Annotated in this window: 59 protein-coding genes (1 of these 59 running past the window's edge); 25 read left to right on the forward strand and 34 right to left on the reverse strand. The window is 68.2% G+C overall.

Annotation, left to right across the window (positions count from 1 at the left end; genetic code table 11):
- Positions 1–105: 105 nt before the first annotated feature.
- Complete coding sequence (locus ON38_RS10745; RefSeq protein WP_051164587.1) at positions 106–789, forward strand: phosphatase PAP2 family protein; 684 nt, start codon at positions 106–108, stop codon at positions 787–789.
- Between the two features lie 9 nt (positions 790–798).
- On the opposite strand, the gene ON38_RS10750 is transcribed toward ON38_RS10745, so the two are convergent.
- Genes ON38_RS10750 through ON38_RS10765 form a run of 4 tightly spaced genes read right to left on the reverse strand, consistent with a single transcriptional unit; the run spans position 799 to position 6177 of the window.
- A complete protein-coding gene (locus tag ON38_RS10750) occupies positions 799–2118 on the reverse strand; it encodes a pyridoxal-phosphate dependent enzyme (RefSeq protein WP_085995388.1) in 1320 nt (439 codons plus the stop codon).
- Positions 2115–3608, reverse strand: a complete 1494-nt coding sequence (locus tag ON38_RS10755) for a type III PLP-dependent enzyme domain-containing protein (RefSeq protein ID WP_051164588.1) — start codon at positions 3606–3608, stop codon at positions 2115–2117. Before ON38_RS10755 ends, ON38_RS10750 begins: the two co-directional genes overlap by 4 nt.
- Positions 3605–4882 (reverse strand): heavy-metal-associated domain-containing protein, encoded by a 1278-nt coding sequence (locus ON38_RS10760; protein WP_051164589.1) that lies wholly within the window; start codon positions 4880–4882, stop codon positions 3605–3607. The genes ON38_RS10755 and ON38_RS10760 overlap by 4 nt, the downstream gene beginning before the upstream one ends.
- The gene (locus ON38_RS10765) at positions 4879–6177 is read right to left on the reverse strand and encodes an aminotransferase class V-fold PLP-dependent enzyme (RefSeq protein WP_083872524.1); all 1299 of its coding nucleotides are present in this window, start codon (positions 6175–6177) and stop codon (positions 4879–4881) included. The genes ON38_RS10760 and ON38_RS10765 overlap by 4 nt, the downstream gene beginning before the upstream one ends.
- A gap of 157 nt (positions 6178–6334) precedes the next feature.
- On the opposite strand from ON38_RS10765, the gene ON38_RS10770 reads away from it, so the two are divergent.
- Positions 6335–6754: a pyridoxamine 5'-phosphate oxidase family protein gene (locus tag ON38_RS10770; RefSeq protein ID WP_039824473.1), complete on the forward strand. Its 420-nt coding sequence runs from the start codon at positions 6335–6337 to the stop codon at positions 6752–6754.
- 4 nt (positions 6755–6758) lie between these two features.
- On the opposite strand, the gene ON38_RS10775 is transcribed toward ON38_RS10770, so the two are convergent.
- The 3 genes from ON38_RS10775 to ON38_RS10785 all read right to left on the reverse strand — a co-directional run bounded on the left by ON38_RS10775 (position 6759) and on the right by ON38_RS10785 (position 8617).
- Entirely contained in the window at positions 6759–7193 is a 435-nt protein-coding gene (locus ON38_RS10775; protein WP_039824581.1) for a CBS domain-containing protein, read from the reverse strand.
- Between the two features lie 119 nt (positions 7194–7312).
- Positions 7313–7528: a hypothetical protein gene (locus ON38_RS10780; RefSeq protein WP_245563991.1), complete on the reverse strand. Its 216-nt coding sequence runs from the start codon at positions 7526–7528 to the stop codon at positions 7313–7315.
- 291 nt (positions 7529–7819) lie between these two features.
- Positions 7820–8617, reverse strand: coding sequence for an SAM-dependent methyltransferase (locus ON38_RS10785; protein ID WP_039824582.1), 798 nt, complete (start codon positions 8615–8617; stop codon positions 7820–7822).
- 331 nt (positions 8618–8948) lie between these two features.
- Here ON38_RS10785 and ON38_RS10790 point away from each other — a divergent pair, with 331 nt between their 5' ends.
- Both ON38_RS10790 and ON38_RS10795 read left to right on the forward strand, forming a co-directional pair.
- The gene (locus ON38_RS10790; RefSeq protein WP_030519885.1) at positions 8949–9167 is read left to right on the forward strand and encodes a DUF397 domain-containing protein; all 219 of its coding nucleotides are present in this window, start codon (positions 8949–8951) and stop codon (positions 9165–9167) included.
- 82 nt (positions 9168–9249) lie between these two features.
- A complete protein-coding gene (locus ON38_RS10795) occupies positions 9250–10137 on the forward strand; it encodes a Sco1979 family transcriptional regulator (protein ID WP_039824478.1) in 888 nt (295 codons plus the stop codon).
- A 74-nt stretch (positions 10138–10211) separates the two neighbouring features.
- On the opposite strand, the gene ON38_RS37450 is transcribed toward ON38_RS10795, so the two are convergent.
- From ON38_RS37450 to ON38_RS10815, 4 genes are all read right to left on the reverse strand, one after another.
- Positions 10212–10577 carry a hypothetical protein gene (locus ON38_RS37450; RefSeq protein WP_245563992.1) on the reverse strand — a complete coding sequence of 122 codons (366 nt, stop codon included), beginning with the start codon at positions 10575–10577 and terminating at the stop codon, positions 10212–10214.
- Between the two features lie 122 nt (positions 10578–10699).
- Entirely contained in the window at positions 10700–11359 is a 660-nt protein-coding gene (locus ON38_RS10805) for an NAD(P)H-binding protein (RefSeq protein WP_039824483.1), read from the reverse strand.
- A 14-nt stretch (positions 11360–11373) separates the two neighbouring features.
- Positions 11374–11877, reverse strand: coding sequence for a DUF2599 domain-containing protein (locus tag ON38_RS10810; RefSeq protein WP_039824485.1), 504 nt, complete (start codon positions 11875–11877; stop codon positions 11374–11376).
- A gap of 119 nt (positions 11878–11996) precedes the next feature.
- Positions 11997–12242: a hypothetical protein gene (locus ON38_RS10815; RefSeq protein WP_245563993.1), complete on the reverse strand. Its 246-nt coding sequence runs from the start codon at positions 12240–12242 to the stop codon at positions 11997–11999.
- A 308-nt stretch (positions 12243–12550) separates the two neighbouring features.
- Here ON38_RS10815 and ON38_RS10820 point away from each other — a divergent pair, with 308 nt between their 5' ends.
- From ON38_RS10820 to ON38_RS10835, 4 genes are all read left to right on the forward strand, one after another.
- Positions 12551–13528 (forward strand): Sco1979 family transcriptional regulator, encoded by a 978-nt coding sequence (locus ON38_RS10820; protein WP_494408417.1) that lies wholly within the window; start codon positions 12551–12553, stop codon positions 13526–13528.
- Between the two features lie 176 nt (positions 13529–13704).
- The gene (locus ON38_RS10825; protein WP_051164590.1) at positions 13705–14730 is read left to right on the forward strand and encodes an RsbRD N-terminal domain-containing protein; all 1026 of its coding nucleotides are present in this window, start codon (positions 13705–13707) and stop codon (positions 14728–14730) included.
- Between the two features lie 42 nt (positions 14731–14772).
- Positions 14773–15804, forward strand: a complete 1032-nt coding sequence (locus ON38_RS10830; protein WP_039824487.1) for an alpha/beta hydrolase — start codon at positions 14773–14775, stop codon at positions 15802–15804.
- Between the two features lie 663 nt (positions 15805–16467).
- Entirely contained in the window at positions 16468–17658 is a 1191-nt protein-coding gene (locus ON38_RS10835) for an esterase/lipase family protein (protein WP_085995389.1), read from the forward strand.
- A 236-nt stretch (positions 17659–17894) separates the two neighbouring features.
- Here ON38_RS10835 and ON38_RS10840 read toward each other — a convergent pair whose 3' ends face one another.
- A complete protein-coding gene (locus ON38_RS10840; protein WP_039824489.1) occupies positions 17895–19481 on the reverse strand; it encodes a GMC family oxidoreductase in 1587 nt (528 codons plus the stop codon).
- Positions 19482–19619: 138 nt separating this feature from the next.
- Here ON38_RS10840 and ON38_RS10845 point away from each other — a divergent pair, with 138 nt between their 5' ends.
- Entirely contained in the window at positions 19620–20261 is a 642-nt protein-coding gene (locus tag ON38_RS10845; RefSeq protein ID WP_039824491.1) for a hypothetical protein, read from the forward strand.
- 5 nt (positions 20262–20266) lie between these two features.
- On the opposite strand, the gene ON38_RS10850 is transcribed toward ON38_RS10845, so the two are convergent.
- On the reverse strand, positions 20267–20848 hold the full coding sequence (locus tag ON38_RS10850; RefSeq protein ID WP_039824493.1) for a TetR/AcrR family transcriptional regulator: 582 nt from the start codon (positions 20846–20848) through the stop codon (positions 20267–20269).
- Between the two features lie 93 nt (positions 20849–20941).
- Between ON38_RS10850 and ON38_RS10855 the strand changes: the two genes are divergently transcribed.
- Positions 20942–21781 (forward strand): acyl-CoA thioesterase, encoded by an 840-nt coding sequence (locus tag ON38_RS10855; RefSeq protein WP_039824495.1) that lies wholly within the window; start codon positions 20942–20944, stop codon positions 21779–21781.
- A gap of 10 nt (positions 21782–21791) precedes the next feature.
- Here the strand turns inward: ON38_RS10855 and ON38_RS10860 are convergent, their stop codons facing one another.
- Complete coding sequence (locus ON38_RS10860; RefSeq protein ID WP_039824496.1) at positions 21792–23510, reverse strand: GMC family oxidoreductase N-terminal domain-containing protein; 1719 nt, start codon at positions 23508–23510, stop codon at positions 21792–21794.
- Positions 23511–23627: 117 nt separating this feature from the next.
- On the opposite strand from ON38_RS10860, the gene ON38_RS10865 reads away from it, so the two are divergent.
- Positions 23628–24323, forward strand: a complete 696-nt coding sequence (locus ON38_RS10865) for a TetR/AcrR family transcriptional regulator (protein WP_039824498.1) — start codon at positions 23628–23630, stop codon at positions 24321–24323.
- A 25-nt stretch (positions 24324–24348) separates the two neighbouring features.
- Here the strand turns inward: ON38_RS10865 and ON38_RS10870 are convergent, their stop codons facing one another.
- From ON38_RS10870 to ON38_RS10900, 6 genes are all read right to left on the reverse strand, one after another.
- On the reverse strand, positions 24349–25551 hold the full coding sequence (locus tag ON38_RS10870; RefSeq protein ID WP_169333265.1) for an AI-2E family transporter: 1203 nt from the start codon (positions 25549–25551) through the stop codon (positions 24349–24351).
- Positions 25552–25663: 112 nt separating this feature from the next.
- The gene (locus ON38_RS10875; protein WP_039824502.1) at positions 25664–26989 is read right to left on the reverse strand and encodes a family 1 glycosylhydrolase; all 1326 of its coding nucleotides are present in this window, start codon (positions 26987–26989) and stop codon (positions 25664–25666) included.
- Positions 26990–27345: 356 nt separating this feature from the next.
- Positions 27346–27996, reverse strand: coding sequence for a PAS and ANTAR domain-containing protein (locus ON38_RS10880; protein ID WP_039824504.1), 651 nt, complete (start codon positions 27994–27996; stop codon positions 27346–27348).
- 114 nt (positions 27997–28110) lie between these two features.
- On the reverse strand, positions 28111–28482 hold the full coding sequence (locus ON38_RS10885; RefSeq protein WP_157181728.1) for an anti-sigma factor antagonist: 372 nt from the start codon (positions 28480–28482) through the stop codon (positions 28111–28113).
- Positions 28483–28811: 329 nt separating this feature from the next.
- On the reverse strand, positions 28812–29102 hold the full coding sequence (locus tag ON38_RS37030) for an SGNH/GDSL hydrolase family protein (RefSeq protein ID WP_039824507.1): 291 nt from the start codon (positions 29100–29102) through the stop codon (positions 28812–28814).
- A gap of 666 nt (positions 29103–29768) precedes the next feature.
- Entirely contained in the window at positions 29769–31010 is a 1242-nt protein-coding gene (locus ON38_RS10900; RefSeq protein WP_083872526.1) for an epoxide hydrolase family protein, read from the reverse strand.
- 79 nt (positions 31011–31089) lie between these two features.
- Here ON38_RS10900 and ON38_RS10905 point away from each other — a divergent pair, with 79 nt between their 5' ends.
- Entirely contained in the window at positions 31090–31527 is a 438-nt protein-coding gene (locus tag ON38_RS10905) for a MarR family winged helix-turn-helix transcriptional regulator (RefSeq protein ID WP_039824510.1), read from the forward strand.
- Positions 31528–31553: 26 nt separating this feature from the next.
- Here ON38_RS10905 and ON38_RS10910 read toward each other — a convergent pair whose 3' ends face one another.
- Complete coding sequence (locus tag ON38_RS10910) at positions 31554–32372, reverse strand: NAD(P)H-binding protein (RefSeq protein WP_039824512.1); 819 nt, start codon at positions 32370–32372, stop codon at positions 31554–31556.
- A gap of 89 nt (positions 32373–32461) precedes the next feature.
- Here ON38_RS10910 and ON38_RS10915 point away from each other — a divergent pair, with 89 nt between their 5' ends.
- The gene (locus ON38_RS10915) at positions 32462–32845 is read left to right on the forward strand and encodes a winged helix-turn-helix transcriptional regulator (RefSeq protein ID WP_039824514.1); all 384 of its coding nucleotides are present in this window, start codon (positions 32462–32464) and stop codon (positions 32843–32845) included.
- Positions 32846–33263: 418 nt separating this feature from the next.
- Here the strand turns inward: ON38_RS10915 and ON38_RS10920 are convergent, their stop codons facing one another.
- On the reverse strand, positions 33264–33737 hold the full coding sequence (locus tag ON38_RS10920; protein WP_039824588.1) for an iron chaperone: 474 nt from the start codon (positions 33735–33737) through the stop codon (positions 33264–33266).
- 59 nt (positions 33738–33796) lie between these two features.
- Entirely contained in the window at positions 33797–34153 is a 357-nt protein-coding gene (locus tag ON38_RS10925) for a VOC family protein (protein ID WP_039824516.1), read from the reverse strand.
- 204 nt (positions 34154–34357) lie between these two features.
- On the opposite strand from ON38_RS10925, the gene ON38_RS10930 reads away from it, so the two are divergent.
- Positions 34358–37192 carry an ATP-binding protein gene (locus tag ON38_RS10930; protein ID WP_245563996.1) on the forward strand — a complete coding sequence of 945 codons (2835 nt, stop codon included), beginning with the start codon at positions 34358–34360 and terminating at the stop codon, positions 37190–37192.
- Between the two features lie 27 nt (positions 37193–37219).
- On the opposite strand, the gene ON38_RS10935 is transcribed toward ON38_RS10930, so the two are convergent.
- Positions 37220–38011: an SDR family NAD(P)-dependent oxidoreductase gene (locus tag ON38_RS10935; RefSeq protein WP_039824518.1), complete on the reverse strand. Its 792-nt coding sequence runs from the start codon at positions 38009–38011 to the stop codon at positions 37220–37222.
- Positions 38012–38196: 185 nt separating this feature from the next.
- Here ON38_RS10935 and ON38_RS10940 point away from each other — a divergent pair, with 185 nt between their 5' ends.
- A complete protein-coding gene (locus ON38_RS10940; RefSeq protein ID WP_039824520.1) occupies positions 38197–38967 on the forward strand; it encodes an SDR family NAD(P)-dependent oxidoreductase in 771 nt (256 codons plus the stop codon).
- 304 nt (positions 38968–39271) lie between these two features.
- Here the strand turns inward: ON38_RS10940 and ON38_RS10945 are convergent, their stop codons facing one another.
- Positions 39272–39793 carry a MarR family winged helix-turn-helix transcriptional regulator gene (locus ON38_RS10945; RefSeq protein WP_039824590.1) on the reverse strand — a complete coding sequence of 174 codons (522 nt, stop codon included), beginning with the start codon at positions 39791–39793 and terminating at the stop codon, positions 39272–39274.
- A 55-nt stretch (positions 39794–39848) separates the two neighbouring features.
- On the opposite strand from ON38_RS10945, the gene ON38_RS10950 reads away from it, so the two are divergent.
- On the forward strand, positions 39849–40565 hold the full coding sequence (locus tag ON38_RS10950; RefSeq protein WP_039824521.1) for an SDR family NAD(P)-dependent oxidoreductase: 717 nt from the start codon (positions 39849–39851) through the stop codon (positions 40563–40565).
- 129 nt (positions 40566–40694) lie between these two features.
- On the opposite strand, the gene ON38_RS10955 is transcribed toward ON38_RS10950, so the two are convergent.
- The 3 genes from ON38_RS10955 to ON38_RS10965 all read right to left on the reverse strand — a co-directional run bounded on the left by ON38_RS10955 (position 40695) and on the right by ON38_RS10965 (position 42951).
- Positions 40695–41195 (reverse strand): hypothetical protein, encoded by a 501-nt coding sequence (locus ON38_RS10955; RefSeq protein ID WP_051164593.1) that lies wholly within the window; start codon positions 41193–41195, stop codon positions 40695–40697.
- Positions 41196–41481: 286 nt separating this feature from the next.
- Positions 41482–41661 carry a hypothetical protein gene (locus tag ON38_RS35955; protein WP_039824522.1) on the reverse strand — a complete coding sequence of 60 codons (180 nt, stop codon included), beginning with the start codon at positions 41659–41661 and terminating at the stop codon, positions 41482–41484.
- Between the two features lie 87 nt (positions 41662–41748).
- Positions 41749–42951: a tyrosine-type recombinase/integrase gene (locus tag ON38_RS10965; RefSeq protein ID WP_039824524.1), complete on the reverse strand. Its 1203-nt coding sequence runs from the start codon at positions 42949–42951 to the stop codon at positions 41749–41751.
- A 228-nt stretch (positions 42952–43179) separates the two neighbouring features.
- Between ON38_RS10965 and ON38_RS10970 the strand changes: the two genes are divergently transcribed.
- The gene (locus tag ON38_RS10970) at positions 43180–44322 is read left to right on the forward strand and encodes a coiled-coil domain-containing protein (RefSeq protein ID WP_245563997.1); all 1143 of its coding nucleotides are present in this window, start codon (positions 43180–43182) and stop codon (positions 44320–44322) included.
- Between the two features lie 18 nt (positions 44323–44340).
- Positions 44341–44970, forward strand: coding sequence for a maltokinase N-terminal cap-like domain-containing protein (locus tag ON38_RS10975; protein WP_039824528.1), 630 nt, complete (start codon positions 44341–44343; stop codon positions 44968–44970).
- A gap of 124 nt (positions 44971–45094) precedes the next feature.
- On the opposite strand, the gene ON38_RS10980 is transcribed toward ON38_RS10975, so the two are convergent.
- Entirely contained in the window at positions 45095–45667 is a 573-nt protein-coding gene (locus tag ON38_RS10980; RefSeq protein ID WP_039824529.1) for a TetR/AcrR family transcriptional regulator, read from the reverse strand.
- A 73-nt stretch (positions 45668–45740) separates the two neighbouring features.
- Between ON38_RS10980 and ON38_RS10985 the strand changes: the two genes are divergently transcribed.
- Genes ON38_RS10985 through ON38_RS10995 form a run of 3 tightly spaced genes read left to right on the forward strand, consistent with a single transcriptional unit; the run spans position 45741 to position 47792 of the window.
- The gene (locus ON38_RS10985) at positions 45741–46556 is read left to right on the forward strand and encodes an SDR family oxidoreductase (RefSeq protein WP_039824530.1); all 816 of its coding nucleotides are present in this window, start codon (positions 45741–45743) and stop codon (positions 46554–46556) included.
- On the forward strand, positions 46553–46927 hold the full coding sequence (locus ON38_RS10990; protein WP_245563998.1) for a pyridoxamine 5'-phosphate oxidase family protein: 375 nt from the start codon (positions 46553–46555) through the stop codon (positions 46925–46927). The genes ON38_RS10985 and ON38_RS10990 overlap by 4 nt, the downstream gene beginning before the upstream one ends.
- A gap of 10 nt (positions 46928–46937) precedes the next feature.
- A complete protein-coding gene (locus ON38_RS10995; protein WP_039824532.1) occupies positions 46938–47792 on the forward strand; it encodes a haloalkane dehalogenase in 855 nt (284 codons plus the stop codon).
- Positions 47793–47877: 85 nt separating this feature from the next.
- Here the strand turns inward: ON38_RS10995 and ON38_RS11000 are convergent, their stop codons facing one another.
- Positions 47878–49095, reverse strand: coding sequence for a TerC/Alx family metal homeostasis membrane protein (locus tag ON38_RS11000; protein WP_039824595.1), 1218 nt, complete (start codon positions 49093–49095; stop codon positions 47878–47880).
- A gap of 205 nt (positions 49096–49300) precedes the next feature.
- Here ON38_RS11000 and ON38_RS11005 point away from each other — a divergent pair, with 205 nt between their 5' ends.
- Together ON38_RS11005 and ON38_RS11010 are read left to right on the forward strand one after the other, a co-directional pair.
- Positions 49301–49948: a DUF308 domain-containing protein gene (locus ON38_RS11005; RefSeq protein WP_051164595.1), complete on the forward strand. Its 648-nt coding sequence runs from the start codon at positions 49301–49303 to the stop codon at positions 49946–49948.
- Between the two features lie 39 nt (positions 49949–49987).
- Entirely contained in the window at positions 49988–50527 is a 540-nt protein-coding gene (locus ON38_RS11010; protein ID WP_039824534.1) for a hypothetical protein, read from the forward strand.
- 9 nt (positions 50528–50536) lie between these two features.
- Here the strand turns inward: ON38_RS11010 and ON38_RS11015 are convergent, their stop codons facing one another.
- Complete coding sequence (locus ON38_RS11015; RefSeq protein WP_039824535.1) at positions 50537–50989, reverse strand: VOC family protein; 453 nt, start codon at positions 50987–50989, stop codon at positions 50537–50539.
- Positions 50990–51010: 21 nt separating this feature from the next.
- Between ON38_RS11015 and ON38_RS11020 the strand changes: the two genes are divergently transcribed.
- Both ON38_RS11020 and ON38_RS11025 read left to right on the forward strand, forming a co-directional pair.
- Positions 51011–51613, forward strand: a complete 603-nt coding sequence (locus ON38_RS11020; RefSeq protein ID WP_039824536.1) for a CGNR zinc finger domain-containing protein — start codon at positions 51011–51013, stop codon at positions 51611–51613.
- Positions 51614–51618: 5 nt separating this feature from the next.
- Positions 51619–52044 carry an SRPBCC family protein gene (locus ON38_RS11025; RefSeq protein WP_039824538.1) on the forward strand — a complete coding sequence of 142 codons (426 nt, stop codon included), beginning with the start codon at positions 51619–51621 and terminating at the stop codon, positions 52042–52044.
- On the opposite strand, the gene ON38_RS11030 is transcribed toward ON38_RS11025, so the two are convergent.
- The 3 genes from ON38_RS11030 to katG all read right to left on the reverse strand — a co-directional run.
- On the reverse strand, positions 52018–52494 hold the full coding sequence (locus ON38_RS11030) for an OsmC family protein (RefSeq protein ID WP_039824539.1): 477 nt from the start codon (positions 52492–52494) through the stop codon (positions 52018–52020). The two genes, ON38_RS11025 and ON38_RS11030, sit on opposite strands and share 27 nt — an antisense overlap.
- Before the next feature lie 41 nt (positions 52495–52535).
- The gene (locus ON38_RS11035; RefSeq protein ID WP_039824540.1) at positions 52536–53426 is read right to left on the reverse strand and encodes an SCO6745 family protein; all 891 of its coding nucleotides are present in this window, start codon (positions 53424–53426) and stop codon (positions 52536–52538) included.
- A gap of 254 nt (positions 53427–53680) precedes the next feature.
- On the reverse strand, positions 53681–54839 hold the 3' portion of the coding sequence (katG, locus tag ON38_RS11040) for a catalase/peroxidase HPI (RefSeq protein ID WP_039824542.1). It continues 1022 nt past the right edge of the window; the window shows 1159 of its 2181 coding nt (coding positions 1023–2181); its start codon lies off the right edge, out of view — the gene reads right to left on this strand; the stop codon is at positions 53681–53683.

The raw sequence follows: 54839 nt of genomic DNA on the forward strand, positions 1-54839 counted from the left end.
AAGAGCACATCCACGGTGGCCAGAATAGCGCCGTGGGAGCGGCTACCGCGTTTTATCGGCCACCGAGCCAGGGCCGGCGATCGGCGGGCGATTAGGCTGAAACCCGTGGTCGTGCTCGCCGTGCTGCTGTTCGCCGTGGTCGCCGTGACGACCGGTTATGTCGTCGCGGGCGATGCCACCGCCGAGGTGGACCGTCCGTTGCACGAGTGGGTGCTGACCCGGCGTAGCGATCCGGTGACCACGGCCGCCACGGTGATCACCCATCTCGGGGGTTCGGTGGCCATGTGGACCCTGGCGCTGCTGGCCTGCGCCGTGCTGCTGCGCCGCGGCGCGTACGCGGACCTGCTGCTCGTGGCCGGGGTGGGTGCGGCTTCGGCGGTGGTGGTGCCGGTCTCGAAACAGCTGATCGGCCGGCCCCGGCCTCCGGTGTCCGGGCAGTTGGTGGAGGTGAGCAATCCGGCCTTCCCCTCGGGGCACGCCGTCGGGTCCACCGCGGTGGTGGGCGTACTCGCCGTCCTGTTCTGCATGCGGACCGCGCATCGCGTCGCCGGGCGGATCGTCGCCGCGGTGGCGGTCGTGTTCGTACTGCTCGTGGGCCTTTCACGGATCTACCTGGGAGTGCACTGGCCCACGGATGTACTCGCCGGCTGGGCACTCGGTGGTCTACTGGTGGCGGTCGGGGTGGTGGTGCGGACCCGGATCGGCGGGCCGACGGCGGAACCGCACCGTTCCGTCACCGCCGCCGGCTCCGGAACCGCGGACCGCACCGCCGGGAACACCCGCCGCTGACCGGGGTGTTCAGCCACCGCGTTCCAGCTCCAGGCCCGCGGCCCGCCAGCCCGCGATACCACCGTCCAGGCTGTAGGCGGTGTGGCCGGTCCGGCAGGCGGTCGCGGCGAACTGCCGGGAGATATCGCCGGTGGGACAGGTGAAGATGACCGGGTGGGCCCGGGAGAACGGCGTTCCGTGTGCGAACAGGTCGGTGAGCCGGTCGTCGGGGATATTGATGGCACCCGGGATATGGGCGACCCGGTAGGCCATGGCGCCCCGGGTGTCCACGATCACCGGTTGCCTCATGCGGATCAGTTCGGCCATTTCGGTGGGGGTGAGCCGTGGTGTGGCGGCGAGCTCGGTGATGCTCGGCGGCCGGGGGCCGGCATCGCGGCCGAACAGGTCCGGGCGGCGCTGTTCGATATAGGACAGGTAGGGCTCGAGCCGGTCGCAGACGATGATCACCCCGACAGTGCGCTCGCCGCCGCGCTCGCCGCGTCCGAGCACTTCGCGCGCGGCGGCGTAGGCGGCGCCGCTGGTGGGCCCGGCCAGGACACCGTATCCGGTGGCGAGTTCGAGTGTGGCCTCGATCGCCGGGCCCGATCCCACGGTCCGGATCTCGTCGTAGAAATCGGGCTGGAACAGGCCGACCTCCCACATCTCCCGTTCCGACCGGATTCCGGGAATGAAGTCCTCACGTTCGGAGACCACCGCGACCGTCCGCAATTCGGGATGGAATTTCCGCAGGTAGCTGCCTGCTCCCCGGCTCGACCCGGTGGTGCCCAGACCGCCGAACAGGTAGTCGATCCGCTCGATCCCGGCGGCGGTGAGGTCCTCGTGGATCTCCCGGCCGGTGCCGTCGTGATGGGCGGCGATGTTCTTCTCGCTGGTGTACTGGGACAGATGCCGGAATCTGCCGGGTTCGGCGGCCATGGCCGCGTCGATCGCCGAGTACACGTCATTGGGTGTGGTGGGATCCGGGCATTCGGACAGGCCGGGGAGTTCGACGATATCGGTGCCGATCAACCGGAGCAGATCGCGCACCTCACCGACCTTGATCCGATTGGTCATGGCCCGCAATCCGATACCGTGGATCGCGCCGAGGATGCGCAGCGCCTTGGCGGTGTTGCCGCTGGACGCCTCGATCAGCGTCCGCCGCTGCGCGCGCAGCGTATCGAGTTCGTCGCGCAGCATCGCCCAGGCGACCCGGTCCTTGACCGAACCGAACGGATTATGCGATTCGAGTTTGGCGTACAGGTCCACCCCGTCGAGGCCGTGCACGGCCGGGTCCAGGCGGAGCAGGGGAGTGTCACCGATCAGTTCGGTGATGTGCTGGTGGATCGTCACGGAACCTCGGGTGCGTCGGAGTAGGCGGGGGATGACGGCGGCCGGTAGTCGGCGTCGGGTGTGGTCAGGAAGCGGCCGCCGTGGCCGGTTACCACCACCTTCTCCGCCGGGGGGTGCATGGCGGCGGCGGCCGCCGACAGATCCATGTGGTAACCGGCCGTATTGGGGAAGACGATCAGGTCGCCCGGGCGGGGCAGCCACGGCAGCCAGACCGTATGCGCGGTAACGAGATCCCTTTCCAGGCAGAGCCGCCCGGCCAGGAAGACGCCGGCGGGCGGGCCGTCCGGTGCGATTCCGTCCCCCGGCAGCAGGAGGGGGTCGGCCATCACTTCCTGATCGGCCGGTGTCACCGTGTCCCGGCTGATGTCGAGGTGGACGAGCACGCTTCCGTCGGCGGCCTCCTTCGCGAATTCCACTCGGGCCACCGTGATCCCGGCGTGGTCGGCGAGGGCTTTGCCGGGCTCCAGCCAGATGTCGAGGAGATTGTCGGCGGCCACCCGGGCGACACTGCGGCCGCCGTGCCGGCCGAGCGGGGCGGCCAGGAAATCTGCGAGCATCTCGGCGGCGGACACGGTGTTGGCGTATTTGTGGAAGACCGGTGTCCCGCGTACCGCGCCGCCGTCGACCTGGTAACCGAACGTGTTGCTACCCCAGCTCATCGGTGCGCCGTGACCGGCGAGCGCGGCACGCAGCCGGTGCACGTAGTCGTCGAATCGGGCGCCGTCGGCGGTGAACACCTGGCGAAGTCCGCCGCCGATGTTCAGGACCGACGGTGCGAGTCCGGCCGAGTATGCCTGTTCGAGTAGCGCGAAACAGGTATCGGCGGCCCGCACCCGTTCGGCGGTATCACCGGTATCGAGGTGAAATGCCGTACCGCGGAACACCAGCCGATCCCGGTGCCGCGCCAGCAGTTCGAGCGCGCGATCCACCCGCTGCACCGGGATACCGAAGCGGCTCACCTGCGACCCCGCAAATCCGCTGACTCGGAGCAGGACCGGCACCGGTGCGGACCGTTCGGCGAGATCGGCGAGGGTGCCCAGCTCCCATTCGTTGTCGATGTTCACGGTCACGCCGGTACCCACCAGTGCCCGGAGGAACGTCTCACCCTTGGGTCCGGTCACCTCGATCCGGCCGGTGTCGAAACCGGCCGTCAGCGCCGATTCCAGTTCACCGGCCGAGGCCACGTCCACACCGATTCCGTGGGCCGCGGCCGTGCGTACGAAGGCCCGGGATCGGTTCACCTTGTGCGCGTAGCAGAGGCGATAACCGGTATGTGCCTCGTCGAGTACCTCGGTGAGCCGGTCGATATTGCGTGCGAACACCTGCGGGAACAGCAGATGCAGTGGTGTCCCGAAGCGGTCCAGCACCGCGTCGAGGGCGCGGCGATCGGCGAGGAACGCCGCGACGAGCCGATCCCAGCGTGCCGGTAGGGCAGGTGGCCCGGTGTGCTCGGTGGGTTCCGGACGGTCCGGATGCGGCCGAACGGTCATCCGGGACTGCCCGGGTGTACCGGTTCCGGCCGTTCGCCGACGGGGTTGTAGCCGCCGTCGCGCAACGCTTCGAAGGCGCGGGCCCGGTTGCGCGGGCTGCGGAACTCCGCCACGACCCGCTTGCTGTCGAGGTCGATGTCCACGACGCGGATGGACATCGACTCCAGTACTCCGCCGATCGTGCGCACACAGTGCTTGCAGGTCATATCCGGTACATAGAAGATGCGGTCCTCTGCCGCCGCCGGTCCCGTGCCGAAATTTTCCCGAGCCGCCACCGCCACCGGTTCGCAGCGCCCGGCGATATCGGTGAACACCTCGACGAAGCGGTGTACCACGTCGGTGAGCACGCTGTAGTTCGTGCCGCTGTCGCGGTGTGTGACCGCCGCCGGGCAGGAGGACTGCTCACCGGGTGGTAGCAGGGCGTACTGCCGGGAGATGAGATCCAGATCGTCGTGATACCGGGCGATCGCCGCGGGTACGGTCAGTCCCTCCTCGGTGGTCGCCCGGGCCATCACCCGGTGCGCATCGGCAATGGTCGCCTCCTTCATCGCCCGCAGCGTGGCGATCGACTCGGCGGTGTATCGCACCGGACCGCCGGGTTCGACGCGCAGGCTCACCGGGATCATGCCTCGTCGATAAGTCGATGCCTGCAGTTCCCAGAACCAGCGGGTGGCAACCGCGGTGAAGATCCCGGAATCTCGCATTACGCAGGCGAACTCTTCCGGAGTCCGGTACGGCGTCTGCCGCGCGATGAGGGCGTGCTGGGCCAGCGCCCGGCCCGCGGACTCCACGCCCACCCGGAAGATATCGATGGGGTCGTGATCGGTGGTCGTGCCGGCCAGAACTGCGTGCGCCGCCGCGTCGAGACGCGCAATCCGGTCGGCGAGGCCGGGGTTGTCGTCGATCGATCGCCAAAGCGCGAGTACGGCTTCCCGGGCGGCGATCGGCACGACCGGGCCCGGCCCGTCGGCACGGTAGAACCCGGTATTGGGCACTCCGGCGCTGTCCACCCAGGTCATCCGGTGGGACGCGGAGGTGACCGCGCCGGCGGGACAGGGTCGCATGAACCGTTCCAGATACAGCCGTTGCGAAAATGTCAGATGACTGCCGGGTTCGGGGCGCAGTTCGGTCGCGGTGTATTCGAACCGGGTAGTTCCGGCCGGCCGGTGGGCGGCGAAGAGTCCGGGCCGGGCGAGTTCGGCCAGGATCCGTGCGGTGGCCCGCCGGTCGTACCGGGTGGCGGTATCGGTGGATGCGCTGATCTCGGTGCTCATGGCAGCTCCTCGGCGAGGGTCCGGACGCAGTCGACGAAGCGATCGATATCGTCGAGGCAGGTGTAGACATGGGTGCTGACCCGCACCGATTCGGGGTCGCTCCCGGTTTCGGGCATACAGTGGGCGCCGGTGCGGACGAGGAAGCCGTATTCGGCGAGGACGAAACCCAGATCGGCCGCCGATATCCCGCGGAGGGTGAACGAGACGATGCCGTATCCGGTGTCCTCCCGGGCGTGGGCGGGCCCGGGCAGGAACATCAGCCCGGGCACCGTTCGCAATCCGTGGATCAACCGCTGGGTGAGCACCCGATTGTGCGCCGCGACGGCGGGCATGCCGTAGGCCTCCAGCACCTCCAGTGCGGTGCCCAGCGAAAGGATGCCGGGGATATTGGCGGTACCGCCTTCGAGCAGGCCGGGCATGACGCCGGTGCCGAAACCCTCGGCGGTCAGTGCCGCATCGGTACCGCCGCCGGGTAGGAAGGGCCGCAGTTGCGCGTGTGTCCGCTGCCGGCAGTACAGGATGCCGATGCCCGGTGACGCGAACATCTTGTGCGCCGCGAAGGCCGCGAAATCGGCTCCCAGCGCGGTGACGTCCACCGGGAGGTGGCCCCCGCTCTGGCTGCAGTCGAAACACAGGTGTACTCGCGGGGGAATCCGGTCGCGCAGTTCGGTGAGAGTGGTCCGGGCGCCGAATACGTGATGCAGGTGCGTCACGGTGAGCAGCCGGGTGCGCGGGCTCAGTTTCGTGGCGATATCGGCGGTATCGGCCTGCCCGGTCGCGGTGACCCGGTAGGGCACGAGTTCGATCCGGGTGCCGAAGCGGGCCAGGGTGTCCCGCAACAGGAACCAGGGTGAGATATTGGCCGCGTGGTCGCGCGGGCTGTAGAGGATCTCGTCCCCGTCCGCCAGCGCCGCGAGCCCCCAGGACAGTGCGACGGCATTGAGTGCCGCGGTGGCGCCCGCGGTGAAGACGATCTCGTCGGGCCGGGCGGCGCCTACGAACCGCGCGGTCGCGGCACGAACCGCGGCGATGCGCTGGGTGAGCGCCGTGGACCAGGGATAGGTGCCGCGGGCGGCATTGGCGGTGGCGATCGTGTGGTAATCGCGAACGGTGTCGATCACCGCCCTCGGCTTCTGCGTCGTGGCCGCACTGTCCAGGTAGGTCTCCCGGCTCTCGGCCAGCGCGGGAAAGGACGCGCGGACTTCCGGTGGGAGCAGTCCGGTGACCGGGGAGACCGGTGCGGGAGCGCCGGTGGAGAGAGGTGGACTATCCGGTCGGCGCAGGGGTGATCCCATGTGATCGCTCCTTCCGCCGATCCATCCGGACTGCGAACAACGATACTCATTGTCGGAAAGTTCGCCCAGTGCGCTTGGTGCGCAGCCGGTTTCGCCTGCGTCGGGTACCCGCGGCGAGGTCCCGGGAGCTGTCGGTGTCCGGCGTTATGGTGCGGGTATGCCACTCACACTCGACGAACGCCAGGCGTTTCTGGCCGAACCGCATATCGGTGCGCTCTCGGTATCGGCGGGTCCGGAGCGCGGTCCCCTCACCGTGCCCATCTGGTATCAGTACGAGCCGGGCGGTGATCTCTGGGTGCTCACCGGGCCGGAATCGGAGAAGATGCGCCGGATCCGGGCGGCGGGCCGGTTCAGTCTGCTGGCCGAGCGCGTCCAGCCCACCGTCCGCTATGTCAGCGTAGAGGGCCCGGTGACCCGGGTCGAGCCGATGACCGACGACCGGCATCGCGAGATGGTGGCGCGCTATCTGCCGCCCGAGCGCGTGGAGGAGTACCTGTCCTTCGCCGCGGCCGAACTGGGTGAGCACGTGGTCGTGTTCATGCGTCCGCAGCGCTGGTTGTCCGCCGATCTCGGCTGAGCGGTCAGTAGCCGCCCTGGAGGTATTCCACGAGTTGTTCCCGTTCGGTGGCAAGTTCGGAGATGGCGCTCTTGACCACGTCACCGATACTCACGATGCCGACCAGTTCACCACCGGACACCACCGGCAGATGCCGGACCCGGTGATCGGTCATGATCCGGCGCAGCCCGTCGACATGGTCGTCGGGGGCGCAGGTCCGGACCTCGGTGGACATGATCCGTGAGACCGGGGAATCCAGTAGTGCCGCGCCGTGCCGGTACAGGGCGCGGACGATATCGCGTTCGGAGACGATTCCGGCGATCCGGCTGCCGTCGGGAGAGACCACCACGGCCCCGATATTGTCCTCGGCCAGCAGGGCCAGCAGCGCGCGGACGGTCAGATCCGGACGCGCGGTGGTCACGGCGTGGCCCTTGTTGCGCAGTATCTCGGCGATTCGCATGGTCACCATCCACTCGAGCGCGGGATTCCAGAATCTCGCGCTCGGGCCGCCGACGCCAGCACGAATCGGCATCGACCGCTCTTTTCTCGAGTCCGTACGGTGAGCGGGACCGCGACCGGTTACTCGTCGTCGAGACCCGCGGAGAGATAGGCGGCTGCGGCCAGCCACTGGCGGCACTGGGGCCCGTGCACATCGTGGATGTGCAGGATCTCGCGGGCCTGCCGATAGGTGAGTACCGGCGGCTCGGAATTACAGTCGGTACCGGCCTCCGGGGCCGCGTAGCGGCGTAGCGGTTCCGGGTGGTGCCCGAGCGAATGACCGCCGGCGCTGCCCACGGCGTTCCGATGGGGACTTCGGAATGGTTGGATCATTCGGTTGCCCCTCACATGCGACGTTGCGGGGCGACAGCTCCGGCCGGCGAATCAGCCGAGGAAAATGCTGTGTATCGCCCCTCCTGTGCGCCTGAGTCTAAGCCGCCGTCGCTTACAAATGCAAGTACATCTGCAAACAACAGACGAAGTCGCGCGAAGCGTGTCGCCGGCACCTTCCGCGGCGATCGGCGCTGTGGCAGTGTGCCTTTCCGTCGCGCGCCGACGGCCCTCGGGTTCCGCCGCGGCGGCGGGTTCTCACGGTTTGCGGCCCACGCCGCCGTACGCGGAGATCGGGGGCGCGTCTTCGGTACCGGGGGTGTCCGGACGCCACCGGTCGATCGGTACAACGCCCGGCTCCACCAGTGTCAATCCGTCGAATACGGCCCGGATCTCCGACTGCGGCCGCGGGGTATAGGGCACCCCGCCGGTATCGGTGTAGTTACGGCACAGCGTCACATACGCCGCGCTGTCGTCGGTGCCGTCCCACAGGACCAGGTAGCTACCGGACGAGGTGGCCTCCAGCACGGTGTGCACGATCCGTCGCATCTCGTCGAAAGACTGCGCGTGGCCGAGTACGCCCATGAACATGACTGCCACCGGCCGGGTGAAATCGAGGACATGGCGCGCGTCGGAGACGATGAGCTCGGGCCGGTGATAGTCGGAGTCCAGGTAGACGGTGACACCCGCATCGGTGGTATCGGCCAGCAGCGCGCGAGCGTGGGCGAGGACGAGCGGATCGTTGTCGACGTAGACGATCTTCGATTCCGGCGCGACCTGCTGGGCCACCTCGTGCGTGTTCTGCATGGTCGGCAGGCCGGTGCCGATATCGAGGAATTGGCGAATTCCCTTCTCCGCGGCCAGGAATCGCACCGCGCGGATGAGGAACTGCCGGGACCGGACGGCCATGGTGGTGATCTCCGGGTCGACCGCTATTCCGGCGTCACCGGCGATGCGATCGACCTCGTAGTAGTCCGTGCCGCCCATCCAGTAGTTCCAGATACGGGCGGAGTGCGGGATATCGGTGCGAATTGCGGGGCGGTGCTCTTCGGACATGGCGGACTCCTGGGCGGTCATGGTCGGAACGCGCCGGTACCGGTTCCGGCGGTGGGCCCGACGGCTGGTGAAACCGATGTCCACTGCGACAGTACAAGACTCACCGCCGCCGGACCCGCTGCTCGGCGCAGTGCGAGGCGTCTCCGCCGGCGCCGTCCGAGGGCAGGTCACGGGCATGTTCACCGGCGCCGGGGGGCGGTGAACGCGGTGTGGCGAACTTCGTGCTATCGTCCTGATGTCGGTGCAGATGCAAGAACACCTGCGTTTGCATCTGTAAGGACCGACGGTATGCGACAGTGGCGTCAGCGACCATGAGCAAGGAGTGGGTCCTATGTCGGAAGTAACGAACCAGGTGATCGGAGCCTGGCGGAAGAGCACCTTCAGCAACCCGAGCGGGAACTGTGTCGAGTTCGCCGAGGCGGCCAACAATCTGGTGGCCATGCGTAACTCGCGCTTCCCCGACGGTGGGGTGATCTTCTACACGCGCCCGGAGATCGAGGCTTTCCTGCAGGGCGCCAAAGCCGGAGAGTTCGACGATCTGGCGGGTTGAGAGGTAACATGGGCCGTCGGCGTGGTGTGCCCGATTCGATGAGCGGCGCACCGTGGGTTAACCCGAAATCGGAGACGACTCCATGATCGCAGAGCCCGAGAACCGCGGTGGCACGCAATCCGTCGAGGCGGAACGTGGCCCCACGGTTCTACGCATCGCTCTGGGCGGCCAGCTACGAAAACTGCGCGAGAGCAAGAAGATCACCCGAGAAGCCGCGGGTGACGCGATCCGCGGTTCCCATGCGAAGATCAGCCGGCTCGAACTGGGCCGGACGAGTTTCAAAGAGCGGGATATCCGGGATCTGCTGACGCTGTACGGCGTCGACGACCCGGAAGAGCGGGAGAGCTTTCTCGAGCTCGCGCGTAAAGCGAACGAACCAGGGTGGTGGCACCGCTACGGCGATCTGCTGCCACCCTGGTTCAGTACATATCTCGGTCTGGAGCAGGCCGCCAGCAAGATTCGCACCTACGAATCGCATCTGGTGCCCGGTCTGTTGCAGACACCGGATTATGCCCGCGCGGTGGTGACCCTCGGTTACGAGGATTCCGATACCGATCGCCGGGTGGCATTCCGTCAGCGCCGACAGGAAATACTGCATCGTGCCGACCCGCCGGTCATCTGGGCGGTGCTCGACGAAGCGGCACTGCACCGTCCGGTCGGGGGCCGGGAAGTGCACCGGGCGCAGATGGAACACCTGCTGGATCTGACCCGGCTGCCGAATGTGACGATCCAGGTGGTCCCGTTCTCCACGGGCGAACATGCCGCTGCGGGAAGCTCTTTCACGATTCTTCGCTTCGCCGAGACCGAACTGCCCGATATTGTCTACCTCGAACAGCTGACCAGCGCGCTGTATCTGGATCGGCGTGAGGATCTGGCGTTGTACCTGTCGGTGATGGATCGGTTGAGTGTGCAGGCGGCCCCGCCGGAGGAGTCACGCAGGATCATCGCGGACTATACGAAAGGCCTGTGAGGCCGGTCGAGTGACGAAAGTCGCCGCCCCGCTCGGCGTCTCGATTCCGGGACGACCAGCGGGGCGGAGTTGTGTCAGGCCCGGATGAAGGTGGAAGCGACGCGCCAGAAGGTGTCCGGCCGCAACGATCGGAAATCCCAGTCGTCCGCCAATGCGTGAGCCGTGGTGACGATCTGGTCGATGTCGAAATCGTCGCGGGTCGCCGCACCGGTGGATTCGATTGCGTCGATAACGAATTCCACGGCCGATTCGCGTGTCGAATCGCCGAGCGGGTGGCCGCTGTGGAGGCCGAATGTTGTCATATCAATACCGTTCGCCGGCTTGCCGATCGGGGCGGGATCGATTCTTGCTGGAGTAGTTGCGAATCGGGTCGGATTCGCCGGACTCTCCCGCAGGTGCGGCAGTAAGCCACTGGCGAATGGTGTCGTCGGCTCACTCACGCGGCCTCCCCTTGTTTTCCCCTGTATAGCGGTGTGGGACGAGTCTAGGTCCCGGGTGCTTTCAAATGCAAGTACATCTGCACGATCGATTCTTTGTCCCTGAAGGTTTTTCAATGCCGGAATCAGCGCGCCAGCGCGGCGACCGCGGCCTCTATCGGTGTGCTGCCGGTGACCAGATCCAGGGTGCGGCCGGCGGTGTGGTCCGCTTCGAGCAGTGCGGCGAGCACCGCGGCCACATCCGCGCGGGGGATATCCCCCCGGTCGAGCCGCGGTGGCGCCAGCGTGACCGACCCGGTGCCGGGTGTGTCGAGCAACCGGCCGGGTCGCAGGATGGTCCAGTCCAGGTCACGGCCTCGCAGATCGTCTTCGGCCTGGCTCTTGGCGGCGATATAGGCCGCCCACACCTCGTCGGTGCCGGCGGCCGGGGCCAGACCCGCGCCCATTGCCGAGATCTGCAGGAAGCGCCGGGTCCCCACTCGTTCGGCGGCCTCGGCCAGCAGGACCGAGCCGTCCCGATCGACGGTGTACTTGCGGGCCACCCCGCTGCCCGGCCCGGCGCCGGCCGCGAAGACCACCGCGTCCGCCCCCTGGACGGTCGCGGCCAGGTCGGTCACCACCGCCTGTTCGAGATCAAGGACCACGGATTCGGCGCCGGTCGCGTACACCTCGGGCGCGTGAGCGGCATTGCGGATCAAGGAGATGACGCTGTGGCCACGGCCGGTGAGGAGTTCGGCGAGCAGCAGGGCGATCTTGCCGTGGCCACCGGCTATGACGATGCGCATACGAGGTCCTTTCGTCAGCGTTCGGGTCCGCCGGGATTGCAGGCGGCGTCGACGGTCGCGTCGTAGCCCACCGGCGGCCGCCAGGGTTCGAGATTCCAGGTGGGTTTGTCCGGTGCGATGAGGCGTGCCCACTCCCAGTGGCAGCGGAACTGGTCCCACATGCCGGGTGTGTCGGCGCCCGGATCGGCGCTGAGGATCTCCTGCCAGGCGCGCAGATCGGATGTGGGAAAAGTGGTGTCGCGGCCCGCCCGGGTCGGGTGCACCCTCAAACGTGGACCGTCGGCGTTCTCGGTCCATTCCAGGTGGTCGATGAGAGGTTGCCCGGCATACGGATCCACCGTGGGGGTGGGGCGGGAGGTGCGGGTCGTGGCGCCCGGCGGAGCCGTGATCGTCGTCGTGGTGGCCGCGGGGGCACTGCCGGATCCGATATCGGAGTTCGAACTCGCGCATCCGGTGGTGACCAGCGCCGAGAGGATCGCCAATACGCCGGCCGCGCGGACCGCGGATTCGATCGGCATACTCGCTCCTGCGCCTCGGAGCCGGCCCGCTCGTCGCGCCGGCTGCCTCCGAGCCTAGAGGGTCGTGCCGCTACGGTGCGGATCTGCCGGTGAGTGTGGCGCGCGCCGCGCCCGGCCGGTCAGTGCCACAGACTGTGGCAGGGTAGTCGGCGCAGACCGGGCCTGACCTGGTTGTCCACCGTCACAGTGAGTCCCGCGTGCGCTGCGGCGGAGGTGAATTCCCAGGCTTCGGCGGCGGTCGCCGCGTATTCCAGGACGAGGGCGCTGCCCGCGGCGCTGTCGTCGAAGTAGACCGTGACCCGGCGGGTGAGCTGGTCGCGGGCGATGTCGTCGCGTTCGGCCGTGGCCGGTGTCGTGGCGTCCAAGATCCGCGTCTCCTTCCGGGCGTCTCGTCGGCGCCGTTGTGTGCAACAGTAAGTTCGCACCATTGCTGAGAACATGTTCCGGTTGCGGGTCTGGGGAATTCACAGCCGGCCGCATCCAGAGCTCGGTGCGGTTCACCACCGGTTGGCGCCTGCGGGTCGTGCCTTCCTCGGCAGGGGCGCCGGGTATGAATCGCATCGCAGCGTCCGCATCAGCGAGTCCGATCGCGGGTCCGGCCTCCGGCGAATGTCGTTCATGCCACGACTGTTTCGTTTGGTCTCCGGCACCGCTCCCATGCGAAACTCGAATAATGGGTGCTTCTGGAATGCGATCGGCGTTGGAGGCGGAGACCTCGGCCGGCCCGGCGGCGACGGCGCGAGTCGCGACCGACGGTGGGCCGACAGTGCTGCGGATGGTGCTCGGTGGCCGGTTACGGCGGCTGCGCGAGGCCAGCGGGTTGTCCCGGGAACAGGCCGGGGACCATATCCGTGGTTCGGATTCGAAGATCAGCCGGCTCGAGCTCGGGCGCACCAGTATCCGTGAACGCGATCTGGTGGACCTGCTCGAGCTGTACGGGGTCACCGATAGCGAGGAGCTCGACGCGTTCCAGGAACTCGCCCGCCAGGCCAATACCTCCGGGTGGTGGCACCGGGACAACGATTGGCTGCCGAAGTGGTTCGATATGTACCTGGGTCTCGAGCAGGCCGCCCAGGTGATCCGCTGTTACGAACCGCGTACTGTGCCGGAGCTACTACAGACCGCGGACTACGCGCGCGCCCTGCTGACACTCGCACATCCGGGGGAGCCGGAGGACGCGATCGAACGCCGGGTAGCGCTGCGGATGCGCCGCCAGCACATTCTCGACCGGCCGCATCCACCGCACCTGTGGCTGATCGTGGAGGAGGCCGCCCTGACCCGCCGCATCGGTGGTTCGAGGATATGGGGCGCGCAGATGGACCGGCTGCTGGCCGCAGCTCGGCAGCCGCACATCACGGTGCAGATCCTGGCCGACCATGTGGGCGGCCCGGCACTGGCCGACGGCGCGTTCACCTATCTGCGGTTCGCCGAGGCGGATCTCCCCGATATCGTCTATCTGCAGCAGCTCACGGGCGCTCTCTATCTCGACAAGCAGGCGGACCTGGACGCCTACCGCGCGGTCGCCAATCAACTGTCGGTGCACGCGGCACCGCCGGAGTACACCCCGGGCCTGCTGACGGCTCTGCGCCGGCGCCAGCCCCGGATCATGGATCAGCCGGCCCGCCGGGAACCGGGCGGCACGGGTCGCTGACCGCCCGCGACACTCGCCGGTGTCGCACCGAATTGCCCGATTCTTGCTCTGCCAGGGGGTAACTCGTTACCGTCTTGTGATCGAACCCAATCCGCGGGCCGGTCGCTGATGAACTCTCCGGAGTAGCGGTAGATCGTATCGATCGGCCGCGGGGGAGAGGTTACTGTCCGGTAGTTATGGTGGGCAGTAGAGCCGATTCCGGGAGCGCGGACCTGGAAACCGAACTCGTGGCGCATCTGCGGCGCCCCGACCGATTCGACGCAACCACGGATGTGGTCACGACGGTGCGGCGGTGTCTTGCCGATATCGCCGAAGCCCTCGCGCCCGAGCCCGGTGCTCCCGCCGCCGCGCCGCCGGCGGTCGTGACCGCGGCCGTGCGCTGGGCGCGGGAGGGGGTGGCCCTGGAAACCGTGCTCACCGCCTGCCATGAATGTGCCCGGGACGCACTGGAATTCCTCGCCGAGCGAATCGCCGCCGCGGCATTGCGGGCCGAGGCCATGGTCGACGGTGCCCGGCTACTGGTCCGGGTGGTGGAGGTGGTGACCACCGCCGCCGCGGCGGCGTACCTGGACGAGCACCGAATCGTCGCGCGGGAACACCAGACCTCGGCGCAGACCATGGTGGCCGCCTTGCTGAGCGGGCACGGAGTCGCCGCGCTGGCCAAGCGGTCCGGCTTCCGGGTGGCGCCGGCCTACCAGGTGGTGGCGCTGGCGCTTCCGCCGCACGCCGAGGAGCGCGCGGGCGGCCCGGAGGCGGTCTCGGCGGCACGCCGGAAGCTGCGCCGGGTGCAGGCCGCCCTGGGCACTCCGCTGGGCTCGCGTGCGCTGTCGCTGCTGCGGGCCGACGGCGGCACGGTACTGATTCCGCTGGAGATGGACCGATCCGGTGCGGGTGGTCGCACCACGGCGGGTCTGATGAGCGCGGAGGTGCTGGAGTTGGTGGCCGAGGCCGCGGAGGTGCGGCCCACGGCGACGGTCGCCGCGGGTGTCACCGCGCAGGTACCGGAGCTGGCGGGGCGCGCCCACGACGTCCTGGACCGGCTCCGGGCCGGCGGGCAGCCCCCGGGCCTGTACCGGATCGCCGACGAGGCGATCGCCGAACACGACGGCCCGGTCGCGGATGCGATACGGGTGCACCGCCTGGTGCGCCCCCTCGCCGCGCCGGGCCCGCGGTCCCGGCCGGACACCCCGGGAGCGGCGTGATGGATGAACCGGGTGGGCGCGAGCTCTTCTGCGAGGTGTGAGATGAAGGCACGGTTTTCGGTCGTATCCGCCTTGGCCGTCCTGGGCGTGATCGCCACTGCGATGGCGCCTGCCGCGGCAGGTGATCCGCCGCCTCCCGCACCGGCCGCCCCGGTCACGAGCACGCCGGAGTCCGGCGGCCGGTTGTTGCGCGTGCAGGTGCTCGGCGATCGGCGGATCCGGTTGCATATCCGGTCGGCCGCCATGGGCCGCGAGATCGCGATCGACACCCTGATCGGTTCGGGCCCGGCGCCTCGGCCCACGCTGTATCTGCTCGACGGCGTGGACGGCGGCCCGACCTCGGGCTGGCTGACCAAGGGCGGCGCGGCCGAGTTCTTCGCCGACAAACCGGTCGACGTGGTGCTGACCACCGGTGGAACGGCCAGCATGTACGCCGACTGGATCCGGGTGGACGCCGCGCTGGGCCTGAACCGCTGGGAAACCTTTCTCACCGAAGAACTGCCACCGATCGTCGAAAAGTACCTGGGTTCCAATGGAACCCGGGCGATCGCCGGAGTGTCCATGGGTGCGCAGGCAGCGATGATGCTGACCCAGCGGCATCAGGGTTTCTACCGGGGCGTTGCCGGGATGAGCGGGTGCTACTCCACCTCCGACCAGCTCGGCCGCGCGGTGACGACCATGACGGTGGCCTCGCGTGGCGGCAATCCGGAGAATCTGTTCGGGCCGCCCGCGTCGCCGGAGTGGCTCGCCCACGACAGTCTGCTGGGTGCGGACAAACTGCGCGGCACCCGCATCTATGTGTCGGTGGCCAACGGTTCCCCCAGTGATGCCGCGCTGATGTCGATCGGGGACAGCCCGGAAATACTAGCGGTGCTGCTCGGTGGTGGTTCGCTGCTGGAATCCGGCGCCAACCTGTGTACGCGACGATTCGCCGGTCGCCTCGCCGAACTCGATATTCCCGCCGTGGTGGATTATCTGCCCACGGGAATGCACTCCTGGCCGGATTTCGAAGTGCAATTGCATCGCAGCTGGCCCACCCTCGGCGCGGCGCTGGAAATACCGCAGAATTCGTGAGTCGCGGGCGGGGTCCCGGGATTTCCCGGGGACGGTCCTCGCGACGGCCGCGGCGATTCCGGTGTGGAACTCGTCGCCGGCGGCGATCACCGAAATGGGTCCGTTCGGGCTCGTGGGCACGGTCCCGGTGCCCGGGCCGTGCGGCCGGGTGAAGCGGCCGGACGCCGGGCCCACCGGTCCGGTCCGGGCCCCCGCAGGGGTTCGTAGCGGCTGTTGCCGGGAAAAGTAGTGGGCACTGCTGTGTGCCGGTTCGCGGGCGGCATGGGGGCGGACCCGACGCGCTCCGAAGGAGACGAGTCCTGTGAACCGCCTCCAGAGTATTGATCGTTTCATAGATCTAGAGTCGGCGTGATCTGCTCGTTATCGCCCGCGAATTAGGGGAAGATTCACGATACTGTGCTGATCCGCCCGGGGCGTAATACAGCCGTACCCGCCGTATGGGAATCCTCGAACGAGTATCCCGGCGGAAATACGCGCCGAATCTCCCTGTGATGGGCGCCAAATCCACTGACCGCCGTTCGTGAGGTCTCCAGTTCCTGATTGTGTGTGGCCGAAATCGGACTCGGCGCCCGTACTGTCGGCGCAGCTCGCCTGCCGGGAAAACCTCACGGCGACAGGCGAATCGGACAGTGATGTTCTCCAGGAAGGCCCCCGATGACAAGAATGAATCCTGCCCGGCTGCGGTCGGCGGTGTTGCTGGCCGCCACGGTGCTCGTCTGCGGCCTTGCCGGTACCGGCGCGCAGGCCGAGCCCGCGGCGGCGCCGACCGAACAGGATCTCGCCGCCTATATCGCGGCAGGGCGCACCGGGCAGCCGGTGGCCGGCACCGGCAGCGCCAGCGGCTCGGCCTGTAACTCCGGCAGCGGCGCCGGGTCCGGCAACGGGTCCGGCGACTGTTACGGCGGCTCGGGCAGCAGCTCCGGCCTGTCGGGTGGATACGCCTCCGATACCGTCGGTTACGGACCATCGCAGACCGCGTGGCTGGCCGCGTTCGGTTACGGGCTGGCCCACGGTGACGCGGCTCCTCCGGGCGCCAACGACTGGAACTGCAAACCCACCGTCGAACACCCGCACCCGGTAGTGCTGGTCCACGGCACCTGGATGAACGCCTACAACGGGTTCGCTTTCATGGGGCAGCCGCTGAAGGACGCGGGCTTCTGCACTTTCACCTTCAACTACGGTCGCTCGAATCTCGTCCAGGGTGGTGGTGTCGGATCGGTACTACCGGGCACCATGGGCACCGGTTACATTCAGGATTCGGCGAAACAGCTGGCCGTTTTCGTCGACCGGGTGCTCGCGGCGACGGGCGCGCCGGAGGTCGATGTGATCGCCCACTCGCAGGGCGGTTCGATGGCCAACTGGTACACGAAGTTCGAAGGCGGCGCAGACAAGGTGGACAAGCTGATCACCTTCGGCGCCACCCATCACGGGACCACCCTCGACGGTATCGGGGCGCTGGGCCGGGCCATCAACAACTTCGGGATCGATATCCTCGGCTTCATCGAGATCTTCGTCGGCCACTCCGGTATCCAGCAGACGGTCGGCTCGGATTTCGTCAACGAGCTCAATGCCGGCGGCGATACGGTGGCGGGTGTGGATTACACCGTCGTGGGCACCCGCTACGACGAGGTGACCACCCCCTATGATCTGACCTTCCTGCGCCCGGGCCCCGGTGCCACGGTCCGCAATATCACGCTGCAGGACGGCTGCGAACAGGATCTCTCCGATCATCTGACGGTGATGTACTCCCCGCGGGCGCTGTCCATCGCGCTGCAGGCGCTCGACCCGGCCGGATTCCCGGCCCTGCAGTGCACCTTCAACCCCTGGCTGATCGGTGGCGGTGGCAAGCTGTGACCGACGCGTAGACGCGTGTGCTCCGGGGTCCGGCCGGACCGACTCCACCGGTCGGCCCGGAGCGCGCACGGCCGCCGCGGATTTCGCACGGGTGGTCCGCCTCACCGCCTGTGTCCCCTCGTCCGCGCGCGGCGGCAGTGCCCGCCGGGTGGCTCCACCGCACAGGTCACCCGGCGGGCCCGCTCCATCCGGCCGCCACCGGCCCGGTACTGCGCCCGGGCCGGTGGCGCCACGGTCTATGCGCGGGTGAGGAAATCGGCCGCCTGGGCCCCGATGAACATACTGGGCGCGTGCGTGTGCCCGCGCACCAGCACCGGCATGATCGAGGCGTCGGCGACCCGGAGTCCCCGCACACCGCGCACCCGCAGTTGCGGATCCACCACGCTGTTCTCGTCCGAGCCCATTCGGCAGGTACCGGCCGGATGGTAGAGGGTGTGCGAATAGCCGTTGAGCGCCAGTGCGCGAGTGGCCTCCGACGCTCCGTCGGCGGGCGCGTCCGGCGGATAGCAGAGCGGGCCCAGCACCTCGCGCATGGCGGCGGTATCCGCGATCTCGGCGCAGTACCGCAGGCCGGTCATCAACGCGGCCCGGTCGATGCCCTGTTCATCGGAGAGGTACTTCGGATCGATCACCGGCTTGGCCAGCGGGTCGGCGGAGGCGAGGGTGATCGTGCCGCGACTGTGCGGGCGTACCAGGACGGCCGCGAGGATGACGCCGTGGGCGGTCGGCTCGATCAACCCCTCGTGGTAGAACGGCGCGGGCGCGTAGACCAATTCGAGATCGGGGTGTTCCAGTTCGGGGCGGCTGCGGAGGAATCCGTACGCCTCCCCGACATTCGAGGTGAGCATGCCGCGATGGCGTAGCAAGTAGTTGATCAGCTGGACCGGTTTCTCGGCGTCGAACAGGGAATCGGTGTCCACGCCGTAACCGAGTCCGGTGACCAGGTGGTCCTGCAGGTTGGCGCCGACCTCCGGCGCGTGGTGGCGGACCTCGATCCCGTGGCGTTCGAGTTCGGCGCGATCACCGATACCCGAGAGCATGAGAAGTTGCGGACTGTTGATCGCGCCCCCGCAGAGCACCACCTCGGTCCGGGCCGTCACCGTTTCGATGCGGCCGCCGCGCGCGTACTCGACACCGGCGGCGCGATCCCCGTCGAACAGCACCCGGGTCGCCGTCGCCTCGGGGTACACCTCGAGATTGCGCCGCTTCAGCGCCGGTCGCAGATACGCGTCGGCGGTGCTCCAGCGCCTCCCCTTGTACTGGGTGACCATGGTCTGGCTGAACCCCCGCGGTTCGGGCGAGTTCGGTTCCTCCACGGGGTAGCCACGTTCGGCCACTGCACGCAGGTAGGCCGCGGTCGACGGGCGTGGACTGCGCTGGTGGGAGATGTGCAGGGGGCCGCCGGTACCGTGGTCGGGTGCGGTCGCCCCTTCGACGTGCTCGATCGCACGGAACTGCTCGACCGCCCGGTCGAAGCCCCATTCCGGACCCCCGGCAACCGACCACTCCTCGTAGTCGGCCCGGAAGCCGCGCACCCACATCTGGGCGTTGAGTGAGGACGATCCGCCGAAGGTCTTGCCGCGGGGCCAGTAGATCTGCCGGCCGTCGAGCTGCGGCTGGGGTTCGGTGAGGTAGTCCCAGTCGTAGGGGGTACGGAAGAGTTTGGAGAAGGCGGCCGGTATGTGGATGAATTTGTCCTTGTCGGCCGGGCCGGCCTCGAGCAGGATCACCGAGCGGCTCGGATCCGCGCTGAGCCGGTTCGCGAGTACGGCTCCCGCCGAGCCCGAGCCGACGATCACATAGTCCGCACTGACTTCTGTCACCTTCGCACCTTTCGATCTCGTGTACCGCCAACATACGAGAGCGGGGCCGGATACGCGGCGTCTTCGCGGCAGCGTACGGATCGATCGGAAAACCGCGTTCGCGGGTGACTTCGCGCGCCACCGGGGTATAACCTGCGCATGAGTTACCCGGTGGATTTCGGGGTGCTGCAGGCCGGTTCGATCCTCGCGATCATCCTCGGTGTGGCGCTGCTGGTTTCGGCGTTGTTCGCATTGCGCAAGCGAGGGCCGCGGGCCCTGATCGCTCGGGGCGCCGGTGGCGCGCTACTTCTGGTCGCCGCGGTGCTGGTGCTGTGGATCGCCACCCTCGTCCAGACCTATCTGGGCCTGACGGGAGAGGTCCGGGCGGCGCACGTGGTGGTGGCGCCGGTCTCCGGGGCGGAACACCAGCTCGAGGTACAGCTGACGCTGTTCGACACCGACGGCGGCACCACCCAGCGCAGTACGCACCGGGTCGAGGGCGATATGTGGGTGCTGCAGGCACAGTTGGTCGAACTGGAACCGTGGGTCAACGCCCTCGGCTTCCATTCCGGGTACAAGGTCTCGCGCCTGTACGGGCAGCGGCTCGACGGGGTGGCCACCCGGCAGAACCACATCTTCCTCAACGGCGGGGATCGCGACTTCTTCGAGGATATGAGCGAGAACCGCTGGTTCACTTCGCCATTCGTCCGGTCGGCCTACGGCAACGCGGTGATCGCGACGCCCGGCGAATACGACGTGTTCATCTCGCGCGACGCCATCAAGACCCGCGCGGTGGAATGAGCGGGTTAGCGGTCCTCGACCGCGGTCCGGCATATCTCGCTCAACTCCTCGACCACCGTGTCCAGTGCGGCCGGTCCGCGCTCGGTGCGGGCGACGATCAGCGCGCCCTCCAGGGCACTGATCACCAGTAGCGCGATGGAGCGGGCCCGCTCCGGCGGGGCCCCGTCCTCGACGAGTTTCGCGGCGACGAGTTCGCGCAGGGTCTCGAAGGCCGCTCCGGCGGCGGCGACGGCGCCGGGTTCGTTGCCCAGTGCGGCGGCCGCGATCGGGCATCCGAGCGCGTAGTCGTGTTTGTCCAGCCCGCGGGCCAGCATATCGGCGAGGGCGCGGAGCGCCGCCGAGGTCTGCGGGGCCACCAGCGCCCTGGTGACTCCCGTGGTCACCCGGCTACCGGCGGTCTGGGTGGCCTCGGTCATCAGCTGGGCCCGGCCGCCGGGGAAGTGGTGGTACACCGATCCACGCGGTGCGCCACTGGCCTGGAGCACGTCGGCGAACGAGACGGCCGCGACACCGCGCCGCCGGATCAGCGATATGGCGCTGTCGATCATGGCCGCCCGGGGCCCCTCCGGATTCTTCGGTCGTGGCATGCGCTGCTCCCTCTTGCCCGCTGATTACTATGTATGTTGTCATACTTATTATCGTCTCGCCGCGGAGCGCGGCCCAATTCTGCTGGAGGATTCGTGACCGGGATCGACGCGCCGACCCATCCCTTCGATACGGCCATCGCCGTGGAGTACATCGAGGCGCACCAGCTGGCCGGTCACACCTGCCCCGACTACGCCAATATGGTCGGCCCGTTCGGCGGCGTCACCGCGGCGGCGCTGCTGCGCGCGATCGAACGGCATCCCGAACGCGTCGGTGACCCGCTATCGCTGACGGTGAACTACGCGGGCCCCATTGCCGACGGTCCCTTCGAGATCACCGCGCGGCCGGTCCGCACCAATCGCACGAATCAGCACTGGCAGCTCGAACTCACCCAGGACGGCACGGTCACCACCACCGCGACCGCGGTATTCGGGATCCGCCGCGACACCTGGTCGGATCTCGAGCTGAGCATGCCGTCGGTGCCGGGGCCGGACGCCGACGAAGTGCTACCGCAGATCTTCCCCGACTTCATCGCCTGGGGACGCAACTACGATCTGCGATTCGTCACCGGCGCGATCCCCGATGTCGAGCCCGGCGCCGAGATTCCGGAGAATCCCGATTCGGTGAGCACGCTGTGGTTGCGCGACACCCCCGCCCGGCCGCTGGATTTCGCCTCGCTCACCGCCATGTCGGACGCGTTCTACCCGCGTGTATTCCTGCGGCGTGGGCGCTACCTACCGGCCGGCACCATTTCGCTCACCGTCTACTTCCACGCGACCGCCGAAGAACTGGCCGCCCAGGGGAGCGAGTATCTGCTGGGCCGCGCCCGCGCGAACCGCTTCGGCCACGGCCACTTCGATCAGATCGCCCACCTGTGGGGTCACGACGGCACCCTGCTGGCGACCAGTCATCAGCTGGTCTACTTCAAGGGCTGAGGCCGCCGGCTCAGCTCGCCGCCGGATCGGTCACCGGCGTGATCGGCAACCGCAGTGCGCCCGGCGCCGAGTCGGGGACCACCGGGGATTTCGGCGCCACCGGAGCGATCCGGCGGTAGGGCGCGTCCTGCGCGGGCCGGGGATCCTGTTCACCCTTGTTCGGCCAGTACGCGGCGGCGCGCTCGGCCTGCGCGGTGATGGTCAGGGACGGATTGACCCCGAGGTTCGCCGAGACCGCGGCGCCGTCCACCACGCTCAGGGTCGGATAGCCGAAGACTCGGTGGTAGGCGTCGATCACCCCGGTGTCACGGTCGGCACCGATCGCGGCGCCGCCGAGGAAATGCGCGGTGAGCGGGATATTGAATACTTCCCCCCAGGTGCCGCCCGCGGTGCCGCCGATATGCTCGGCGACCCGGCGGGTGGCTTCGTTGCCCGCCGGGATCCAGGTAGGGTTCGGCCGGCCGTGGCCCTGTTTGCTGGTCAGCTTCCGGCCGAAGAGCCCACGGGTGGTGTAGGTGGTGATGGAATTGTCCAGATGCTGCATCACCAGCGAGATAATGGTCCGCTCGCTCCAGTTGCGGACGCTCAGGAAGCTGAGTAACAGCAGAGGGTGACGCAGAGCGGTGCCCAGGAAGCGCAGCCAGCGTGGTACCCGGCCGCCACCGTCGACCATCAGCGTCTGCAGCAAGCCCATCGCATTGGACCCCCGGCCGTAACGCACCGGCTCGATATGGGTGTCGGGGGTGGGGTGGATCGACGAGGTGATCGCGACGCCCCGGGTGAAGTCCTGGCCCGGCGCGAGCTTCTTGGTGGCGGCGCCGACGATCGATTCGGAGTTGGTGCGGGTGAGCAGGCCGAGCCGGTCGGACAACTCGGGGAGTATCCGGCGGTCCCGCATGTCGTGCAGCAGCCGCTGGGTGCCGAGCGTGCCGGCGGCGACCACGACCTGGCGGGCGGTATAAGTGGTGCGCTGCTTGCGCACCCAGGCGCCGGTGCGCTGTGCCGAGACCACCCAGCTTCCGTCGGGCTGCGGCCGCAGTTCGGTCACTGTCGTCATCGGCACCACCTGCGCCCCGGCGCGTTCGGCCAGATACAGGTAGTTCTTGACGAGGGTGTTCTTCGCGCCGAACTTGCATCCGACCATGCAGTCGCCGCATTCGAGGCATCCGGTACGGGCCGGGCCGACCCCGCCGAAATAGGGATCCGCTACGGTTTCGCCGGGTTCACCGAAGAACACGCCGACGGGCGTGCGGACGAAGGTGTCGCCGACGCCCATATCCTCGGCGACCTGTTTGAAGACTTCGTCGGCCGGGGTCATATGTGGGTTCTGTACCACGCCGAGCATGCGTTTCGCCTGCTCGTAGTAGGGCGTGAGTTCGCCGCGCCAGTCGGTGATATCGCGCCACTGCGGGTCCTGGAAGAACGGCTCCGGCGGTACATAGAGGGTGTTGGCGTAATTGAGTGATCCGCCGCCGACCCCGGCGCCACCCAGAATGAGCACATTGCGCAGGGGGTGGATGCGCTGGATGCCGTAGCAACCGAGTTTGGGCGCCCACAAGAATTTGCGCAGATCCCAGCTGGTCTTGGGTAGCTCGTCGTCGGCGTAGCGGCGGCCGGCCTCCAGGACGCCGACGGTATAGCCCTTCTCGATCAGCCGCAGGGCGGTGACACTGCCACCGAACCCGGAGCCGACGATGAGGACATCGAAATCCGTGGCCGCCTCGGACATGGGACTTCTCCTTGGGTTCGGTTGGTCAGCAGTGACTTGCGGTAACATTAACACAATGGAAGTGGAGCAATGCTCACTACTGTTGACAGTGCTCTCTGAATTGGCCAGGGTGGTCATATGACCACTCCCCGCGCCCGGGCCCGGGCCCAGACGATGATCGATATCAAGCGGATCGCGCGCGAACATCTTGCCACCGACGGCGCGGCCGCCCTGTCGTTACGCGCGGTGGCCCGCGACCTGGGAGTGGTCTCCTCGGCGGTCTACCGCTATGTCCGCAGCCGGGATGAACTGCTGACCCTGCTGGTCGTCGACGGTTACGACGCGCTGGGCGATGCCGTGGATGCCGCGCTCGCCGCCGCACCCGACGATCCGATCGAGCGGTTCCGGGTCACCGCGCGCGCCATCCGCGCCTGGGCGCTCGCCGAACCGGCCTGGTACGGCCTGCTGTTCGGTACGCCGGTCCCCGGATACGCCGCCCCGGCGGATCGCACGGTCACCCCGGGTACCCGGGTGATCGTGACACTGATGGGGCTCTTCGCCGCGGCCCACCGCCGCGGACTGCTCGTGCCCCCGGCCGGTCACCGACCGCCGCTCGCCGGACCGCTGGCCGACGATTTCGTCCGGATCCGGGCCGAATTCGGGCTCGAGGTCCCGGACTGGGTGCTCGCGCGCGGGCTCACCGTCTGGTGCGCGCTGTTCGGCGCGGTGAGTTTCGATGTCTTCGATATGTACGGCGCGGACACCTTCACCGACCGCGCGCAGGTCTTCGAAGCCCATATCGCCGGGCTGGAAGCCCTGCTCGGCGTCGTGTGAAGCTCGGAGCCGCTCGAGCCCGGCGCTACCGGCCGGCTTCGGCCGGCTTTTCGGTGTCCACCCCGGGTGGCGCGGGATCTGCTCCCGGGTCCTCGGCCGGATTCGCCTCGGCCACGGCCACATCGATCTGTTCGCTGATGTAGCGGACCACCACCGCCACCACGGCGACCACCGGCACCGCCAGGAACGCCCCCGTGATGCCGTACAAGGTGCCGCCCCCGGTGACCGCCAGCAGCACCACGACCGCATGCAGTTTCATGGTGCGGCTCTGCAGCACCGGCTGCAGCACATTGCCCTCGAGCTGCTGGACCGCGATGATGATGACCAGCACGATGAGCGCGGTGGTGAACCCGTTGCCGACCAGCGCCACCAGCACCGCCAGCGCACCGGCGACGAACGCGCCCACCATGGGGATGAAACCGCCGAGGAAGGTCAGGGCGGTGAGCACACCCCACAGCGGTACGCCGAGCAGCACCAGCCCGAGCCCGATGAAGAACGCGTCGATAAAGCTGACCAGTGCCTGGGTGCGGATGAACCCGCCGAGCACATCCCAGACCCGCACCAGCACCTCTTCGAAATGCCGGCCGCTGCGGCCGCCGGTGAACTTGTGCATCCACGGGACGAATTTGGGCCCGTCCTTGACGAAGAAGAAGCTGAGGATCAGCACCAGGAAGATGGTCACCAGGACGGAGGTGGCGGTGCTGACCCCGGTGAAGACACCGGAGGCGATCTGCTCGGCACTGGACTGCAATCGCGACACCACCGCGTCGACCGCCGAGTTCAGCTGTTCGTCCCGGATGTTGAGCGGCGGGCCCTGCAGCCAGTCCCGGACCGTGTTGATACCCGTGGTGGCCTTGTCGGAGAGTTCGGGTACCTGATCCACCACCGAGGGCACGATCAACGCGATCCCGCCCGCCAGCACGCCGATGAACCCGATCAGCGTGAGCGAGGCGGCCGCGGCCGGCGGCAACCCGGCTTTGACCAGCAGACGGGTGGGCGGCCAGAGCACCGTGGAGACCACGATCGCGAGCAGCACCGGCAGCAGGACCACCCACAGCCTGGCCGCCAGGAATCCCAGCACCCAGGCCCCGGCCGCGATGGCGACGACGCACGCCGCCCATTTGGCCAGCCACCACATGCCGGACCCGAACACGTCCCCCCGGTCGGGAGGCCGCCTGGCATCGGTGGAGCGAGTGCGGTCGGCGCGGACTTCCTTCTCCCCGTTCACCCGGCCAGTCTCGCACGCGCGGCCCGGTCCGGCATCGCACCGGTCCGGGCCGAACGGGTCACACCACCACGCCGGGGTTCGGGGCGGGGCGGGGTGAAATGCCCGGCGTGGTTCAGCGCGGGACGGTGACCTGGTCGGTGCAGCTGCCGAGCCCGTCCACGATCGAACAGGTGGCCGGCGCCCGGGTCGGCCGATAATCGCCGGGGACTCCGCCGCGCCGGGTGATGGCCGCATAGGCGTCCACGGCATCGGTGGGAAGGCGGGTCAGGGAGGGATCGCCGAGCACATCGACGGTGTACAGCCCGAACCTCGGGGTGTAGGAACCCCATTCGTAGTTGTCGGTGAGGCTCCAGTAGTTGTACCCCATCACGTTCATGCCGTCGGCCGCCGCGCGCTGTAGCCAGTAGACGGTGTCGCGCAGGAGATCGGCGCGGGTGTAGCCGTCCGCCCGCGGGCGGCCGTTCTCCGTCGGCATCCCGTTCTCCACGATGTAGAGGGGTTTGCCCGGGAACCGCCGGGCATAGTGGTCGAGCGCGTAGTAGATCCCCTCCGATTGCAGTGGCAGGCTCCACAGTTTGCCGGGGTCCGGGATGCGGGCGAGGACGTCGGCGGGGGAGAACCCGTAGTAGTAGTCGATCCCGATGTAGTCCAGTTTCGCGCCGACGCGGCCGATGAACGCGCCGTTCACGGCGTCTTCGGCGGTGGGGATATACGCGACATTGCTGCTGACCATCGCCTCCGGTTGCACACGGTGGATGTGGTCGTAGATCGCATTGTGGGAGTCGGCCAGCCGGTCCTGCATTGCCGGGATATCCGTGACACCGATCCCGCCGTGGCGTACCTCGTTCATCAGGTAGGCGGCCGGTTCGTTGAAGGTGATCCACAACGGTTCGTATTCGGCGTATCGGTCGACGACCCGGTGAGCGTTGGTCAGCCAGTCCTCGACCATCCCGGCGCGCCGCCACCCACCCCGATCGACCTGCCAGCCCGGATAGACCCAATGATCGAGGGTGAGCACGGGACGCATCCCCGCCCCGTGAATGGCCGTGATCACCTCGTCGTAGAACCGGAATCCGGCCTCGTCCCATTCGTCCGGGCGCGGTTGCACCCGGGCCCATTCGATCCCGATCCGGTAGGCGCGGACACCGAGCTGTCGGGCCAAGTCGATATCGGACCGGTAGCGCGAGTAGAAATCGACCGAGTCGAGGTACGGGTCCTCGGTTTTCCCGGCTGCGATATACCGGGTCCAGTTGCTGTCCGGTGCATGCCCTTCGGACTGAAAGCCCGAGGACGCGACACCCCACAGGAAGTCCTCACCCAACGGCGCGACCTCGACCGGGGGAGCGGGGCGCGCGCCGGCTCGTCCGGTTCCCAGGACGACAGCGCCGGCGGCTACCGCGCTGGTGGTGAGAAATCGGCGACGGTTCACCGGGCCCATCGGATCGGTCTCCTGTCCTCTGTTCGTCTCGCGGCGCTCGCCCCAGAGTAACGGCGCAGCACTGGATTCGGGCCGAACCGTTCGGATCCCCTCCAGGCGATGCGGGGCCGACGGAAGTGGGGGACAGGCCTCACCACAGGGTGCGGCTCGTCGTGGCCGAACGGACGAATCGCATCGGCCCGGCCGAGTTGCCGAACCGTCGGTGTTCCCGGTGTGTGGCCCTACACCCGACCCCGCCTGTAATAGTTAGATATATAGATATACGCATTAAAATATTTATCGACCGAACCCGACGAGTTACCGCTACATGCAGTTGCCGGAGCGCCATGAACAGCCGCTCGGACTGATCGGAGTCCCTATCCGGTCATGCGGTCGGGGAGTTCGTGCGCCGTGAGGAGCAGGTGGTCGAAGCGGGTGCGGGTCTGCACTGCCACGCCACCGAACTCGATGAGGCCGTCGACGAGCTTCTCGGCCAGGACCCGCAGCTTGGTGTTGGTTTCCTGCGACCGCCACACCAGCACATCGAACGCTTTCTCGGCCGGGATCGCATACATGGCCATCACCGCACCCTTGGCCTGTTCGATCACCGACCGTGCCTCCACGATCTCGGGCATCGCCTCGTCGATCACCTGGGTGCGGATGCTCGCCGCGGTGTCGGAGACATCGATGTAGAAGCCCATGGTGCCGATCGAGGCGCCGGACCCGTCGCGCATCTGATCGCTCACCACCAGGACATGGTGCTCGGCACCGTCGGTATCGAGAATGCGGTGCCGCGAACAGTAGGGCCGACCGGCCTCCACGACCGCCCTCAGCACGTCGGCGACCTGATCCCGATCATCGGGGTGTTTATGCTTCAACAGCAGCTCGACGGTCAGTTCCACCTCGCCGGGGCGGTAGCCGTGCAAGGCAGCGACCTCGTCGGACCACTCCCAGCGCTGCCCGTCGGCATAAAACCGGAACCCACCCACACGCTGCGATGCAGGGCCGGGACTCGGCTGGTCGGTCATAGATTCTTCTCGATCACCACCCCAGTATCGCCACTGCCCCGAGCAGCCGATCACGCGACCTGTGCGACGCCGGACACACAGACGGCTCGGCCGGTGGCCGGACATACCGCGTGTTCACGCCTGTAGCGCCTCCTCGACGCTGTGGTAGAGCGCAAGGAACTCCTCCAGCCCGGTGATCTCGAGCGGGCGAATCACAGGCCGGTTGTGGTCGACGGCGATACGCAGAGGATGTCGGCGGTCGTCGGCAGCCCTGGCGGCTTTCAGTAGGGCGCTGAGGCCGTGGCCGCCCAGGAATTGCACAGTGGTCAGATCCAGGACACAGAACCCGCCGCGGGTGTGGTCCAATGCTGTCCGCACCGCCTGCAGCAACTGGTGGGCGGTCGCGTGATCGACCTTCCCGCTCACCGCCACGACCGCGACGTCGCCGGCCATCCGATGAGCGATCTCCAGTCGGGAATCCGGCGACGCGTCATCGCCTTCAGTCACCCTTCAGAGCTTATCTCTCGGCGACCGGGTTTGGCAGCCTCGTCGCTCGGGTGCGAGGCTCCCGCCGTCGGCAATGGTTCGCCCTTCCTGCGAGACCACGATCTGCTCCCGGCTCGGAGGACGTCAGGAAACCCACCGGGCGGCGCGTCGGGGCACACGATCGCCAAGCCGTCCCGGACCGGGCCCAGGCGCAATCGAGGTGCAGGTTGTCGGGTCGCCGAGTTCGGCGATGCCGCCCGGCTCCCGGGGACGATGCGAGCCCCGACAGCATGACCGCCGACGCGGAATCGGACCGAGGTCCGGCCGAACTACAGCGACTCCCTCGAGCGTCAGGGTGACGTTTCGGCCGGTGGATAGCATGATCGGGTTCCGTCTCGGCGGCCGTCGTTCGGGAGGATGTCCCCGGCTCGAGAGCGGGCGAAGGGACCCGGCTCCGCGAAGACCCCATCGGCGAAGCGTTCGCCGATGAGGAGATGGGTGGCGGCATCGGGATGCAGCCGATCGGGGAGGGGTCTCGCGGCGTAATCCGCCGTGCCGTACAGGGCCGTTCCATCGAGGTAGTGCAGATTCGGATCCTCGACCGCCCGCTGTGCCACGATGCGCGCGAGTTCGGTCCGCATGCGGGCCAGTGTCGGCCGGGTGGGGTCGTCGGGGTCGCCGTCGGCGCGGAACAGGATTCTGCCGCCGACGCTTTCGAGATGGCTCCGCTGGTGGCGTCGATACGGTGCATGACGCCGGTGGGGATGCTCGCCGCGCCGGCCGGTCGGCCGTCCACCAGCATCTCGAACACCCCTCGTGGCAACGCGAGCCCATTGCTGAAGGCGACACGGGTGGGCAGTGCATCCAGTGCGACGACGGTGGCCCGGGTCCGGAACACTACGCGCGCACCGGTGGGCTGGGCCTCGACCATCGTCAGGAACGAGTCCTCGAATCGGCGGCGCGCGGCCGTAGGGAACCGGTGCGGCCGGACGCCGTGGGCGGTCGGCTCGAGCTCGAGTACGCCCCGCACCAGGCGGTCGTCGATCGGGGTGATCATCAGCTCGCCGCGTCCGGATACATTCATGCGGTGAGCCTCCCATCGGCGGCAGGTCGCCCGGCGACGGGGTCGGCGGCCGTGTCACCGGCGTTCTACGCTCCGAAGGTTGCCGTGGGCAGCCCGGCGATCGTGATCGGCGCGACCAGGGTGGCGCGTCGGGACCGAACGCCGGACCATTGGGAATGGTGAGCACGGCGCCGAGCGCACCGACGACGTACACCGATCCGCTCCCCGCCGGCTGCCGCCCCGGTCAGCGCCGCCCACGAAAGGTGCGGCGAAGATCGATGGTCCATCGGTCGGGGATCTCCCACGGGATGAAGTGGCCGCCGCGATCGTGGACGGTGAGGTTGACGTAGTTGTACCACCGGGCGCGGTCGCTCGCGCGAAAGTGTTCGATGCGCTGGTCGGTGCTGATACCGGGTGGGTTCTCGTACCCGACGAAGGTGATACCGGTGGGAGCCTGCACGACCGGGAGACGGTCGTGGGACGGTGTCCAGGGGTAGCGGTTGTGGTTGGCGTAGAGGCGTAGCGAGGTGCCGATGGTGTTGGTGGCCCAATAGATCGTGGCGTGCGTGAGTAGATCGTCTCTACTGAACACAGTCTCGATATCGCCGCCGTTATCGCTCCATTTGACCCAGCGTTCCAGGATCCATGCCAGCATGCCCGCCGGGGAATCGGACAGGGCGTGGGAGAGCGTGCTGGGGGCGAGGAGATGCGCGGCCAGGTGAACAGCGAAACGCTGGTCCAGTTCCACGGTACGTGCGCGTACCTCGGCCGGCGCGTTGTCGGGAATGGGTTGTCCGCCACTGAAATCCCAGGCGCGGTCGCCGTTGAACAGGGTGAGCTTCAGTCCGGATCCGATGTGGATGGCATACAGTTCGTCGGCGTACTTGTGGCCCAGTTGCGCGGTGACCAGCGCGCCCACGTCGCATCCGGCGGCACCGTATCTCCGGTGGCCCAGCACATCGGTCATGAGCGTATGCCAGAGGTCGGCGACCTTCCAGAAGTTCAGATCCGGGCGGTTGGTCAGCGGACCGGAGAAGCCGAAGCCGGGAAACGAGGGCACGATCACGTCGAACGCCTCGGCCGGGTCGCCGCCGTGGGTCGCCGGGTCCGCCAGCATGTCGATGACCTTGGACCAGTGCCAGAATGTCCAGGGCCAGCCATGGGTGAGGATCAGGGGGGTCGGGTTCGGGCCGACGCCGGGTCTGTGCAGAAAATGTATCGGCACCTCGTCGATGACGATCTCGTAGTGCCGGTAGCGGTTGATCTCCGCTTCCGCTGCGCGCCAGTCGTATCCGTCGCGCCAGTAGTCGACGAGCTCTTGGAGGTAGCTGCGGGGCACGCCGTAGTACCAGTCCTCGTTGCCTACATCGTCGGGCAGGCGGGTGAGCTCCAAGCGGTGCCGCAGGTCGATGAGCACACTGTCCGGCACGTGGATTTCGATCGGTGTCAAGGGGAACGCCCGGGTATCGCGGGTCCTATGGCTCACTCTGTCCTCCTACGCCGGTGCAACATTTTATATAACCTGGTTATTTAACCAACTTATATAATCCGGTTACACTGTTCGGGTGGACGACAGCGACGCTTTCGACGTGGACACCTTCGCCGCCGCGATCGAGGACTTCAACCGGGTCTACATCCGCATTCCGGTCCGCGAGAAGTTGCCGTTCACCACCTTGTCGGTGCTCGACACCCTGGCTCACCGCGGTCCGGTGCGGCCGACCGATCTGGCCGGGACCGAGCAGCTGACCCAGCCGGGTATCACCCAGCTCGTCGCGCGCTTGGAGCGCGATGGGCTGGTGCGGCGGCGCCGCGATCCTGCCGATGGCCGGGCCGTGATCGTGCACCTCACCGAGGCGGGTCGGCAGGTACGGGCAAGGCGGCACGAGGATCGGGTCCGCTATCTGGCTTCGATGGTCGCCGAGCTGAGCCCGGCGCACCGCCGGGCACTCGTCGCCGCATTGCCCGCCCTCACCCGGCTCGCCCGGCTGGAACGAGAGCGCTGACGCCTGCGCTCTGCCGCACTCTTCCGCTACCTGAACGCGGCGATATTGCGCTCCGCCCAATCGTCGAAGGTGCGCGCGGGCCGCCCCAGCAGTCGCTCGATATCGGGGGCGACCTGCTGCTCGGCTTCTGTGGGCGTACCGAGTACTCCGAGTGTCGCGTCGACCACGGGTTCGGGCATGTACTGCACCATCTGTTCGCGCGCCCGGTCCCGGCTCAGTTCGGTGAACCGGACCGGTTCGCCCAAGATGTCGCCAATCGCCTCGGCCTGCCGGCGGGGGGTGATCGCCACGGGCCCGGTGAGTGTGTACGTATTTCCTTCATGCCCCGGTTCCTGCAGGGCGAGGGCGGCCACCGCGGCGATATCGGCGGGGTCGACGGCCGGAAGGCCGATATCGCCGAAAGGAGCGGCCACCTCCCGGCGGGTGCGGACGCTGTGTGCCCACTGCAGCGCATTGGAGTCGAAGTTGCCCGGCCGCAGCACGGTCCAGTCCAGGTCCGACTGCCGGATCGCGTGCTCCAGGTGAGGGGAGTGGCGTCCGGTACCGACCCCCTGTGACGACAGCAGGACGACCCGTCGCACCCCGGCCCGGCGTACCACGTCGACGACGGCATCGATATCGCCGGCGGCCAGGAAATCCGCTGCGGTGAGCAGGAACAGCGCTTCCGCGCCACGCAGCGTGTCCTCGATGCTCTCCGGGTTGATCAGATCGGCCTGCCGGAAACGGACCCCGGCCGGTACTTCCGCTTGCTTGCGTGAGACGGCGGTGACCTGCTCCCCGGCGCCCGCCAACGTTTCCACCAGGGGCCGGCCCACGTTCCCTGTCGCTCCTGTAACCACGATCATCGCGTAACTCCCGTTCTCGACTGGTCTTTCGGATGAGTCGACGGTACTTTCCTGTTGCTAGTAGGTACCTAGGGGAAAGTGAGACTATTGTGATCGAGACCACAGCCGAGGTGGATCCCGAGCTCGCCTGCCCGATAGCGCCGGTCGTGGATATCGTCTTCAGCCGGTGGACCACGCCGATTCTCTGGACCCTCAATGAATTCGGCCGGCAACGGTTCGTGGAACTCGAGCGGCGGATCACCACGATCACGCCGAAGGTCATGACCCAGCGGTTGCGACAACTCGAGCGGGACGGCCTCATCGCGCGCACCTACTACCCGGGGGTCCCGCCGCGGGTCGAGTACGAGATCAGCGATCTGGGCAGGAGCCTGGCGCCGCTGTTCGCCACCCTGGCCGAGTGGTCGGTCAACCTCGACAAGGTCGAGGCTGCGCGACGTGCGTACGACGACCGGAAGAAAAGTGCCCAGCCGTAACGTCCGCTGCGAACCCGTTCTCGCCGCGGCCCCGCCTGTGTGTCCGCAGGGAAGGACTCTCACCCCGGCTCGGGCCGGGGTGAGGACGGCAGGGTAGGGGAGTACTCGGAGACGATCGCATGCGCGCGGCAGTCCGCGCCGAACGTGATCAACCGGGAAACGAGTCGAGGCGCGCGTAGCCAGGGTATTCGGACAGTCGGCCCGGCAATGCACGGCAACGTTGAATAAGAATGATACGTAGATATGCGCATCTAACTATATAACTCCATCCCTAAATGGTCCATTCGACACCTCCAACCACACTCCAAAAAACAAGAGAGGGAGGGGTCGGGTCGAGCGGGTGATGTAGCACCCGCTCGACCCGACCCCTCCCGTTGTCTGGACCCTCACACAGCCGACGACGCGAGGCCCGCCCGGTTCAGCTCGATGATTTGGCGAGGAGTTCCCCGATCCGGTTCTCGTCGGCCGGGGTCAGCTTCGTCAACGCGAAGGCTGTCGGCCACAGGGTCCCGTCGTCCAATTTCGCCGAGTCGTTGAAACCGAGGGTGGCGTAGCGGGCTTTGAATTTCGCCGCGCTCTGGAAGAAGCAGACGACCTTGCCGTCCTTGGCGTAGGCGGGCATCCCGTACCAGAGCTTCGGGGACAGCGCCGGTGCACTGGCTTTGACGAGGGCGTGGATCCGCTCGGCCAGGGCGCGGTCGTCCTCCGACATCTCCGCGATCTTGGCGAGCACGTCGCGCTCGCCGTCCGCCTTCGTGGCGCGGGAGCCGCGGCGAGCCGCGGTCTTCAGTTCCTGAGCGTGTTCCTTCATCGCGTCGCGTTCCTCGGCGGAGAACGCGACGGAAGCGGTGTTCTTCGTGGCGGTGCGGGTGGCCTTCTTCGGTGCGGTCATTTCCGATTCCTCCGTGAACATGGTCGAGTCGGTGACTGTGGTGGTGTCGGGTGGTCGGGTCAGCGGTCCTGGATGAGGCCGAGGACATTGCCGTCGAGATCGGTGACGGTGGCGACGAGGCGGCCCGCTCCGACATCGCGGAGGGGTTCGCGGACCGTAGCGCCCGCGGCGGTGACCTCGGCGAGTGTGGTTTCGATATCGGGTACGTGCCAGTACGCCACCGGTGCGGTCATGCCCTGGGGCCCGCCGCCGGGAACCAGGCCGATGTGCTGGCCGGCGATGTCGAAGCCGATGTAGTACGTGCCCTTGGTCTGCGGCTCGGTGCCGAGCAGCGCGGTGTACACCGCTTCGGCTTTCCCGAGATCGGAGACGGGATGCAGGACGGTTTTGATCCCGAAGGTGGCTTCGGCGCTCATGGTCACTCCTCGTGGGTGGGTCGGTGGACGGAAGCCGGTGCTCGACCGGCGATTTCTCGGCCGGCCCGTTCGGGGCGCGTCCATGGCAATTACGTTATGGACGGGCGGCAGCCACCACATCCGTGCCGACCACGGAACGCACCACGGAGTGAGCACGTAGCCGTGCCCGCGTAGCGGTACGGAGCGTGCGCGAAGATGGGTGGCGTGTCGAAGCAGAAGGTCGCCGGCGGGATCTCGGAGCGGGAGGCCGAAGTCCTGGCCCTGGTGGGGCAACATCGCAGCAACGCGGAGATCGCCGCACAGTTGTTCATCTCGGTACGCACCGTGGAAACCCATGTCTCCTCGCTGTTGCGAAAGGTCGGGGTCCCCGACCGGCGGGCCCTGGCCGACCGCGCCGCCGATTTCGGGCGGGCCGGTCGCGTGTCCGGGACCACCTCGGTGCTGCCTTCACCGCTGACGTCGTTCATCGGCCGTGCCGGGGAACGCAGCGCACTGCGCGCGGCCGTCGTGGCGAACCGTGAGGTGACGGCGCTCGGGCCCGGTGGTGTGGGCAAAACCCGGCTGGCGCTGGCCGTCGCCGCGGATCTGGGCGGGGAATTCGCCGACGGTGTGTGGTTCGTGGATCTGGTCCCGGTCACCGATGCGGAGATGACGGGCGCTGCCGTGGCGCGGGCGTTGGGGCTGGGTGAGCAGCAGGGCCGGAGTCTCGACGAGTCGGTGCTCATCGCCCTCGCCGATCGGGAAACGCTGCTCGTGCTGGACAATTGCGAGCATCTGCGGGAGGGCGTGGCGCCGTTCGTCGAGCGGCTGCTGGCCCGGTGCCCGCGCGTGACGGTGCTCGTCACCAGCCGTGCTCGGCTGGTGGTGCCGTTCGAGCAGGTGTATGTGGTGCCCCCGCTGTCGGTGGGCGAGCCGGCGGTGTCCGCGGCGGGCGGGTCGGACGCGGTGGCGCTGTTCCTGGATCGAGCATCCGCGCTGGGTTGGCCGGTGGAGCCGGAACAGTTGGATCGCGTCACCGAGATCTGCCGGCGGCTGGACGGTTCGGCGTTGGCGATCGAGCTGGCGGCCGCGCGGCTTCCCGCGCTCGGTCTGGACGGGCTCACGGCGAGCCTGGCCGATCCGCTGCGTCTGCTGGTCGGTGGTCGTCGCGCCGACGACCGGCACCGGTCGATGCGGGCGATGCTCGATTGGAGTCAGGCGCTGCTGGCGGAGCCGGATCGTTGCCTCCTACGGCGGGTGGCGGTGTTCGTCGCGCCGTTCACCGTGGCCGATGCCGTCCGGGTGGCCGGGTACGGGTCGTTGGCGCCGGCGGCGGTCGCGGATGGTCTGGCGCGGCTCACCGAGCAGAGTTTGTTGACCGCTGTCATGGCCGCGGCCGGTACTCGGTACCGGGTGTTGACGACGATCCGGCAATACGAGACCGAGCAGCTGGACGAGGCCGGTGAGCTCACCGAGGTCCTCGCCCGCCATCTGCACTGGTGTGTGGAAACCGGTGCGGCCCTGGCGGCGGCGTTGCCGGAGACCACGGGCGCGTGGCGGGCCGGTTTCGACGCGGCGGCCGATGATATGCGCGCGGCGCTGGGGTGGGCGGAAAAGCAGTCCGCGCACCGGCAGTCCGCGTACGACCTGGCGCTGTCGCTGGCCGAGCTGGCTTTCGCCCGGAATCTGGTCGGTGAGTCGCAGCGCCGCTACGAGCAGGCCGCCGCTCTTGCCGCCGGTCCGCCGGCGGCAAGAGCGGCATTCCGGTCGGCTGCGGCGGCGGCCGGTTGCCGGATGGACGGTGTGGATATGTTCCGTCTGTATCGGGCGGCCGCGGAGGTCGCTCGGGAGGCCGGGGACGCGGCCGCGGCGGCGACGGATCTGGCGACTGCCGCGATCACCGTCTACCGGATGTCGGATACGTTCGCCGAGTCGCCGCCGACGGAGGCGGCCGCGTTGTTGTTGTCGCAGGCACGGGAGCTGGCCGGTGGGGACGCCGCCGCGGAAGCGGCGGTGGCGCTGGCCGAGTGCGGGGTGCCCGCCGATATCGGTGCTGTGGGGCGCGTCGATCCGGGGGCGGGTGTGGTGGCGCCGTTGGGTGCGGCCGAGCGTGCGGTCGAGCTGGCGTCGCGGACCGGGGATCGGCCGGCGTACAGCGCGGCGCTGGACGCACTCGCGGCCGCGCAGTTGTGGGCCGGTGATACGTTCGCGGCGGCCGCGACGACCCGGCGGCGGGTGGAGTCGCTGGCGGGGGTGCCGGTGACGCCGGCGAGTGCGCTGGAGTGGGTGAGCGCGCTCGCGGAGGCGGCCGAGTCGTGTCTCGGTGTCGGTGATCTCGTGGGCGCCCGGCGGTGGGGTGAGCAGTTGCGGGGGTTGCCGTTGCTGGCGGAGCGGGGTGATTTCGCGACGTCGCGGTTGCTGGTCGCGGATGCGCTGGCGGGCCGGGTGGCGGATGTGCTCGCGGCGGCGGGCCGTTTCTTCGACGCGTGGACGCTGTCCGGGCGTGGGCACGCTCCGACGCTCGCTCCGGCGGCGGCCGCGGTGGCGATGGTCCATGGGTTGCGCGGCGATGGGGCGGCGCGGGCGGAGTGGTTGACGGTGGTCGCCGATCTCGGGGTGAGGTGTGAGCAGCAGGCCGTGTACCGCGCGGTGTTCGATGCGGTGGTGTTGTTGCATGAGGGCCGGGCGGGCGAGGCGCTGTCGCGGTTGGCGGCCGATCCGGGGGAGATGGATCAGCGGGTCGTGTGGGTGTGGCGGCACTGGTATTTCGCGTTACGTGCCGAGTCCGCGGTGCTGGCCGGTGATCCGGTGGCTCGGGAGCATCTGGTGACGGCTCGGACAGTGGTGGCCGATGATCCGGTGGCGGGCGCGATCGTCGATCGTGCCGCTGCTCTGGCGGAGGGCGACGTCGAGTTGCTGCCTGCGGTGGCGGCTGCTTTCGAGGCGGCGCAGTGTGGGTATCAGCGGGCCCGCACTCTGTTCCTGGCCGGTGGGAGTTCCGCCGCGGCGGGGGCGGCCGGGTTCGTGGAACTCGGTTGTACGGTGCCGGGGAGTCGCTGATGCGCCGGTGTGCCGGGTTTCGGCCGGTTACGGTGTGCCGGCGGTGCTTGCCATGTCCGCGATTCGCGCGACGATGTCCGGATAGCGTTTGGTGTGGGCGCCGCCGTTGAGGTCGATGGCCGCGCCGGTCATCCAGCCGGCCGCGGCGGAGGTGAGGAAGCCGATCGTCTGCGCGATATCGCCGGGTGTGCCCGCCCGCCCGAGTGGGGTGTTCTCGATGTATTCCTCGACGAGTCCGGGGACGAGGGTGGCGCCGTGGGTGAGTGGTGTGTGCACGAATCCGGGGTTGACCGCGTTGACCCGGATACCGCGGGGTGCGAGTTCCATGGCGGCGACTTCGGTGAGCATGAGGACACCGGCTTTGGCGGAGCAGTAGGCGCCCATTCCGATTCCGGGCTGTCGGCCGTTGAGGGAGACCACGAGTACCACTGATCCGTTGTCGCGCAGGGTGCGGGCGGCTTCGCGGACGGTGAGGAATGCTCCGGTCAGGCAGACGTCGACCGTGGCTTTCCAGTCGGCGAGGGAGAGGTCGGCGAGGGTGCCGGACCGGGAGATGCCGGCGCAGTCGACGACGGTGTCGATGGGTCCGTGTTGTGTGGTGACGGTGTCGCAGAGGGTGCGCATGCTGGTTTCGTCGGTGACCTGTACCTGGTGGGCGCTGGTCGCGCCGCCGAGTTCGGCGGCGCGGGTGGTGGCGGCGTCGCCGTCGAGGTCGGCGATGACGACGGTGTCGCCGCGTTCGGTCATGAGTTGTGCGGTGGCCCAGCCGATTCCGGAGGCGCCGCCGATGATGACGGCGACCGTGTGTTCTGTGCTCATGGGTGTTTCCTCCGTCGATCTGGGGTACCGGCCGCGTTACACGGACAATCATCCATACAGGTGTCTAGCAGCCGGTGGGGGATTTGGCCAGCGGATCCGGCGGTGGCGCGGTGCACCCGGAGCCGGAATGTTCCGCCCCGGTTCGACGTTCATCGAACCATTCGTTCCATGGGAAAGGTTTCTCGATGTCCAGTGCTCGCTCTCGTTTCGACGGTAGGACCGCGCTCGTCACCGGCGGCAGCAGCGGTATGGGTCTGGCCACCGCGCGCCGCCTGCTCGACGAGGGCGCGCGGGTGATCATCACCGGTCGCGACCGGGCGGGTCTGGACGCTGCCGTGGCGGAATTGGATGCCGGGGACCGCCTGGTCGCCGCACGGGGCGATGTCGCGGATCCGGCCGATCTCGACGCGCTCGTGGAGACGGCACGTTCCCGTTTCGGCCGGCTCGACGTGGTATTCGCGAACGCCGGGACTGCCGCGTTCCGCCCGGTGCCCGAGATCGCCGAGGACTACTTCGACCGGGTGGTCGCCACGAACTTCAAGGGTGTTTTCTTCACCGTCCAGAAGACGCTGCCGCTGGTTCCCGACCATGGTGCGATCGTGGTGAACTCGTCGTGGGCGGTGCACCGCGGCGTGCCGGCGGCGGCGCTGTACTCGGCGACCAAAGCGGCGGTCCGGAATCTGGCACAGACGTTGGCCGCCGAGCTGGCTCCGCGCCGGATCCGGGTCAATTCGATCAGCCCGGGCTATATCGACACTCCTTCGTATCGCGCCGAGGTGTCGCCGGAGGCACAGGCTGCCGCGGTCTCGTCGGTGGCTGCCGCCCGGTTGGGTTCCGCGGCGGATATCGCGGCCGCGGTCGCGTTCCTGGCCTCGGACGAAGCGTCCTACATCAACGGCCAGGATCTCTTGGTGGACGGTGGTCTTATCACCTCGGTGCCCGCGGTCATGGTCTGAATCCCCCGGTGCGGATGCTGCGCCGTCATACCCATGACGAGACCTGGAAGGGTGGAGCCCACAGGGTAGGGATCCCGCGCCGGATGGCGTTCGGCGCTCGGGTCCACCGACCACCGGGATGGCGCCGACCTCATGACCCACAACACGTGTCGCGACACGCCACGATTATCAAAATAGAAACTGTGAGTTCGTTCGATTGCGATTTTCGTAATCCGATGCTCGTCCGGTTCGCGATAGGCGGCTCACTCGCCGCATCGGTGGCGCTGCGGCACAGCTGTCCGACGCGGCGATGCCGTCCGTGGCCTCAGAGTCGTTGACCTGGTTGTACCGCCGTTGCCAGGCGGCGTAGCCCGTCCACGAGGGCGGCTCGGCGATCTGCGGTCAAACAGTCGGTGAGGGCGGTTTCATGATCGAGCAGCTCGCGGACCGTCCGCTCGATCAGCTCGTGCCCCGGAGCGGTCAGGGTGACCAGGACGCCCCGGCGAGACGCGGCAGTCGGCTCGCGGGTGATCAGCCCCGCGCTCTCGGCGCGGGCCAGCCGCTGTGAGATGGCACCGGCGGTGACCAGACTGCGGGCGGTGAGCTGCCGGGTGGTGAGCTGGTAAGGAGGGCCGGCGCGCCGCAGTGTGCTCAGCAGATCGAGAGTGGACTCATCGACGCCGAGCCGGGTCAGGGTGCGCTGCCGCTCATCGCTCAAGAGCTTGGCCACTCGCCACAGCGGCGTGATGACCTCGATGGATTCGGTGCGGGCACCCGGTAATTCACGGTCCCAGGCGGCGGCGATCTGCTCCGCCGTGGGCACCGCGTCGCTCGTTACGGCCGACATCGCTCTCACTCCCTCATGTATGTTTAGCACTAAATGTAATCGAAGGAGGACGCCGATGGCGAGAACCATCGTGATCACGGGTGGCAGCAGGGGCCTCGGACGGAAAGTGGCGCAACGCTTCTCCGAAGCCGGAGAAGATGTGGTGATCACCGGTCGTTCGGAACGGGTCCGGGAAACGGCGGCCGAGCTCGGGGTCACCGGCATCGAATGCGACGCCGGCGACCCCGCGAGCGTCGAGGCATTCGCCGCGCGACTCGGTGACAGCGTGGACGTACTGGTCAACATGGCCGGCGGCAATACCGATCTCGTCGGCCCCGCCCCGGAGTCGCTACAAGACCTCGCGCTGCAATGGCAGGCCAACCTGTCCGCGAATCTGCTCACCGCGGTGCTGACCACCTCCGCTCTGCGTGACCGTCTTCGTCCGGGAGGAGCGCTGATCAATGTCGGCTCGATCGGCGCCGAGTATGCCTCCGCCTCCTACGGCGCGGCCAAGGCTGCCCTCGCCGCTTGGTCGGCGGGACTTTCGGCCGAGTTGGCGCCGAGGGGAACAACGGTGAACGTGGTTTCACCCGGCTACATCGAGGACACCGACTTCTTCCGAGGCAAACTCACCGAAGAACGTCGTGCGCAGCTGATCGCGGCAACACACGACAAGCGCCCGGGGCGTCCCGACGATGTGGCCGACCTCGTCGAATTCCTGGCCTCCCCGCAGGCCCGCCACATCACCGGCCAGACCATTCACCTCAACGGGGGTGCCTACACCACGCGCTGACCCACCTGGTCGAAACGAACGCGCGTGCGCCGCAGACGAGTACGGGATCCGGTGAACTGCATGTTCACCGGACCCCGTCTCGACCGGCTCCGGATACCGGGCGATCGCCCGGCCGGATGCCGGGCTCTTTTAGAACTGACGCATCTGCTGGCGGACCTGGTGGAACTGCAGCTCCCACTGCATGGCGCGATCCTGGGAGCGGCTGGACTGGTCCTCGGCCTGCTGCGCGAGCTGGGCGGCCTGGTCCGACTGGTCCTGGGCCGACTGACAGCGCTGGGCGGCCTGGTTGGCCTCGCTCTGGGCCTGCTGGGCCTGAGCCTGGGCCCGGTCGGCCTCGCTCAGGGCCTGCTGCGCCTGGTTCTGCGCCTGCATCGCCTGCTGGCGGGCCTGCTGCGCCTGGTTGTTGGCCTGGTTGGCCTGGTTCTGCGCGATCTGCGACTGGTGCTGGACCTGGCGGGCCTGCTGCTGCACCTGCCGAGCGATGTTCTGTGCCTGCTGCGCGTATTGCCGCGCGTTCTGGCATTCCTGCCGGATCTCGTCCAGGCCCATGCGCAGCATGTCCAGGCTCTGGATTTCCTGCTGACTGCTTCCGTTGCTGGAACGGGTGGCAGTGCTGGTGTCTTGCGCCATCTGAGCATCCTTCCAAAGGGGGTTTGAAACGGACTGACTCGTGGAGCGCTCATATCCTCGCACAGTCGAGCGCGGGACCGGAGAGCACGATCGGAGAAAATTTGGCGGGAAAAGCCCAGCTCGGACGGTATATCGCGGTTATCGGACGCGACCCCCGCATGACGCCGACCGATATGCTCACCCGCGACATCGGCGGATGCCATACCGAGACCTCACCGTCATCGGCACCCGGTCCGTTGCCGGAGTCCGCGCGGCAACGGACCGCCCGGCCCCCGGGAATGCGAACTCACCGGGACCGAGCTTTCTCGGCGGCCTGGAGGTCGGCCGGCATGGGCAGAAGCTCGACTCCGGGCATCGCCGCGAGCCCGGTGCCCAGACGGGCTGCCATCGTGTTGGCGTGGGCAGCGTTGCGGAGCCACAGGCCGTCGGTGAGGTAGGCGTCGAGCTGGGCGGATTGAAAGCGCATCTTGGCGGTGAGCTGGCCGGCGCGTTTGGCCCGGAAGGACAGTTCGGCTGTGAGGGTACGGTGATTCCGTTGTTCGCCGGGCCGCTGTCAGAGCCCGAGTTTGGTGACCGCGTTGTCGGCGAGCGGATCGGCTGTGCGGATGTAGCGGTGGACGGTGCGCGGGTTGCTCCATCGGCCCTGCCGCATGATCTCGCGGTCGGCGGCGCCGCCGAGGGCGGCCTGGGTGGCGAATCCGGCGCGCAGGGAATGACCGGAGAACAGTGCGGGGTCCAGGCCCGCGCGTGCCGCATAGCGTTTGACGATCTCGGCGACCGCGCGACCGGACAGGGCGGTGGCACCGAGTCCGCCGTGCCGGTTGATCGCGGGGAGCAGCGGTTGTTCCGGTCGCAGCCGCGGATCGGACCGGTAGCCGTGGCAGCGGTGGATTCGCGGGTCCGCCGCGGGGAGTCGCTCGACCCACGGACGCAGGTTCGCCGGGTTGTCGGTGTGCACGGCCAGCATGCGCATCCAGTCGGCGCACGCGCAGACGGGGCAGGTGTGTGCCTGCCGGCCGCGGGGAAGCGCGACGTGTTGTTCGGTGATGCCGGTGGGATCGGTTTTGGTGGTGGGCAGGTGGATCAGCAGCAGCGGTTCCCCGGTGCCGTGGTCGGTGCCGAAATGGATATCGGCGATCCGCAGGCCGGCGAGTTCGCTGCGGCGCAGTGCCCCGGCGAAGCCGAGGAGCAGCAGCAGTGTGTCCCGGCGGCGGGCCGGTTCGCCGGGCCAGCCTGGTTCGGGGAGTCCGTCGAGGAGTTCGCCGAGGGTGTGCAGCAGGATCGGGCGTTTGCGGTCGGGCCGGCTGCGGCGGGTGCGGCGGATACCGCGCAGGGTGAGCCGGACGACATCGCTGCGGGTGGGCGCGGCCAGCCCGTTGGCGGCGTGTACGGCGGCGATGGCGGCGGATTTGCGTTCCAGTGTGGCCGGACTGTAGGCGTGGCGGCCGTCGGGTGTGCGGGCGTCCGCGGCGGCGGCGAGGTAGACGGCGATATCGAGCGGGTCGGCGGGCAGGGCGCATCGGTTCTCGGTGGCGCACCAGGCGGCCCAGGCGATCCAGTCGGTGCGGTAGGCGCGCAGGGTGTTGGGGGATTGGGAGGCCGTGAGGTAGCGGCCGAGCGCTGTGGCCTGTTCGGCATCGAAGCGTTCGCGGACCTGCCGTAGCGCGGCGGTGTCGACGAGGACGCTGGTGACGCCGCGCCGGAGTTCGGTGCGGACGGTGTCGGGTAGCGCAAGATCGGCGTTGGATTCGGTCACTATGGGCCCCTTGGTAATTGCGTTACATCATTCGTTTGGTTGGCGCCAACGTAACGAAACGTATTGCACGCCAGCCCATCTTGCCACAGCCTACAGCTCTAGCCACCGATAATGTTCACTTATCGGAGGTTAGAGATTTCGAGCCTTGCGAGGGCCCCTAGCCGACCCATCCTGTTTCGTTTCGTGTAAATACGTAGGAGACAAACGAAACAACGTTACGATTCTCCGGTGCCCACTGTCTGCAACTACCCCGGCTGCACCCGCCCCCTCGCCAAGCCCACCGGCCCCGGCCGGCCCTCGGAGTACTGCGACCTTCCCGACCACACCCGTTGGCGCGCATGGCGCGAACGTCAACGACTTCAGCAGGAGGCGGAGACACCCACAGAAAACGTCACTGTGACACCTAAGGGTCCGGTGACCACCGCACGACTCCGTGCCGATGAACTGCTCACCCAATTCCGCACCCTCGCCGACCAACTCGGTGCGACCCTGACCGCCGCGGTCGCCGAAATGAACACCCTCGCCGACCCGGGCGCGGCCGAAGCCCAGGTCCAGGCGGTGCAAGCCGATGCGGCACGCCGCATCGCCGAAGCCGAAATGGCCGCCGCCGCAGCCGAACAGTCGCGACGCGACGCCTACGACGCCCGCCTGCGCGCGGAGGAAGCCGCCGAGGACGCGACCCGGGCCGCCGAGGACGCGGAAGACCGCATCGCCGAAGCGGATACCCGTACCGCCGCGGCGGTACGGGACCGCGACGATGCCCTCCGCGAGGTCGAGAAGGTCACTGCCCGGGCCGCCGACGATGTCTTCGCGGCACGCAGCGCGGCCGAGGAAGAGATCCGCACCGCCCGCGCCGAATCCGAACAGCAGCAGCAATATCTCCGCGAACAGTGCGATCAGGAGATCACGCGCGCCCAGCGGGACGCCGACACCGAGATCGAACGGCTGCGCCGGGAATGCGCCCAGCGTGAATCCGCCGCGGCAGCCGAACGCGATCTGGCCGTCCAGCGCGCCGCCGATATCGAACGCGCCCTGGAACGTGCGGAACAATCCGCCGCCGAACGGGCTCAGACCGCCCAGGAGATGCGGGCCGAGCTGCAACGCCTACGCACGGACACCGACAGTCTCCGCGCCGAACTGGCGGAGCTGCGGCGCAGCTCGGCGGCGGAGCTGGCGGCCGCGCGCGCCGAAGCGGAGGACCGGCTGGACAAGGCACGCGCGGAGGCCACTCAGCGGATAGAGGCCCTGGAGCACGCCCGCACCCAGACTCTGGCACGTGCCGAACGCGCCGAACGTCAGCTCGACGATCTGCTCGCCGAACGCGGAACCCGGCCGTCCTCGGCACCGGTATCCGCCGGTGACGCGGTCTGAGGTAGCACAATCTCCGGTATGGCTCTCATCCACCGCACGACCATGGCACCGTCGAAGTTGGAATTGCTCGGCCGCTGGCTCCCGAGCCGCCCGTGGTATTCGGGTCCCGGCAGAACGGAGGATCTACAGCGGGTGGGCGGGTTCCGCCTCGACGACCCCGCCGGTGCGGTGGGTATCGAGTTCCTGATGGTGACCGATACCGGAGGCGCCGAGCCGATCACCTATTTCGTGCCCTTGAGTTACCGCGATGCGGAGTTCGGCACCGACGCGGACGCCCTGCTCGGCACCGCGGAGCACGGGGTGCTCGGCACCCGCTGGATCTACGACGGCACCCGGGATCCGGTCGCTGTCGACCGGATGGTGGCGTTGCTGGCCGGCGGCGCGCGGGCCCAGCACGCCACCGACAGCGATACTCCCGACCTGAGCGTCCTGGTCGCCGCCGCCGGCCTGCCCGCCCGGGGCTCGGCACTGGTGTCGGCCGCGGAGAACCCGGTGGGCACCGATATCACCGTTGCCGCGGGGCAGCTGCGGGTGCACCGCGTGCTGGGCCGCTCGGAGCCGGTCCTGCGTTCGGGTCAGGTCATCGCACCGTGGACCGCACCCGACGGCGCCACCGTGCGCAGCGTGGTCCTGTCGGAATTGCGCTGATCGCGACACCACCGAGACAGCGAAGCGCCACGTTCAGTCCACTGGCGCGGAAAGTCGCGCCAAGGCGGCGTGAGTTGCGCGGTTGCGGGTTCGCGGGTCGGATACAGCCGCTCACTCTTGCGGGTTAGAGGGAGTCGATCCAGCGTTGCAGACGGCGGCCCTCGGTGGCCATCAGCTCGGGCTCGCGGAACGTGTTGGTCAGTACCGAGATCCCTTGATATGCCGCGATCAGCGCGACGGCCAACTCGCGCGCATCGCGCTGGTGTCCCATCTCGTGGAACTGCCGTTCGGTCCAGTCGACCAGGCTGCGCATATGCTCGGCCAGCTTCTGGTCCAGGCCGTCGGCGCGCTTGTCCAGTTCCGAAGCCAACGTGCCGGTGGGGCACCCGTATCGCGCGGCGAGATCGCGCTGATCGACCCAGCCGCGGACGAGCGCCTCGAGCCTCTGGCGCGGGGTGGGCAGTGAGTCGAGCTGGGCGAGTAGCGCGCGCAGCGTGTCGCCGTGCACGCCGATGGCGGCCTCGACCAGCTCGTCCTTGGTCTTGAAGTAGTAGTAGATGTTCCCGACGGGTACGTCGGCGGCGCGCGCGATGTCGGCGAGTGTCGTCTTCTCGACTCCCTGCTCGTGCAGGACGGTGGCCGCGGCGGCAGTCAGTCGTTCCCGTTTGCCCGGTTCTCGCACAGTTGGGTGAGTCACCTGACTAAGTCTAGACATATCGGCGAGGCGCAACTAACCTCCTTGTTAGTCAGTCAACTAACTAAGGATGCAAATGATCGTAGTAACCGGCGCAACCGGAAACGTCGGCAGCGAGCTGGTCCGAGCCCTCACGGCTGCGGGCGAGGACGTAGCGGCCGTGTCCCGCCGACCCGGGCCATTGCCCGACAGCGTGAGGCACCGGGCGGCCGATCTCGGTGCCCCGGAGGGCCTGCGGGACGCGTTCGACGGAGCCGACGCGTTGTTCCTGCTCGTCGCCGGCGATGATCCGGATGCGATCCTCGGCATTGCCAAGGAAAAGGGAGTCCAGCGGGTCGTGCTGATGTCTTCCCAGGGCGCCGGCACACGACCGGCTGCGTACGGACACGCAGCGATGTTCGAGGCCGCAGTGCGTGGCAGCGGATTGGACTGGACGATCCTGCGCTCCGGCGCCCTCGACTCCAATGCGTTCGCATGGGTCGAGTCCATCCGGAGAACTCGCACTGCCGCAGCACCATTCGGCAGCATCGGGCTGCCGACGGTGGACCCGGCCGACGTTGCGGCGGTCGCCGCAGTGACGCTGCGCGAGGACGGACACGTCGGCCGGACATACGAGCTGACCGGCCCGGACCTGGTCACCCCGCGTGGCCGGGCCGCGGCCATCGGCGCCGCACTCGGCGCACCGGTGCACTACATCGAACAGACCCGCGACGAGGCACGTGCCCAGATGCTCACGTTCATGCCCGAACCGGTCGTCGACGGTACCTTGGCCATCCTCGGCAACCCACTGCCCGCCGAGCAGCGCATCAGCCCCGACGTGGCGTATGTGCTCGGTCGCGCCCCGCGCACCTTCGCCGACTGGGCCACCCGCACTGCCGACGCATTCCGGTGAAGACCGACATCAATGCGTTCCTCGCCGAGCCGCGGATCGCGACCCTCACCACGATCCGCTCCGACGGGACACCACATGTCGCACCGGTACGGTTCACCTGGGACGCCGTGACGAGCACGGCCCGCGTCCTGACGGTCGCCACCTCTCGTAAGGCACGGAACGTGGCCGGCGGTGGGCGCGTGGCCCTCTGCCAGCCGGACGGTTTCCGCTGGGTGACGCTCGAAGGTGCCGCGACCCTTTCCGATGCCGCCGACCGTATAGCCCGCGCCGCCCACCGCTACCAACGGCGCTACGGATCCACTCCGCCCGACCCCACCGGACGGGTCGTCATCGAGATCGCGGTCGATCGCGTCCTCGCTCTCAACCTCTGAAAGGACATCCATGCCCGACACCCGTGTACTCGACTCGACCATCCACCACCGCGAAACCGGCACCGGCATGCCGATCGTTTTCCTTCACGGCAACCCCACCTCGTCGTACCTGTGGCGCAATGTCCTGCCGCGCGTCGGTCCCGGCCGGCTGCTCGCCCCGGACCTGATCGGCATGGGGGACTCGGGCAAACCACCGATCGATTACGTGTTCGCCGACCACGCGCGATATCTGGAGGCATGGTTCGACGCGATGAGGTTGGACCGCGTGGTGCTCGTCGGCCACGACTGGGGTGGCGCGCTCGCGTTCGACTGGGCCGCCCGCCATCCGGACCGGGTGCGCGGGATCGCATTCACCGAGACCATTGTCAAACCGATGACCTGGGAGGAGTTCCCCGAGGCCGGTCGAGACCTGTGGCGCGCCATCCGGACCGACGGAATCGGCGAGTCCATGTTCTTGGACGATTCGTTCGTCACAGACGGGCTACGTGCGATTTCGGACCGACTCGGCCCCGACGACCTGGAGGTTTACCAGCGGCCTTACCCGACGCGGGAAAGCCGGATCCCGCTACTGCGCTGGGCACGTTCGATGCCGCTGGACGGGACACCGAACGACGTCGTCGCGCGCGCCGAAGCATATGACGGATGGCTGGCGTCCAGCCCGGACGTACCGAAGCTCATGGTGACCTTCACGCCGGCGTACGGAACGATGACCGAACCCGCCGTCATCGACTGGTGTGCGAAAACCATCGCCGCCCTGGACATCCGCCGGTTCAACGAGGTCGCCGGCCACCACACTCCCGAGGACCGGCCGGACCTGCTGGCCGCCGCCATCTCCGAATGGCTGGACCGCAACAACCTCCGCTGACCCGGTCACGCGACCCGGGTAAGGTTCCGGCAGCAGGATGGGATTCGATCCGGCCACGAAGCCGAACCTTCCGTCGGCTGCCGGCTCACATGCGCAGGGGCAATCCGGCTTCGGTACGCGCCACCCGGTCGGCGTGGACGATATGGGCGCGTTCGAGCAGCGCGATGAGTTCGGATTCGCCCTCCCGGATACGCCGCGTGTATTTGCGCGGTAGCGCGGCGATCGTATTCTCTTCGGCGGTCATCTTCGCGTAGGTGCGTTCGCGCAGTGTCTGGTCGGCTTCGTAGCCGAGGTCGAGGTAGCGGGTGGCGTGCCGGCGGGCGCCCGCGACCGCGGTCTGGGCGCGTCCGGCGGGGCTGAGCAGCGAGGCCGCCACGGTCACCAGGAGCACCACGATGATCACTCCCAGCGAGGCGGCGGTGGATATCTCGGTGACCGGGACCGGTTCCCCGTGGTTGATGAACGGCACATTGTTCTGATGCAGCGCGTGCAGGACGAGTTTGACTCCGATGAAGGCGAGGATGGCGGCCAGTCCGAAACCGAGGTAGATCAGGCGGTCCAGCATTCCTTCGAGCAGGAAGAACAGTTGGCGCAGCCCGAGCAGGGAGAAGGCGGTGGCGGTGAAGACGAGGAAAACGTTCTGGGTGAGACCGAAGATGGCGGGGATCGAGTCCAGCGCGAAGAGCACATCGGTGCCGCCGATGACGACCATGGCCGGCAGCATCGGGGTGAGTCGGCGGCGGCCGCCGGCGACGGTGACCAGTTTGTCGCCGTCGTAGTTGTCGGTGGCGTGCAGGAACCGGCGGGCCAGCCGCAGCACGACGGTGTCCCCGGTATGGCTGTCCTCGCTCTCCGGTTTGATCATGTTCCCGGCAGTGATGAGCAGGACGGCGCCGAACACATAGAACACCCAGGCGAATCGATTGATGAGGGTGGCGCCGACGAAGATGAATCCGGTACGGACCACCAGCGAGAACACGATTCCGACCAGCAGCACTTTCTGCTGGGCCGCGCCGGGGACCCGGAAGGTGGTCAAGATGATGAGGAAGACGAACAGATTGTCCACCGACAGGGCTTTTTCGGTGAGGTAGCCGGCGAAGTATTCGACTCCCATGGTCGGACCGCCGAATACCCACACTCCGAACCCGAACAGGACGGCGACACCCACGTAGGCGGCCGACCAGATCGCGGCCTCGGTCAGCGACGGCGTGTGCGCGGTGCGGACATGGAAGAAGAAATCGAACAGCAGCAGGCCCGCGATCAGTGCGAGTGCGCACGCCCATGCCAGCGCGGGAACAGTCACCTCGGCCTCCTGACGGGTCACGTGGTGGGGCTGGGGCGACTCTAGCGTCGGATCCGTGGACTACCGGCCCGTTGCAGGTGGCGTCGGGGAGGTCGGGCTTTCGGGGTGCGGTACGGGTGGGTGCCGCACGGCGGCGTCAGGGGACTGAACGGACACTCCCGGCAACCCTGCGGCAATCCAGGGTCCATACCCATATCATTTTGCTATGCCGACCTACGAGGAAGCGGACGCCGCTCCGGTGTTCGGTCGCGGTGTCCGCCAGACGGTGCTGGCGATGGGGGTCTGTTCGGTGGTGATCGGGGTGGCCACGGTGATCTGGCCGGACAAATCCTTGAGCACGGTCGGCAACCTGTTCATGTTCTCGCTGCTGTGCAGTGCGGTGACCTTGGCGGCGGTGGCGTTCGGGAGCCGGTTGGGCCGGTTCCCGCGGGTGCTGCTGCTGGTGGCCGCACTGGCGTCGCTGGTGACCGCGACCCTGTGTTTCCGGGCCGGCGATTGGACGCTGCTGCTGGCCATGTGGCTGGGGCTGGCGTGGGCGGTGCGGGGGATCGCGCATGCGGTGGCCGGAGTGTGGGACGACGACGAGATCACCGGCAGTGGGAAACAGGAAGTGTTCGGTCTGGTGACGCTCACCGCGGGTCTGGTGGTCGCGATCGCGCCGTTCGACGATATCGCGACACTGGCGCTGGTGGCGGGTTGCTGTATCACCGTGTTCGGGGTGCTGGAAGTGTGGACGGCGGTCCGTTCGCCCGCTGCGGTGCGCGGTGCGGCGGACGGCTCGCCGACCCCGGACGAGCATCTGACCACGGTGATCGCGAGCGCCGGAGGTTCCGGGGGACGCACCCGCGACTGAGACGCCGGAAGGGCCCCGATTTCGATACCCTTTCCTGCTATGGCGATCATTTCGAGCCATCGGATCATGCGCCTGCGGGCTCTCATCGAGCACCCCAACACCGGTGCGGACGAGCGCGCGACCGCGCAGCGCATGCTGGACCGGATGCTGGACCGCTCCGGCTATTCGGCGACCGGTGACCGCACCTACGGTAATCGTCACCATCGAGTCGGTAAGCATGCCGATCTGCCGGCGGTGGCCGAGATGATCCGTGCCGATATCGCTTTGGGCCGCATCATGTTCGCCCCGCAGACCCGCTTCGGTGAACCGGCGGTCCGGGATCCGCTCGGTGACGCGCCGGTGCAGATCGTGATCACCGTGGACCTGCCGCACCACGGGTGCATCGACATCACCATCGACAATGTGCCCCGGGAGTGGGGGTGGGTGATCGAGGACGGTATCGAATGCGTGAGCCCGCAGTTGCAGGAGCTGGCGACCGAACTGGCCGACATCATGAACGGGTACAACTTCGACGGCAGTGATATCGCCAAGCGTTTCTTCGGCCGGGTGCGTATCCCGGATTTCACGCTGGTCTGGTAGCGGCCGGCGTCAGGAGACGCAGAATTCGTTGCCTTCGGGATCCAGCATGACCCACCAGTGGCCGGCGGGCCCCTGATCCACTTCCCGGACGCGCGTCGCTCCGAGTTGTTCGAGGCGGGATACCAGCTCGTCGAGTCCGCCGGGGGCGCTGTGGATATCGATGTGCAGCCGGTTCTTCACGGTCTTGTTTTCGGGGACGTCCTGGAACAGCAGCCGCCGGCCCTGACCGACACCGGTGACGGGGTCGAACGGGTCGTCCGGGTGCCGGACCGCGGCGAGGCCGCGGAAGAGTCTGCGGCCGCCGTGTTCGGTGACGGCACCTGGATCGAGGTGGCCGGCGGTGAGCAGCCGGTCGATCAGCGCGGTCTGATCTTCCGGTTCGTATTCCAGGGCCGCGGCCCAGAAGTCGGCGATGGCGGGCGCGTTCGCGCTGTCGATGACGAGTTTCCAACCCAAGCTCATGTAACCAGTTATAGTGGTTACATGACTTCAGGTGCAAGCCCCGGCCTGACGCTGCGTTCCCGTTCCGGCGTCGACTACCACTTCGACCCCGGCGCGCTGTGCCTGGAACTGCTGCCCACCGGCGGTCCCGGCCCGTATCGCGTCTACGAAATCCTGCACACCCCCGCCGACCTCGCGACCTGGGCCGGGCGGTCCCGGCTCACCCCCACACCCGAGCTCACGATCACCGCGGCCGAGGTCACCGCCGCCCGCCACCTGCGCGACACTCTCTTCGAGATCGCGCGGGCCCGCTCCCACGGTGAATCGTCCCCCGCCGGCGACCTCGATGTGCTGAACGAATTCGCCGCCGCGACACCGCTCACCCCCCGGATCACCGCCACCGGCGCCCGCGCCTGGACCCCGAGTACCGGCATCGCACTGCTGTCGACCGTGGCCCGCGACGCGATCGACCTGCTCACCGGGCCGCATGCCGGCCGGATCCGGACCTGCTCGGCCACCGACTGCCAGCTCATCTACGTCGACACATCGCGGCCCGGCCGCCGTCGCTGGTGCTCGATGGAGCACTGCGGCAACCTCAACAAGGTGCGCGCGCACCGCGCCCGCACCCCGGAGAAAGAAGGTTGACCATTATGCCCACCGGACTCACCGCGGACGCGGGCTGGCAGATCGGCGTCTCCCGCACGTTGCCCTTGCCCCCGGAAATCGTCTGGGCCCACCTCACCGGCGCGGGGGGCCTGGCCTGCTGGCTGGGCCCCGGCGCCGACCCCGACTTCGTGCCCGGTGCGCGATATCGCACCGACACCGGAGTGACCGGCGAAGTACGCAGCTACCGTCCCGGCGAGCGCATCCGCCTCACCTACGGCCCGACCACCGTGCAGGTCACCCTCACGCCCGCGCCCGGGAATCGGACCCGCCTGCGATTCCACCAGGAGAGGATGTCCGGTGCCGCCCAGCGTGACCGGCAGCGGACACACTGGCAGCAGGTCATGGACGCGGTTGCCGCGGCCCTGAACGCGGACCGCGCCGGTTCAGCCGGCGACCTCGATCCGCGGTGAATGGGTGACCGGGAAGTTCACCGACGCCGCGATGAAGCATTTGGCATGGGCGGCGCGGTGCAGTTCCCGCGCCCGCTCGGTCATCTCCGCGGACGCCACGGTGACCACCGGACGCAACTCCACGCCGGTGAAACGGCCGCCGCCGGCACTGTCCTCGGCCATGGTCCCCACGGCGTCGTCCCGGTAATCGAGCACCGTGACCCCGCCGGTCGCGCAGAGGTGCAGATACCACAGCAGATGACACTGACTCAGCGAGGCGAGCAGCAACAGCTCGGGATTCCAGCGGCTCGCGTCGCCACGGAAGGCCGGGTCCGCGGAACCGAGCAGATCCGGGCGCCCCGGCGCCCGGGAGACATGGGCGCGGTCGTAGGACCGGTAGTCGACCGTCCCTCGCTCACCCGCCCCGGTCCACTCGGTGCGGCATTCGTATCGATGCGTTGTCGCTGCCATGCCGGTGATCGTCGCCCAGGCCGGGGCCGTTTGTCGAACGACTATGTCGCGGCTCGCTCGTTCGATTCTTCGCGCAGGTCCAATCCGATCGGGGTGACCGCCGGAATCTCCCCGGACGCCAGGACCGCGCGGGTGAGCGGGCGCAACGCCGCGATCAGGTCCGCGCGTTCGCCGGGAGTCAGCACCGCGTACGCCGGTGCGGCCGCCGCGTCGGTGCGCGCCTCGATCTCGGCTTTGACCGCCCTGCCTCGTTCGGTGGGGCCGTCGGCGGCGGCCAGCCCTTTGCCGCGCAGCGTGTCCAGCCGCGCCGCCCATTCGGCGTCGTCGAAATCCCTGGACACCGTGTAGATCTCCCGGGGTACCCGGTTCGACAGTGTCTGCAGCACATGCGATTCGCGTCCGTCGATACCGGCAGCGACCAGTGCGGCGATATGCCCGTCTCCGCGGTGTTCCCGCAGCAGTGTCGCCGCGTGCCACAACCGCGCCACCGGGTCGCATGGTTCGGGTAGTGCCCGGTTGGCGGCGAACAGTGCCCGCCCCTCCGCCGGCGCCGCGGCGGCTGCCCGGGCTGCCAGTTCGGCCGCCGCCGCGACCTCCGGGCCCTCGGCGAGTTCCCCGAGTTGCCGGCGCAGTGCCGCGCAGGCCCCTTCCTCGCGAGCGGTCAGCGCCGCGGCCGGGGCGGCGAACTCCCAGGCGTCGGGCAGGGCCGCGCGGACTCGCTCTATGGTGAAGTTGTAGAACAGCGCGTGCACCACATCGGGCCCGGCCGCGCCGAGTGGGGCGGCACGACCGGCGAAGTAACCCATCCAGAACCCGCGATAGCCCGCGTTCTTCAGCGCCTGCAACGGTTCGGGCGAGAAGTAGGTGACGGCGTGCAGCGGTTCGAGCAGGTGCCATGCCTGCCGGGCGAAGCCGGGAAGTTCGGTGCTCATATCGTCACGCTACTGCGCCTCACCGCTGCCGGAGTGAGACATCATATGACCCAGCGGGATCCCAGCGCAGGCCGCGGCCCAGCGGCCGTCCGTATCTTCCCCGCACCCCGGAGTCCGCTGCGATCCGCGGAGACGCCGCTGCCGGGGGAGTCCGGCAACTACTTCTTCCGGCGGCACCGCCCCGCGAAACGACGGACGCCCAGGAGTCCGAAGACTCCCGGGCGTCCGCTACGGTCCGGTCACATCGGCGGAGATCAGGCCAGGTCGAACCGATCCGCGTTCATGACCTTGGTCCACGCGGTGACGAAGTCGCGCGCGAACTTCTCCTTCGCGTCGTCGGCCGCGTACACCTCGGCCACCGCGCGCAGTTCGGAGTTCGAGCCGAACACCAGGTCGTAGCGGGTACCGGTCCACTTGACCTCGCCGGTCGCGGTATCGCGGGCCTCGAAGGTCTCCTGGGATTCGTCGATCGACTTCCACTCGATACCCATATCGAGCAGGTTCACGAAGAAGTCGTTGGTCAGCGTCCCGACATTCTCGGTGAACACACCCAGTTGCGACTGCTTGTAGTTCGCGCCCAGCACTCGCAGGCCACCGACCAGCACGGTCATCTCCGGCGCGGTCAGGTTCAGCAGGTTCGCCCGGTCGATGAGCAGGTGCTCCGACGGCAGCCGGTGGCCCTTGCCGATGTAGTTGCGGAACCCGTCGGCGCGCGGTTCGAGCACACCGAAGGAATCGACATCGGTCTGCTCCTGCAGCGCGTCGTTACGACCGGGCGTCACCGGCACGGTGATCTGCACACCCGCCGCCTTCGCGGCCTGCTCGACACCGGCGGCGCCGGCGATCACGATCAGATCGGCCAGCGATACCTTCTTGCCGCCGGTCTGGGCGCCGTTGAACGACTCCTGGATCTTCTCCAGCGCGCTCAGCACGGTCGCCAGCTGCTCGGGTTCGTTGATATCCCAGCTCTTCTGCGGTTCCAGCCGGATACGGGCGCCGTTGGCGCCGCCACGCTTGTCACTGGACCGGAACGTCGACGCCGACGCCCACGCCGTGGAGACCAGCTGCGGCACGGTCAGGCCCGCGGCCAGCACCTGCTCCTTGAGTGCGGCGATATCGTCGTCGTCGATCACCTCGAAGTCCACGGCCGGGATGGGATCCTGCCAGATCAGGACCTCGGAGGGCACCTCCGCGCCCCGGTACCGCTCGATCGGGCCCATATCGCGGTGGGTCAGCTTGTACCAGGCGCGGGCGAAGGCGTCCGCGAACTGGTCCGGGTTCTCCAGGAAGCGGCGCGAGATGACCTCGAATTCCGGGTCGAAGCGCAGGGCGAGGTCGGTGGTCAGCATGGTCGGCTTCTTGCGGGCATCCGAATGCGCGTCCGGGATGATCGCGTCGGCGTCCTTGGCCACC

The organism is Nocardia testacea NBRC 100365, from assembly GCF_000308775.1.
Classification (GTDB): Bacteria; Actinomycetota; Actinomycetes; order Mycobacteriales; family Mycobacteriaceae; genus Nocardia; species Nocardia testacea.

Bases quoted from the DNA above. Each gene is read 5' to 3' on its own strand.
- ON38_RS10845 (WP_039824491.1), top strand. From the start codon at position 19,620: ATGAGTTACCCGGTGGATTTCGGGGTGCTGCAGGCCGGTTCGATCCTC.
- ON38_RS37030 (WP_039824507.1), bottom strand. From the start codon at position 29,102: ATGCGGACCGAACTCGCGCGCATCGTGGCACAGCGGGCGGTCGAGGAT.
- ON38_RS11020 (WP_039824536.1), top strand. From the start codon at position 51,011: ATGACTTCAGGTGCAAGCCCCGGCCTGACGCTGCGTTCCCGTTCCGGC.
- ON38_RS10880 (WP_039824504.1), bottom strand. From the start codon at position 27,996: ATGACCGACCAGCCGAGTCCCGGCCCTGCATCGCAGCGTGTGGGTGGG.
- ON38_RS10985 (WP_039824530.1), top strand. From the start codon at position 45,741: ATGATCGTAGTAACCGGCGCAACCGGAAACGTCGGCAGCGAGCTGGTC.
- ON38_RS10865 (WP_039824498.1), top strand. From the start codon at position 23,628: ATGACCACTCCCCGCGCCCGGGCCCGGGCCCAGACGATGATCGATATC.
- ON38_RS11030 (WP_039824539.1), bottom strand. From the start codon at position 52,494: ATGGCAGCGACAACGCATCGATACGAATGCCGCACCGAGTGGACCGGG.
- ON38_RS10935 (WP_039824518.1), bottom strand. From the start codon at position 38,011: ATGAGCACAGAACACACGGTCGCCGTCATCATCGGCGGCGCCTCCGGA.
- ON38_RS10790 (WP_030519885.1), top strand. From the start codon at position 8,949: ATGTCGGAAGTAACGAACCAGGTGATCGGAGCCTGGCGGAAGAGCACC.
- ON38_RS10940 (WP_039824520.1), top strand. From the start codon at position 38,197: ATGTCCAGTGCTCGCTCTCGTTTCGACGGTAGGACCGCGCTCGTCACC.
- ON38_RS35955 (WP_039824522.1), bottom strand. From the start codon at position 41,661: ATGCGCTTTCAATCCGCCCAGCTCGACGCCTACCTCACCGACGGCCTG.
- ON38_RS10955 (WP_051164593.1), bottom strand. From the start codon at position 41,195: ATGGCGCAAGACACCAGCACTGCCACCCGTTCCAGCAACGGAAGCAGT.
- ON38_RS10830 (WP_039824487.1), top strand. From the start codon at position 14,773: ATGAAGGCACGGTTTTCGGTCGTATCCGCCTTGGCCGTCCTGGGCGTG.
- ON38_RS10910 (WP_039824512.1), bottom strand. From the start codon at position 32,372: ATGATCGTGGTTACAGGAGCGACAGGGAACGTGGGCCGGCCCCTGGTG.
- ON38_RS11015 (WP_039824535.1), bottom strand. From the start codon at position 50,989: ATGAGCTTGGGTTGGAAACTCGTCATCGACAGCGCGAACGCGCCCGCC.
- ON38_RS10760 (WP_051164589.1), bottom strand. From the start codon at position 4,882: ATGAGCACCGAGATCAGCGCATCCACCGATACCGCCACCCGGTACGAC.
- ON38_RS10835 (WP_085995389.1), top strand. From the start codon at position 16,468: ATGAATCCTGCCCGGCTGCGGTCGGCGGTGTTGCTGGCCGCCACGGTG.
- ON38_RS10920 (WP_039824588.1), bottom strand. From the start codon at position 33,737: ATGACCGCACCGAAGAAGGCCACCCGCACCGCCACGAAGAACACCGCT.
- ON38_RS10765 (WP_083872524.1), bottom strand. From the start codon at position 6,177: ATGGGATCACCCCTGCGCCGACCGGATAGTCCACCTCTCTCCACCGGC.
- ON38_RS10795 (WP_039824478.1), top strand. From the start codon at position 9,250: ATGATCGCAGAGCCCGAGAACCGCGGTGGCACGCAATCCGTCGAGGCG.
- ON38_RS10785 (WP_039824582.1), bottom strand. From the start codon at position 8,617: ATGTCCGAAGAGCACCGCCCCGCAATTCGCACCGATATCCCGCACTCC.
- ON38_RS10860 (WP_039824496.1), bottom strand. From the start codon at position 23,510: ATGTCCGAGGCGGCCACGGATTTCGATGTCCTCATCGTCGGCTCCGGG.
- ON38_RS10945 (WP_039824590.1), bottom strand. From the start codon at position 39,793: ATGTCGGCCGTAACGAGCGACGCGGTGCCCACGGCGGAGCAGATCGCC.
- ON38_RS11005 (WP_051164595.1), top strand. From the start codon at position 49,301: ATGCCGACCTACGAGGAAGCGGACGCCGCTCCGGTGTTCGGTCGCGGT.
- ON38_RS11010 (WP_039824534.1), top strand. From the start codon at position 49,988: ATGGCGATCATTTCGAGCCATCGGATCATGCGCCTGCGGGCTCTCATC.
- ON38_RS10950 (WP_039824521.1), top strand. From the start codon at position 39,849: ATGGCGAGAACCATCGTGATCACGGGTGGCAGCAGGGGCCTCGGACGG.
- ON38_RS10820 (WP_494408417.1), top strand. From the start codon at position 12,551: ATGGGTGCTTCTGGAATGCGATCGGCGTTGGAGGCGGAGACCTCGGCC.
- ON38_RS10810 (WP_039824485.1), bottom strand. From the start codon at position 11,877: ATGCCGATCGAATCCGCGGTCCGCGCGGCCGGCGTATTGGCGATCCTC.
- ON38_RS10805 (WP_039824483.1), bottom strand. From the start codon at position 11,359: ATGCGCATCGTCATAGCCGGTGGCCACGGCAAGATCGCCCTGCTGCTC.
- ON38_RS10925 (WP_039824516.1), bottom strand. From the start codon at position 34,153: ATGAGCGCCGAAGCCACCTTCGGGATCAAAACCGTCCTGCATCCCGTC.
- ON38_RS10850 (WP_039824493.1), bottom strand. From the start codon at position 20,848: ATGCCACGACCGAAGAATCCGGAGGGGCCCCGGGCGGCCATGATCGAC.
- ON38_RS10755 (WP_051164588.1), bottom strand. From the start codon at position 3,608: ATGACCGTTCGGCCGCATCCGGACCGTCCGGAACCCACCGAGCACACC.
- ON38_RS10975 (WP_039824528.1), top strand. From the start codon at position 44,341: ATGGCTCTCATCCACCGCACGACCATGGCACCGTCGAAGTTGGAATTG.
- ON38_RS10775 (WP_039824581.1), bottom strand. From the start codon at position 7,193: ATGCGAATCGCCGAGATACTGCGCAACAAGGGCCACGCCGTGACCACC.
- ON38_RS11025 (WP_039824538.1), top strand. From the start codon at position 51,619: ATGCCCACCGGACTCACCGCGGACGCGGGCTGGCAGATCGGCGTCTCC.
- ON38_RS11035 (WP_039824540.1), bottom strand. From the start codon at position 53,426: ATGAGCACCGAACTTCCCGGCTTCGCCCGGCAGGCATGGCACCTGCTC.
- ON38_RS10875 (WP_039824502.1), bottom strand. From the start codon at position 26,989: ATGGGCCCGGTGAACCGTCGCCGATTTCTCACCACCAGCGCGGTAGCC.
- ON38_RS10825 (WP_051164590.1), top strand. From the start codon at position 13,705: ATGGTGGGCAGTAGAGCCGATTCCGGGAGCGCGGACCTGGAAACCGAA.
- ON38_RS10770 (WP_039824473.1), top strand. From the start codon at position 6,335: ATGCCACTCACACTCGACGAACGCCAGGCGTTTCTGGCCGAACCGCAT.
- ON38_RS10995 (WP_039824532.1), top strand. From the start codon at position 46,938: ATGCCCGACACCCGTGTACTCGACTCGACCATCCACCACCGCGAAACC.